The organism is Paenibacillus sp. FSL H8-0282 (assembly GCF_037963825.1).
In the GTDB taxonomy this organism is placed as follows: domain Bacteria; phylum Bacillota; class Bacilli; order Paenibacillales; family Paenibacillaceae; genus Paenibacillus_AQ; species Paenibacillus_AQ odorifer.
The window spans coordinates 3633299-3690969 of record NZ_CP150146.1 but is presented as its reverse complement, the minus strand read 5'-3'; the positions used below and the strand labels follow the sequence as shown (position 1 = coordinate 3690969).

The 57671-nt window shown below is 42.7% G+C and carries 54 protein-coding genes and 1 pseudogene (2 of these 55 running past the window's edge); 33 read left to right on the top strand and 22 right to left on the bottom strand.

The window, feature by feature from the left end:
- A protein-coding gene (locus NST94_RS15805) for a TrkH family potassium uptake protein (protein ID WP_076184980.1) crosses the window boundary here: on the bottom strand, positions 1-478 show its beginning. It extends 839 nt beyond the left edge of the window; 478 of the gene's 1317 nt are visible here — the first part of the coding sequence; the start codon lies at positions 476-478; the stop codon falls past the left edge of the window.
- Between the two features lie 191 nt (positions 479-669).
- On the opposite strand from NST94_RS15805, the gene NST94_RS15800 reads away from it, so the two are divergent.
- The 3 genes from NST94_RS15800 to NST94_RS15790 are packed head-to-tail and all read left to right on the top strand — an operon-like array spanning position 670 to position 2035.
- Positions 670-1023, top strand: coding sequence for a VOC family protein (locus tag NST94_RS15800; protein ID WP_036677380.1), 354 nt, complete (start codon positions 670-672; stop codon positions 1021-1023).
- 25 nt (positions 1024-1048) lie between these two features.
- On the top strand, positions 1049-1477 hold the full coding sequence (locus tag NST94_RS15795; RefSeq protein WP_076126653.1) for a GNAT family N-acetyltransferase: 429 nt from the start codon (positions 1049-1051) through the stop codon (positions 1475-1477).
- A gap of 24 nt (positions 1478-1501) precedes the next feature.
- On the top strand, positions 1502-2035 hold the full coding sequence (locus NST94_RS15790) for a GNAT family N-acetyltransferase (RefSeq protein WP_076126651.1): 534 nt from the start codon (positions 1502-1504) through the stop codon (positions 2033-2035).
- Positions 2036-2086: 51 nt separating this feature from the next.
- On the opposite strand, the gene NST94_RS15785 is transcribed toward NST94_RS15790, so the two are convergent.
- Positions 2087-3397 carry a hemolysin family protein gene (locus tag NST94_RS15785; protein WP_076126650.1) on the bottom strand — a complete coding sequence of 437 codons (1311 nt, stop codon included), beginning with the start codon at positions 3395-3397 and terminating at the stop codon, positions 2087-2089.
- Positions 3398-3511: 114 nt separating this feature from the next.
- On the opposite strand from NST94_RS15785, the gene NST94_RS15780 reads away from it, so the two are divergent.
- From NST94_RS15780 to NST94_RS15745, 8 genes are all read left to right on the top strand, one after another.
- Positions 3512-4279, top strand: coding sequence for a DUF1836 domain-containing protein (locus tag NST94_RS15780; RefSeq protein WP_036676915.1), 768 nt, complete (start codon positions 3512-3514; stop codon positions 4277-4279).
- Positions 4280-4360: 81 nt separating this feature from the next.
- Entirely contained in the window at positions 4361-5572 is a 1212-nt protein-coding gene (locus tag NST94_RS15775) for an MFS transporter (RefSeq protein WP_339243630.1), read from the top strand.
- A 185-nt stretch (positions 5573-5757) separates the two neighbouring features.
- Positions 5758-7314, top strand: coding sequence for a TerB N-terminal domain-containing protein (locus NST94_RS15770; protein WP_339187183.1), 1557 nt, complete (start codon positions 5758-5760; stop codon positions 7312-7314).
- Between the two features lie 15 nt (positions 7315-7329).
- A complete protein-coding gene (locus tag NST94_RS15765) occupies positions 7330-8649 on the top strand; it encodes an ATP-binding protein (protein ID WP_076303005.1) in 1320 nt (439 codons plus the stop codon).
- Entirely contained in the window at positions 8646-10844 is a 2199-nt protein-coding gene (locus NST94_RS15760) for a DEAD/DEAH box helicase (RefSeq protein WP_076126645.1), read from the top strand. Before NST94_RS15765 ends, NST94_RS15760 begins: the two co-directional genes overlap by 4 nt.
- A 172-nt stretch (positions 10845-11016) precedes the next feature.
- Positions 11017-12687, top strand: a complete 1671-nt coding sequence (locus NST94_RS15755; protein ID WP_076126801.1) for a spore germination protein — start codon at positions 11017-11019, stop codon at positions 12685-12687.
- 37 nt (positions 12688-12724) lie between these two features.
- On the top strand, positions 12725-13828 hold the full coding sequence (locus tag NST94_RS15750) for a GerAB/ArcD/ProY family transporter (RefSeq protein WP_339243627.1): 1104 nt from the start codon (positions 12725-12727) through the stop codon (positions 13826-13828).
- Positions 13821-15011, top strand: a complete 1191-nt coding sequence (locus NST94_RS15745) for a Ger(x)C family spore germination protein (RefSeq protein ID WP_339243626.1) — start codon at positions 13821-13823, stop codon at positions 15009-15011. Before NST94_RS15750 ends, NST94_RS15745 begins: the two co-directional genes overlap by 8 nt.
- Positions 15012-15088: 77 nt before the next feature.
- On the opposite strand, the gene NST94_RS15740 is transcribed toward NST94_RS15745, so the two are convergent.
- Together NST94_RS15740 and NST94_RS15735 are read right to left on the bottom strand one after the other, a co-directional pair.
- Positions 15089-15397 carry a DUF4190 domain-containing protein gene (locus NST94_RS15740; protein WP_076218054.1) on the bottom strand — a complete coding sequence of 103 codons (309 nt, stop codon included), beginning with the start codon at positions 15395-15397 and terminating at the stop codon, positions 15089-15091.
- Positions 15398-15421: 24 nt separating this feature from the next.
- Positions 15422-16108: a GNAT family N-acetyltransferase gene (locus tag NST94_RS15735; RefSeq protein WP_175620034.1), complete on the bottom strand. Its 687-nt coding sequence runs from the start codon at positions 16106-16108 to the stop codon at positions 15422-15424.
- A gap of 281 nt (positions 16109-16389) precedes the next feature.
- Between NST94_RS15735 and NST94_RS15730 the strand changes: the two genes are divergently transcribed.
- Together NST94_RS15730 and NST94_RS15725 are read left to right on the top strand one after the other, a co-directional pair.
- Positions 16390-17610 (top strand): MFS transporter, encoded by a 1221-nt coding sequence (locus NST94_RS15730; protein WP_076106745.1) that lies wholly within the window; start codon positions 16390-16392, stop codon positions 17608-17610.
- Between the two features lie 45 nt (positions 17611-17655).
- Entirely contained in the window at positions 17656-18180 is a 525-nt protein-coding gene (locus NST94_RS15725) for a GrpB family protein (RefSeq protein WP_076184982.1), read from the top strand.
- A gap of 10 nt (positions 18181-18190) precedes the next feature.
- Here the strand turns inward: NST94_RS15725 and NST94_RS15720 are convergent, their stop codons facing one another.
- Positions 18191-19054, bottom strand: coding sequence for an AraC family transcriptional regulator (locus NST94_RS15720; protein WP_076184850.1), 864 nt, complete (start codon positions 19052-19054; stop codon positions 18191-18193).
- A 257-nt stretch (positions 19055-19311) separates the two neighbouring features.
- On the opposite strand from NST94_RS15720, the gene NST94_RS15715 reads away from it, so the two are divergent.
- From NST94_RS15715 to NST94_RS15660, 12 genes are all read left to right on the top strand, one after another.
- The gene (locus NST94_RS15715) at positions 19312-20610 is read left to right on the top strand and encodes an alpha-glucosidase/alpha-galactosidase (RefSeq protein WP_076303657.1); all 1299 of its coding nucleotides are present in this window, start codon (positions 19312-19314) and stop codon (positions 20608-20610) included.
- A 180-nt stretch (positions 20611-20790) separates the two neighbouring features.
- On the top strand, positions 20791-21468 hold the full coding sequence (locus NST94_RS15710; RefSeq protein WP_076126632.1) for a succinylglutamate desuccinylase/aspartoacylase family protein: 678 nt from the start codon (positions 20791-20793) through the stop codon (positions 21466-21468).
- Between the two features lie 156 nt (positions 21469-21624).
- Entirely contained in the window at positions 21625-22005 is a 381-nt protein-coding gene (locus NST94_RS15705; RefSeq protein ID WP_076126630.1) for a GntR family transcriptional regulator, read from the top strand.
- On the top strand, positions 22002-22871 hold the full coding sequence (locus tag NST94_RS15700; RefSeq protein WP_076126629.1) for an ABC transporter ATP-binding protein: 870 nt from the start codon (positions 22002-22004) through the stop codon (positions 22869-22871). Before NST94_RS15705 ends, NST94_RS15700 begins: the two co-directional genes overlap by 4 nt.
- Before the next feature lie 645 nt (positions 22872-23516).
- Positions 23517-24155: an ABC-2 transporter permease gene (locus NST94_RS15695; protein WP_076218050.1), complete on the top strand. Its 639-nt coding sequence runs from the start codon at positions 23517-23519 to the stop codon at positions 24153-24155.
- 81 nt (positions 24156-24236) lie between these two features.
- A complete protein-coding gene (locus NST94_RS15690; RefSeq protein ID WP_036676951.1) occupies positions 24237-25331 on the top strand; it encodes a HAMP domain-containing sensor histidine kinase in 1095 nt (364 codons plus the stop codon).
- Positions 25332-25520: 189 nt separating this feature from the next.
- Positions 25521-25937 (top strand): MarR family transcriptional regulator, encoded by a 417-nt coding sequence (locus NST94_RS15685; RefSeq protein ID WP_248548678.1) that lies wholly within the window; start codon positions 25521-25523, stop codon positions 25935-25937.
- 62 nt (positions 25938-25999) lie between these two features.
- Entirely contained in the window at positions 26000-26212 is a 213-nt protein-coding gene (locus NST94_RS15680; protein WP_036676956.1) for a DUF896 domain-containing protein, read from the top strand.
- Between the two features lie 278 nt (positions 26213-26490).
- Positions 26491-27429 (top strand): alpha/beta hydrolase, encoded by a 939-nt coding sequence (locus NST94_RS15675; protein ID WP_076218049.1) that lies wholly within the window; start codon positions 26491-26493, stop codon positions 27427-27429.
- Between the two features lie 147 nt (positions 27430-27576).
- Positions 27577-29454: an asparagine synthase (glutamine-hydrolyzing) gene (gene asnB / locus NST94_RS15670; RefSeq protein WP_339282151.1), complete on the top strand. Its 1878-nt coding sequence runs from the start codon at positions 27577-27579 to the stop codon at positions 29452-29454.
- 15 nt (positions 29455-29469) lie between these two features.
- Entirely contained in the window at positions 29470-30003 is a 534-nt protein-coding gene (locus NST94_RS15665; RefSeq protein ID WP_081387607.1) for a putative immunity protein, read from the top strand.
- Between the two features lie 1683 nt (positions 30004-31686).
- Complete coding sequence (locus NST94_RS15660; protein WP_339281063.1) at positions 31687-32013, top strand: hypothetical protein; 327 nt, start codon at positions 31687-31689, stop codon at positions 32011-32013.
- 303 nt (positions 32014-32316) lie between these two features.
- On the opposite strand, the gene NST94_RS15655 is transcribed toward NST94_RS15660, so the two are convergent.
- A complete protein-coding gene (locus NST94_RS15655) occupies positions 32317-33030 on the bottom strand; it encodes an SDR family NAD(P)-dependent oxidoreductase (RefSeq protein ID WP_339281062.1) in 714 nt (237 codons plus the stop codon).
- A 450-nt stretch (positions 33031-33480) separates the two neighbouring features.
- On the opposite strand from NST94_RS15655, the gene NST94_RS15650 reads away from it, so the two are divergent.
- Both NST94_RS15650 and NST94_RS15645 read left to right on the top strand, forming a co-directional pair.
- Positions 33481-34239: an SDR family oxidoreductase gene (locus NST94_RS15650; protein WP_076302996.1), complete on the top strand. Its 759-nt coding sequence runs from the start codon at positions 33481-33483 to the stop codon at positions 34237-34239.
- Between the two features lie 139 nt (positions 34240-34378).
- Positions 34379-34996, top strand: coding sequence for a TetR/AcrR family transcriptional regulator (locus NST94_RS15645; protein ID WP_076302995.1), 618 nt, complete (start codon positions 34379-34381; stop codon positions 34994-34996).
- Positions 34997-35730: 734 nt separating this feature from the next.
- On the opposite strand, the gene NST94_RS15640 is transcribed toward NST94_RS15645, so the two are convergent.
- A complete protein-coding gene (locus NST94_RS15640; RefSeq protein WP_076302994.1) occupies positions 35731-36201 on the bottom strand; it encodes a HAMP domain-containing sensor histidine kinase in 471 nt (156 codons plus the stop codon).
- Between the two features lie 13 nt (positions 36202-36214).
- Here NST94_RS15640 and NST94_RS15635 point away from each other — a divergent pair, with 13 nt between their 5' ends.
- The gene (locus NST94_RS15635) at positions 36215-36772 is read left to right on the top strand and encodes a hypothetical protein (RefSeq protein WP_076302993.1); all 558 of its coding nucleotides are present in this window, start codon (positions 36215-36217) and stop codon (positions 36770-36772) included.
- Between the two features lie 344 nt (positions 36773-37116).
- Here the strand turns inward: NST94_RS15635 and NST94_RS15630 are convergent, their stop codons facing one another.
- The 14 genes and pseudogenes from NST94_RS15630 to NST94_RS15565 form a co-directional block, all read right to left on the bottom strand.
- Positions 37117-37908 carry a hypothetical protein gene (locus NST94_RS15630; RefSeq protein WP_076184857.1) on the bottom strand — a complete coding sequence of 264 codons (792 nt, stop codon included), beginning with the start codon at positions 37906-37908 and terminating at the stop codon, positions 37117-37119.
- A 118-nt stretch (positions 37909-38026) separates the two neighbouring features.
- Complete coding sequence (locus tag NST94_RS15625) at positions 38027-40306, bottom strand: GH32 C-terminal domain-containing protein (protein WP_076302992.1); 2280 nt, start codon at positions 40304-40306, stop codon at positions 38027-38029.
- Entirely contained in the window at positions 40303-42774 is a 2472-nt protein-coding gene (locus NST94_RS15620; RefSeq protein ID WP_076302991.1) for a PfkB family carbohydrate kinase, read from the bottom strand. Before NST94_RS15620 ends, NST94_RS15625 begins: the two co-directional genes overlap by 4 nt.
- Positions 42775-42798: 24 nt before the next feature.
- Positions 42799-44424 (bottom strand): ABC transporter substrate-binding protein, encoded by a 1626-nt coding sequence (locus tag NST94_RS15615; protein WP_076302990.1) that lies wholly within the window; start codon positions 44422-44424, stop codon positions 42799-42801.
- A gap of 111 nt (positions 44425-44535) precedes the next feature.
- The gene (locus NST94_RS15610) at positions 44536-45432 is read right to left on the bottom strand and encodes a carbohydrate ABC transporter permease (RefSeq protein WP_076302989.1); all 897 of its coding nucleotides are present in this window, start codon (positions 45430-45432) and stop codon (positions 44536-44538) included.
- A 13-nt stretch (positions 45433-45445) separates the two neighbouring features.
- Entirely contained in the window at positions 45446-46363 is a 918-nt protein-coding gene (locus NST94_RS15605; RefSeq protein WP_179089452.1) for an ABC transporter permease subunit, read from the bottom strand.
- 271 nt (positions 46364-46634) lie between these two features.
- Positions 46635-47603 (bottom strand): LacI family DNA-binding transcriptional regulator, encoded by a 969-nt coding sequence (locus NST94_RS15600; protein ID WP_076184863.1) that lies wholly within the window; start codon positions 47601-47603, stop codon positions 46635-46637.
- Between the two features lie 511 nt (positions 47604-48114).
- Positions 48115-48418, bottom strand: a pseudogene (locus NST94_RS15595) (alcohol dehydrogenase catalytic domain-containing protein); the annotation flags it as partial.
- A gap of 80 nt (positions 48419-48498) precedes the next feature.
- Positions 48499-49581, bottom strand: coding sequence for an alkene reductase (locus NST94_RS15590; protein ID WP_076184865.1), 1083 nt, complete (start codon positions 49579-49581; stop codon positions 48499-48501).
- 43 nt (positions 49582-49624) lie between these two features.
- Entirely contained in the window at positions 49625-50323 is a 699-nt protein-coding gene (locus NST94_RS15585; RefSeq protein WP_076302986.1) for an SDR family oxidoreductase, read from the bottom strand.
- A gap of 161 nt (positions 50324-50484) precedes the next feature.
- The gene (locus NST94_RS15580) at positions 50485-51063 is read right to left on the bottom strand and encodes a TetR/AcrR family transcriptional regulator (protein ID WP_076133021.1); all 579 of its coding nucleotides are present in this window, start codon (positions 51061-51063) and stop codon (positions 50485-50487) included.
- A 523-nt stretch (positions 51064-51586) separates the two neighbouring features.
- Complete coding sequence (locus tag NST94_RS15575; RefSeq protein WP_248548666.1) at positions 51587-53086, bottom strand: dienelactone hydrolase; 1500 nt, start codon at positions 53084-53086, stop codon at positions 51587-51589.
- A 272-nt stretch (positions 53087-53358) separates the two neighbouring features.
- On the bottom strand, positions 53359-53592 hold the full coding sequence (locus NST94_RS15570; protein WP_076106729.1) for a transcriptional regulator: 234 nt from the start codon (positions 53590-53592) through the stop codon (positions 53359-53361).
- Between the two features lie 407 nt (positions 53593-53999).
- Complete coding sequence (locus NST94_RS15565; RefSeq protein ID WP_076184867.1) at positions 54000-54551, bottom strand: TetR/AcrR family transcriptional regulator; 552 nt, start codon at positions 54549-54551, stop codon at positions 54000-54002.
- Positions 54552-54699: 148 nt separating this feature from the next.
- Between NST94_RS15565 and NST94_RS15560 the strand changes: the two genes are divergently transcribed.
- The 5 genes from NST94_RS15560 to NST94_RS15540 all read left to right on the top strand — a co-directional run bounded on the left by NST94_RS15560 (position 54700) and on the right by NST94_RS15540 (position 57245).
- Positions 54700-55623 (top strand): 2-dehydropantoate 2-reductase N-terminal domain-containing protein, encoded by a 924-nt coding sequence (locus tag NST94_RS15560; protein WP_076184868.1) that lies wholly within the window; start codon positions 54700-54702, stop codon positions 55621-55623.
- Between the two features lie 134 nt (positions 55624-55757).
- Positions 55758-56075, top strand: a complete 318-nt coding sequence (locus tag NST94_RS15555; RefSeq protein WP_076302984.1) for an MFS transporter — start codon at positions 55758-55760, stop codon at positions 56073-56075.
- Entirely contained in the window at positions 56032-56373 is a 342-nt protein-coding gene (locus NST94_RS15550) for an MFS transporter (protein ID WP_076302983.1), read from the top strand. Before NST94_RS15555 ends, NST94_RS15550 begins: the two co-directional genes overlap by 44 nt.
- A gap of 292 nt (positions 56374-56665) precedes the next feature.
- Positions 56666-56905 carry a helix-turn-helix transcriptional regulator gene (locus NST94_RS15545; protein ID WP_036677000.1) on the top strand — a complete coding sequence of 80 codons (240 nt, stop codon included), beginning with the start codon at positions 56666-56668 and terminating at the stop codon, positions 56903-56905.
- Complete coding sequence (locus NST94_RS15540; RefSeq protein ID WP_036677002.1) at positions 56895-57245, top strand: hypothetical protein; 351 nt, start codon at positions 56895-56897, stop codon at positions 57243-57245. Before NST94_RS15545 ends, NST94_RS15540 begins: the two co-directional genes overlap by 11 nt.
- A gap of 209 nt (positions 57246-57454) precedes the next feature.
- On the opposite strand, the gene NST94_RS15535 is transcribed toward NST94_RS15540, so the two are convergent.
- Positions 57455-57671 carry the 3' end of a serine hydrolase domain-containing protein gene (locus NST94_RS15535; RefSeq protein ID WP_076302982.1) on the bottom strand. Its footprint extends 1262 nt past the window's final position, so only the last 217 of its 1479 coding nucleotides appear in the window; the start codon falls outside the window, past its right edge; the stop codon is at positions 57455-57457.

Genomic DNA, 57671 nt, shown 5'->3' with positions numbered 1-57671 from the left:
TAGATATACTGTGAAAAATCCCATAATATGCTGCTTTCCCAAAGGGCATATCCATCATAAACCTTCCAGCAAACAACACGGCCCCCGACAGCTGAATAACAAGAGAATAGATCAGGACTCTACGGATTAAGAGTACAATTCCCTGCATCGAATTTTGGTTCATGGATTCTTGCAAAAGGATTCGCTCTTTCAAGGATATCCGTTTATTAAGGACCAAGGTAATCAAAGTAGCCATCGTTACAAAGCCTAATCCTCCGATTTGAAATAAAATGAGTAGAACAACTTGTCCGAAGGTAGTTAGCTGAGTTCCCGTATCAATGACCGCAAGGCCTGTTACACAAGTGGCTGAAGTCGCCATAAACAAGGCATCGATAAAGGATATTTGTCCGGATGTTGAGGAGACCGGGAGACTAAGCAGAAAAGTCCCGGCAGTGATAAGGATTAAGAATCCTAGTGATAAAACTTTGGGCGGGGTCATTTTAAAACCACCGAAGTTCAGGTTAGCCAATGTAATTCTCCTGACGTACGTGATATTGGAGTAATGCTCACAGAATTATAACACAACTTACCAGCCCTTCCCTAAATGGAGGGAGGTAATTGACATATTTTATCGAATTATTCTAGAATAACACCCTATCCGTCAACTTAAAAGAGGAGGCTTTCTTAATGATGATAAGTCCGATTCTGAATCAGATTGGTGCTGTTTTTATTCCGGTAAAGGATATTGAGAAATCAAAACAATGGTATTGCCAATTGCTTGGACTCCCATTAGATGGAGAGGTATTATTCGGTCATTTATATGTAGTCCCTATGCAGGGACCGGGCATCGTTTTGGACAGTAAGATTTACACCGCTGAATCTGTTCTAAACATCCCTTCGTTTCATCTTAACACCGAGGATATTGATGCTGCTTATGATTATGTAAAGGCCAACGGAGGAGAGATTCTCACGGATATTGAGCATGATCATTGGTTTAATTTTAAAGATCCCGATGGAAATGTGATCATGGTCTGTCGTTGTTAATCGTTGTATAGAAGGGAGTAGACGAATGATAAGAGAAGCTAGGACCGAAGACGCTACCTACATTGAAGAACTTTATCGGATTTTGCTGCCTGAGCATCCAGCTATTCATGTATCTCCTGAGCGGCTGAAGCAGATAGCAGATCATCCGGAGAGTTTTCTATATGTGTGCGAAGAACAAGAAACAATTGTCGGGTCGTTACATCTTCATTTTTGTATGGATGCTTTGTGTGACGATAGGCCCTTTGCTGTCATAGAAAGAGTCATTGTGGCTGAAAAAGTACGAGGAAAAGGGTATGGCGCAATGCTAATGAGACATGCCGAGAATGTAGCGATCTCCAAGGGAGCCCTTAAGATTATGTTATCAAGTGCTGCAAAGAGAGAAGAAGCGCATCGTTTCTACGAAATTCTTGGTTATGATAGCAGCTCCAGCAAGGTATTCAAGAAGTATTTATAGTTATTTACGATTGGAAGTGATGATATGATGGTTACACTTAGAGAACTGGTGCCGGAGGATGCAGGTGAACTGCTTCGACTTCAGCATCAGTTAGACCAAGAGTCCAAATTTATGTTATTGGAACCGGATGAAAGACAAGCTAGTCTTTGTCAGGTCAAAGAAATGCTCGAAAGCTTTCTGGCAGCAGAAACTTCAATTCTTATAGGGGCAGAGGTTGACGATCATTTGGCAGGTTACTTGTCTGTTAGAGGTGGAAGTGTTAGACGCAATAGACATAGCGCGTACATAGTGATTGGGATTCAGAAACAATATCAGGGGAATGGGATTGGGGCTGGCCTGTTCCGTGAGATGGACATCTGGGCTATGAACAATGGGATTGTTCGTCTTGAGTTATCCGTCATGACCCATAATCAAGCTGCTTTGGGGCTGTATACCAAGAGCGGGTTTGAAATCGAAGGGACGAAGCGGAAATCTCTTATTGTCGATGGTGAGTGGGTGGATGAGTATTATATGAGCAAAATTCTCCAAAAAGAAAAAAGGATAGAGTGTCAGATTTAATCTGATGACCCTATCCTTTTTTTTTATGAATAAAGGTTATGATTTCGTGATTTATGATGATTCAGTGTTGCTTGATTGTTCGATAACAACTTCAACCTTGCGGACACGGTATCTGTTCATCTCGCGGATGGTCAATGTTACATGGTCACGAACAATACTTTTGCCAATGGCTGGATCTGCGATATGACTGTATACCCAGCCTCCAACTGTGGTCACTTCTTCATCTTCGAAATCAAGCCCTGTAAGATCCTTGACCTCTAACAGAGATACCTTACCGTCGAACAGATAGTTGGTATCGCTTATTTTTTCGACTTCTCTGCGTTCATCACCGTCAAACTCGTCACGGATTTCACCAACGATTTCTTCCAAAATATCTTCAATCGTGATGAGACCGGATGTTCCACCATATTCATCAAGCAGCAAGGCAATATGCACACGCTCCAACTGCATACGAGTTAGAAGATTCTTGACCGGTGTCACCTCAGATACTGTCAGTACGGGTTGAATTAAGCTATGAAAATCAAAATCAGGATTGTTATCATACTGCAAATAGAGCTGTTTCGTGTTGATCATTCCGATAATATTATCCTTGCTGCCTTGTGCCACAGGGAAACGAGTATATTGCTCCTTGCGGATAATTTCGAAATTTTCTTTCAACGAATGATTGGTGAAAAGACATACCATATCGGTTCGCGGAACCATGATTTCTTTGGCGAGCATCTCATCAAAAGTAAAGATTCGGTTAACATAGCCATATTCGGCTTTATTGATTTTCCCGCTTTCGTAACTCTCGGACAGGATCAAACGAATCTCATCTTCACTATGCGCGTCTCCATGCTCACTAGCTGGTTTCATCCCAAAAAGACGAACAAGCATATTAGCGGAACCGTTCATGAACCAAATGAGAGGGTACAAAATTCTGTAGAACCAAATAATCAGCGGTGAAGTAATTTGACCGATTTTTTCCGGAATGTTTATAGCTGCCGTCTTCGGAGCAAGTTCTCCGACAACGACGTGCAAGAATGTTGCAATGATGAATGCGAGTAAAAACGCAAGAGGGTGACTCACACTAGAACTGATATTGGCCCAGTCGAAAATAGGAAGCAATAACTGTTCGAATGCAGGCTCTGCCAGTGCACCAATACCCAGCGCAGTGATAGTAATCCCGAGCTGACAAGCGGATAAATAGCCATCAAGATTAGCGGATACCTTCTGTACTGCCAAGGCATTCTTCTTTCCGTCAAGCACCATTTGACTGATCTGGCTACCTCTAAGTCTCACCAATGCAAATTCTGTTGCTACAAAAAAAGCGGTTAAAATAATCAAAATAACCACCAACGTCAAACTAAGTCCTATACCCATATAATCTTTACCATCCCTTTCGTTCCTAAAATAGGTTATACTCATTATTATGAGTTCTTATGAACTATTCTACGAACTTTTCAGTAAAATATCAAATGGTGGAGGGAAACAGATATGGAATCATTTGCATTGACTCGTGTGGAGATGTCCAGTCTACTGCTCTCATTGACCGGATTGTCAGACCGGAAACCGCTGAATATCCTCCAAGAGGCATGGGCAAAGTTTCACCGTGAAGAATTACAAAAGGGGACTTCGTTACCCGCTTTTTTATCAACCAATGTTCCACCCATATTACAAAAGATCATTAAAGGTGGCCATGTAAAAGGCTTTTCACTTGGTGAAATTGCTTCATTGGGCCATCTTATAGAGTATTCCACATTGACCGTCACAGCTATGCAAAATTGGGTCAAGCGCGACTTCAAGGAATATCTCGGTTCGCCTAAAGAAGGAAAGAAATATTCGGTTAATCAGGCGGCGCTTTTGTTTATTATCGATGATCTCAAATCCGCTCTTAACTTTGAAAGTATCCGCCAACTGTTCCAGCTAATGTTCCTAAAGCCGGATCGCGATGATGATGATCTAATTGAACCGGCCAAGCTGTATTACGCCTATGCAGGGCTTTTTGAGGAGATCAAAAGCAATCCATCGATTCAGACGCAATGTAAAGTAGATCAAGTGTTGCACAAGGAGTTCTCTTGGAAAGAAGATACCTCGTTAAAAAGCTCTATAGATCGTGTAATTAACCGGCTGACACATTTATCGAGAGCGCAGAGAGAATCCGTTCGTAATATGCTGCTTATCGCCACAATTTCTGTGCAGACCTGTTATTTTCAATCGCTGGCTAGGCAATACTTTAATGCTGCTTTATTTCTTGATTTTTGAGCACTTCAATTTTAAAATGTATAAGTGAAACAATCAAAAGTAAGTTTATTGGTTAACAGGTTGAAATAAGGGGGCTTCGATGTGAATCAAATGACACTGCTGCGGAATCCGAAACAAAGGAAATTACTCTTCAGCGCTGGCTTGAGCTGGATGTTCGATGCGATGGACGTCGGAATGATTTCTTTTGTTGTAGCAGCTTTAGCTAAGGATTGGAATCTGGGACCGGAGCAGATCGGTATATTGACTAGTATTAATTCCGTCGGTATGGCAGTAGGTGCTGCAGCGGCAGGGATATTAGCAGACCGCTTTGGCCGTAAACCGGTATTGCTGTGGACACTCCTTATTTTCTCGGCGGCAAGCGGATTATCTGCATTTGCAACAGGCTTTGCGATCCTCTGTGTGCTTCGTTTTATCGCGGGGTTTGGACTTGGCGGTGAGCTGCCTGTCGCTTCTACCTTGGTCTCAGAGAGCATGCCTGCTCAGGAGAGAGGCCGTGCGGTTGTGCTTTTGGAGAGCTTTTGGGCAGTCGGTTGGATTGCTTCGGCATTAATCGCGTTCTTCATTATCCCTGATTATGGCTGGCGTATAGCTTTCGGAATTGGGGCTGTACCTGCACTCTACGCTTTATATCTAAGACGGGCGATTGATGATTCACCGAAATTTGCTGAGATTAAAAAGGCACCCGTTTCCTTAAAGAAACGAATCGCTACCGTATGGTCGCCAGAATATCGCCGTTCTACAATTATGTTGTGGATTTTATGGTTTACGGTGGTGTTCTCGTATTATGGCATGTTTCTATGGCTGCCTACAGTTATGGTACTTAAAGGCTTCAGCTTGGTCAAAAGCTTCGAGTATGTGCTTATTATGACGCTCGCTCAGCTGCCTGGATATTTTACTGCCGCTTACTTTATTGAAAAGTTCGGACGTAAATTTGTCCTAGTCATCTATATGCTGTTCACTGCAGTTAGCGCCGCATGGTTCGGAAATGCGACTACTGAAGGCATGCTGATGGCTGCAGGAATTTGTTTATCCTTCTTCAATCTTGGCGCTTGGGGTGGCATGTATGCTTATACGCCAGAGCTGTACCCAACGGCTATTCGTTCCACAGGCGCTGGTTTAGCAACTTCCTTTGGCCGGATTGGGGGCATTATCGCACCTTTGCTGGTAGGGGTTCTAGTAGGTAAATCTATGGAGATTGGCTCGATCTTTATGCTATTTTTTGTAACGATTATTATCGGTGCATTAGCGGTATTGTTCCTTGGCAAAGAAACAAAGGGAACCGAGCTTCTATAAAGTGTGATTCTGCATTACATACTTGATGTTAATCTATCAACAATGCTAAAATATCAAGAAGAAACGATGTTATCGTCCTGTATGGATGACCACTATTCACGTAAGAACAAAACGGTTCCTTCACAGTTGTGAACAGGACCGTTTTTTTACATTAATCCTTATTTATAAGGACGGAGCGATCGCACATGAGTAATGATAGGAAGCAACCGCATTTCACAGAATTAGTCTGGGAAAGTACGGAACAAAATGTACCGATTCCGCCGCGAAATTCCCCTGAACCTGCGCTGCCTAAGTCATCTTCTAAGAATAATGGCAAAACAAATTCAACCCCTGAACCTTCATTACAGCTGCAGCTTTGGGATACAGAGATGGAAACGCCGGAGCCTGTGACTACCACCGAAGGGCAGTTCGTAACAAGAGCGAAGGAATTAGTTGAAAGAACTGAGGACTCAGCGCTTTTTGTTCCTTTTAAGAGTTACTGGCCTACATATGGCCATATGACAGGCACGCAAAGCAGATGGTATTTTTATTGGCGGAATGAAGTTAGACAAGGCAGATATCTGAAAACAGATCTTTCTTATATTTTTCTGCATGTATATGAGCTTATTAATGGCGTGGGGTGGACTGACCCTAATGATGGCTATAGGCAGCTAAATCTGATCTGGGAAGCTTACCGGGAAAGTTATAAACGTTTGGATCAATATCTTGGCGGCTGGATCGCGGACTTCTCTTTTGTACATCATTTGGATGTCCCGCTTTCTATCATTGTGGCTCGTTCACGTGGTCTTGCTGGGGATCTGGCGGAGCTTGAATTAATGAGAGGACTGACGACTGCTCCTGAGCAGCTAACCTTCGCAGTATTAACGGCAATGTCGGACTATGATATTAGTAAATCCAAGTTCTACATCGGAGAAGGCAATGAGGCTCTTGAACAATACATTCCGCAGGTCGTGGCGTTAATTAATGCTTATGTCACCCGGAAACACGGCTCCAATCTAGTTGAAATGTTTCCGCCTGGACCAGCGGTGATGCGGGAGCGTTATTTATTCCGAAGTGCCGTATATGATATTTCATTATATGGCTATTCTGTTCTTATACCGGTTGTACGTATTAGTAAATCTCCACCACTTCGCAGTCTGATTACAAGGTTATTTCGTCTGACTGAGAATAAACTCCGGGAACTGATGGGCTACCGCGGACGACTTAAAGGTATTAATGTAGAGGCCGATATGGATGATTTGATCACTCGTTTTCTAAAGCGTGAGTATCTTAAAGAGACGCAGGAAGACAAAGGGCCGACAGTCGTCATAGATCCGGAGAAGCTAGAACGCCTGCAAAGTGATTCTGAAATTGTACGGACGATGCTTACGGTTGAGAATATGGACGAGCAAGATTACGAGGCTAGCGAGCTCGAAGCAACTATCGGTGAAATCGATCCAATACAAGATAGTAAGGAAGAATTGTTGCCTGTAGAGGTGATTGAAGAAGCTCAAGCGGTTAGCATAGGATCGGAGGCAGAACAGTTTGCCAATGCTTTAAGTCCACTACAACGGGAAGCACTGCTTGCTCTTTTGGATGAGGATGGAAGTCAAGCTTTACTGAAGCTGGCTGCTGCTAATGGCACGATGTCAGAGCTTCTAATTGATGAGATTAATGAAATCGCAATGGACATTCTTGGTGATCTGATCATTGAGGGGGAAGACATTGTTGAGGAATATATCTCTATGCTGCGCAATATTTAATGAGGTGAACTTTGGATGAGTGAATTAAAAATACCTAAACGAATGACAACTGCGCTAGTCAATTCGTTGACGGCTGGTGTTGTTCCGCGTATCGGACTAGAGCACATAGCCGTTGGCCGTCGGCCGGAGATTGAAGCCATATTAAGAGATATGGAGAACATTGCAGAGGGTGGAGCAGCTTTTAAGCTGATTACAGGCAAATTCGGCAGCGGTAAAAGCTTTCTGCTTCAGATGATCCGTAATTACGCGATGGATCGGGATTTTGTAGTAGCAGATGCTGACCTGTCCCCTGAGCGTAGGTTAGTAGGAACTAAAGGACAAGGCCTAGCGACTTACCGGGAGCTAATGAGCCATTTATCGACCCGCACACGTCCAGATGGTGGAGCGTTGGAGATCATCCTGCAGAAATGGATTATTACGCTACAGCAGTCCGTGATGCAGGAGAAGGAATATGGGCCTGATCACCCTCAGCTTGGTGAAGAAGTAGAGAAGCGAATTTACGCTGTAGCCTCTGAAATGCGTGGTTTGGTGCATGGTTTTGATTTTTCCAAAGTGCTAGCATCTTATTGGAATGCACACAAGCTGGCTGATGATGACCAGAAGCAGGATTCGCTTCGCTGGTTGCGTGGAGAATTTGCAACTCGGACAGAAGCCCGCAAAGCGCTTGGAGTTGGCGTGATTATTGATGATGATAATTGGTATGACTATATGAAGCTTTGGGCGGAATTTACTGCGGCTATTGGCTATAAAGGTCTGCTGTTGTTTATTGATGAAGGTGTCAATCTTTATAAAATTACGAACAGTATTTCCCGTCAGAGCAACTATGAAAAGCTGCTTACCATGTTCAATGATACGATGCAGGGGAAGGCAGAGAACCTTGGGATTTTTATAGGAGGAACTCCGCAATTTGTGGAAGATGGACGGCGTGGTTTATTTAGTTATGAGGCACTGCGATCGCGATTGGTTGCTGGCCGGTACGGGGCGGCGGGTCTGAACAATTATACTGGACCTATCATTGCACTGGACATGTTATCACACGAGGAAATTCTGGTACTGCTGCAAAAGCTTAAAGAGATTCACGCCCTACATTATGGTTATGAAGCACGTTTATCACAGGAACAATTGGTTCATTTTATGGAGGAAGCGGTTGGAAGATTAGGGGCTGAGGAACTCTTGACTCCACGGGAGGTAGTACGTGATTTCATGGATCTGCTGCATACGCTCCACCAGCATCCGGAGATTACTTTTGAACAGCTAGTGGGCGAAAAAACGGCTAAGCCAGCTGAGACTGAGCAAAATGAACTGGATGGGTTTCTGGCGGAGTTTGAATTATGAGCGATAATCCGTTCTATAGGCTGGCTCCCTTCATTAAAGAGTTTATTTATAAGAACCGCTGGGAGACTTTGCGTGAGGCACAGGTGGATGCCTGCCGGGTGCTTTTTGATACCCCGCATCATCTGCTGATTGCCTCAGGTACCGCTTCAGGTAAGACAGAGGCAGCTTTTTTCCCTGCGCTTACTGAGCTGTATGAACGTCCTTCCGGTTCGGTTGGCATTTTGTATATCGCCCCTCTGAAAGCTTTGATCAACGATCAATTTACACGTTTGAATGATTTACTTCGTGAAGGCAACATTCCGGTGTGGCACTGGCATGGAGATGTACCACAAGCCGATAAAACAAAACTGGTGCAGAATCCTTCAGGCGTGCTGCAAATCACCCCTGAATCGCTTGAAGGATTGTTGATGAACCGCCCGAATGCTATTCCAGCGTTGTTCCATGATCTACGTTTTATTGTCATTGACGAGGTGCATGCCTTTATGGGAGCTGACCGGGGGATTCAGGTGTTAAGCCAGCTGGCGAGAATCTCACGTATGGCGGGATGCCATCCTCGCAGAATCGGACTATCAGCTACGCTGAGTGACTACGCTTCTGTCACAGAGTGGCTGGCGGCGGGCACGCGGGAGAGCGTTGAAGTGTCCGCTCCACAAGGCGGGCGTAAGCTCCGTTTAAGTGTGGAGCATTTCTCTTTCCCGGATGCACGGGATGAGGTGCAGGCGGAGCATTTAGAACGTGCGAAGCAGTCTTATTACGATTTTATTTATGATCATACGCATCTGAAGAAGGCGTTGATCTTCACCAACAGCCGCTCAGATGCGGAGACGGCGACCCTAGAGATGCGGAGGACGGCCGCGAAGCGTGGTGAACGGGATGTATTTCACGTTCACCATGGCAGCATCTCCGCGATGCTGCGTGAAGAGACGGAAGCCGCGCTGCGGCAAGGCACCGGACCGGCTGTTGCCGCAGCGACATTGACGCTGGAGCTGGGTATTGATCTGGGCGAGCTGGAGCGAGTGCTACAGGTCGGCGCTCCCTATAGCTGCGCAAGCTTTGTGCAGCGGTTAGGACGCTCGGGCAGGCGTGGAGACGCTGCATCCGAGATGATCTTTGTCACGCCCGAGGAAGAGGACGAGGAAGCTCAGCTTCCGGCGCGGATGCCGTGGACACTGCTTCGAGCGATAGCGGTAATTGAGCTATATGTGCGCGAGAAATGGGTGGAACCCCTGGTCGTGCGTCAGCTGCCAGTTGGACTGCTGTACCATCAGACGATGAGCATTTTGAAAAGTATGGGTGAGGCCGAACCGGATGATTTAAAAGAAGCGGTTCTGAGTTTGCCTTCGTTTAAAACCATAGATCCTACTGATTATGATATTTTCATGACCTATATGTTAGGCATGGGACAAATTGAGAAGATGGACGAAGGCAGCTTGATCATCGGGATGGCGGGAGAGAAGATCGTGAATAACTTCCGCTTCTACGCGGTCTTCAAAGATGATGAAGAGCATGTGGTCTATAACGGGACTGAGGAAATCGGATCGATCACAACGGTTCCACCACCAGGCTACTGTTTTACTCTGGCAGGTAAGCTTTGGAAGGTAGAAGAGGTGGATAATCGCCATAAAGCCGTTTATGTGAAAACCTCACGCGGCAAAGTAGATACGTTGTGGCTTGGTGCGGGTGGGGATGTACATACACGCATCATGAACAAGATCCGTGAAATCTTAGGAGCCACTTCATTGTATCCGTATTTAGCTCCGAGTGCGGCTGCGCGGCTCGAACGAGCCCGTCGTTTAGCGAAGGAAAGCGGAATGCTTGTGCGGTCCGTTATGCCGGCGGGTGGAGATTCCATGTTCATTCTGCCCTGGGCCGGTAGTCGGCAATTCCGTACGCTGGAGCGCCTTCTGAAGAACAACCTGAAGAGCCCTCTGGGACTGCGTTCTATCGTTCCCATGGAACCTTATTATATGGTCGTTGCGGGTAAAACAGATGCAGAAACGCTGGAAGCAGAGATCATTGCCGAAAGTATGGCTGCCACAGATCCATTATCATTGTTATCCCCAGATGAAGCACCCTACCTCGGAAAATACGATGAGTTCATCCCGCATGAGCTGCTGCGCAAAGCTTTTTCCTTGGATGGATTAGATGTCCCGGGTCTGATTGAGGTTTTAAAGCAGTGGCAGCAACCTAATTAACCTTAAGCAGTACCTGTTGAAAATACTCTAAATTGCAGACGTCCGCTTATGCGGGCGTTTTGTTATGTCCGGACCAATGCTGATATATGAACTTTCCTTAAGTTTCAAATGTTGCATAAGAATAGGGTGGAAGGAGAATAGTACTAACAGATTCCTATAGAGGATGATTGCGATGTGGCCTAAAATAGTCTCTTATATTCCGGACTGGACAATTTTTATGCAGGCGGCGATTACGCTGCTCTTTCCCGTTGGGATTTTTTATCTTTACAGGCATTTGTATTTTTATGTTGGAAGCGGACGCTCCAAGGAAACAGAGGCCAAATCACAGGATGCGGAACTGAAGAAGAATGACAATCGGGAAGTAAATCCGCAGCCTCCTGTGTCTACTGCTTTTACCCAGGACTATGATGCCGATCTGACAGCGATAAAAACGGCATTGGGGGAGAACAGTGATGTACATTTTCGTGAATTCTCAGTTAAAGGTATACAGGCACGTGCCGCATTGGTCTATGTAGAGGGGATGCAGCACGAGGAGCTAATCAATCAGCAGGTGCTGCAGAATCTGATGTATGCCGGCGAAACGCAGGCTTCAGAAGGAATATACAACTACTTGAAACAGAATATGCTCCCCTTAGCTCAGCTTAGTGAAGCCAAGGATTTAGACCAACTGCAGGAGTTTGTCCTATTCGGATACACTGCGCTGATTGTCGAAGGCATGCGTGAGATGTTGCTGGTGGGTTCTCCGCATGGATCCGTGCGTGCGATTACTGAGCCAACCTCGGAGGCTTTACTGCGTGGGCCTCGGATTGGCTTTACCGAGGTGCTTAGTGAGAATACCTCTATGCTGCGGCGCCAAGGGCTTAATAAGAATCTGGAAATGAAAATGGTTGAAGTAGGCAGCGAAATCAAGAAGAACCTGGTTATCGCTTATATGAAAAACATTGTAAATCCTGATCTGCTCCAGGAAGTGAAGGAACGTATCTCCAAAATTGATATGGACTTTATTCTGGAATCCGGCTATGTGGAACAGTTGATCGAGGATGATTATTTAAGCCCGTTTCAGCAGACACAGAATACGGAAAGACCCGATCGGGTAATTGCATCCTTGTTAGAGGGAAGAGTCGCGATTTTGCTGGATGGCACACCGTTTGCACTCGTTGTTCCAGTGACGTTCAGTATGCTTTTGCAGTCTCCTGAGGATTATTATGAGCGCTGGATTCCGGGTACACTTTTGCGGATACTCCGGTTTTGCGCATCATTTCTGGCTCTGTTGGCTCCGGCGCTGTATATTTCCTTTATCTCTTTTCATCCGGGACTGATTCCTACACAACTGGCGATCTCCATTATCGAAACACGCCAAGGTGTACCCTTTCCTGCATTAATTGAAGTGTTGATTCTGGAAATTTCCATTGAAATCTTGCGTGAAGCTGGAATTCGGCTGCCGAAGCCCATAGGTCCGGCAATGGGGATTGTCGGAGGTCTAATCATTGGAGATGCCGCGGTACAGGCTGGTATTGTAAGTCCCTTTTTGGTAATTGTTGTAGCTGTGACAGCGATCTCTTCGTTTTCCATACCGATGTACAGTGCGGGGATTACTCTCCGGATCTTACGATTCGCAGGCATGTTATTTGCGGCGGTCCTGGGCATGTTCGGAACCATCCTTTTCTTCCTGCTTATTTGCAGCCATCTGACTCGGCTTTCAAGCTTTGGAGTTCCTTACGTCACCCCTATTTCCCCTTTCCGCTTAAGTGACTGGAAGGATTTGTTCGTTCGTGCACCGTTATCGATCATGAAGCGAAGACCGGAGATGCTGAAGACCCAGAAGAAAAAGCGCAGGTCCTAGAGAATGTATTCTTAGCAGGAGCAGAGGGGAGACCACAGTGTTTAAACGAACTGATGATAAGATCACAACCTCGCAGGCTTCCATAATCTTGACCAATTCAATGCTAGGTGCGGGAATTTTGACTTTGCCCAGAAATGTTGTTAAGGCTGTGCAGACTCCCGATGCCTGGATTTCAGTAGTGCTGGGAGGTATCATCGTATCTTTGGTGATATTGGTTATGGTGAAGCTTAGCCAGCAATTTCCAGGGAAGACTGTCTTTCAGTATTCCAAAAGAATTGTTGGGAATCTTCCAGGCAGTGTAATGAGTACAATATTGATTCTGTACTTTATTGTGATAGCGGGTTTCGAAATCCGCGTTTTGGCGGAAGTAACGTTGTTTTTTCTTCTGGAAGGGACACCGATCTGGGCGATTGTGATGCCGTTCATCTGGGTGGGCACTTATCTGGTTTATGGCGGGATTAATTCCATGGCCCGCGTGTTTCAGATTGTATTTCCGATCAGTATTTTTATCCTGATTATTTGTTATATCTTAAGTACCAGAATATTTGATATCCAGCATTTGCGTCCTTTTCTGAGTGAAGGCATGATGCCGGTGATCCGAGGCATGAAGTCGAGCATCCTGATTTTTACCGGTTGTGAGGTTGTGATGACAATGACTGCCTTTATGGAGCATCCGCAGCAAGCGGTCAAGGGAATGTTGGTTGGTTTAAGTATACCATTTGTATTATATTTGGTTACTGTTGTGATGGTTATCGGCGGCCTATCTATCAATTCTGTAATCACAAGCACCTGGCCTACGATAGATTTGGTACGGAGTTTTGAAATATCAGGGTTCTTTTTTGAACGATTTGAATTTCCGTTGCTCGTCATTTGGCTGATGCAGATGTTCTGTAATTTTTGCAGCTTTTTCTTTAATGCATCACTTGGCATCTCCCAGGTATTCCACCTAAAGATCCATCCGGTTATGTTCGCTTTAATGCCCATCATCTTCATCTGTACGATGATCCCTCAACGCATTAATGATGTCTTCAGTCTTGGCGATGCGATTGGCTATATGGGTTTGCTGATCTTTATATTGCTGCCACTGTTATTGTCGATTGTATTAATCATTAGGAAGAAAGGACTCAAGCAGAATGTTTAGACTGCGGGATATTCGCTTACTGTTGGTATTCGTGATTCTGCTTACGCAGTCTGGCTGCTGGAGCAGTAAGGAGATTGAAGACTTGAGTGTTTATACGGGATTGGCGCTTGACAAGGGGGAGCCGAAAGGAGTCGAACGGGAATTCGAGGAACTTGGAGGAAGCTATTCAAAGAAAAATAAATTGACGGCTACGGTACAAATTGTGCCTGAAAAAATACTCGGAAACTCTGGCAAAGATGGCGCAACACCACAAACTCATTATCACAATATTTCTGAGACAGGGGATTCTCTGCTTGAGATATTCCGCCAAATCTCAATACGTAAGAACCGTCCGATTATAGGTCATCACCTCAAGGTTGTTGTCATATCTGAGAAACTGGTGCAACAGGAGAAGATCAGACGGCTAATGGACTTTTTACTGCGAGATAATGATATCCGCCCTAGCTGTCTTATATTTCTTAGCCAAGGGCCTGCATCCGACACACTTAAAACAACCTCGGAGGAGATTCCTTCTTTTCGTCTTGCAGACATGATTCATAACCACTTCAGAACCAGTAAAGTTATGAAGGGCATAACGTTGTCTAATCTAGATGCACTTATGTACTCCAGGCAAAGCTTTGTTTTACAGAACGTTGTGGAGGCACAAGGTGAGGTGGAATTTTCCGGAGCAGGTATTATCAAGGGAGACACAGGACAGTGGATTGGCAATATTGATCAACAGGATGTGGAGAGTATTGCCTGGATCAAAGGGGACATAAAAGGTGGGAGCATTAAAGCCTATAATCAGTTGAATGAAGCGATTACTTATGAAATTAAATCAGTTAAGAGCAAGATTACGCTGAAGGAGACTGCGGATGAGAAGTTCTCTATTCATGTAGCCATTGAGTCTGATGGACGTCTTATTGAGAATTGGGATGATAATGAGCATTCCGCGGAAGTTGCCTATTTCAAAGAATTGGAGAAGATATTCGAGGAAAAATTAACCGAAAAAATCAATGCTCTTATTCACAAAATGCATTCTACCTACAAAGTGGATATAGCAGGGTTCGGAAATTGGTTCAGCATAGAAAAACCGCAGGTTTGGAAAAAGATCAAGGATCATTGGGACGAGGAATTTATTCGGATGCCATTGACCTTTGATGTAAAGCTTAAAATCACCGATTTTGGTTCCACGACTGAATGAAGAGTTCACTTGGATAAACGTGTTAACACAAAAAGGATCTCAGCAGCCGATGATGGCTATTGAGATCCTTTTCGTGGTTAGTAAGTAGAAGCTGCAAAAACAAACACAACGACGAATAATATAATAATTGCGTACATCAGCGTGCCCACAATTCCACATACCAGGCCTGCAATCGCTAGGCCTTTGCCTTGTTCATAACGATTACGGATTTCCTTCAGCGATAAGGCGGATAGAATAATCGCAATAATTCCTAACAGAAAACCAATATAAGGCACAACAATAGAGAGGATTCCCAAGACAAAACCAGCGATTGATTTACCATTCGTCGGTGCCGGAGGGGGTGGAGGCTGATAATAGTTCAAATTGTCGTTTGTTGGATAGCTCATTAAAATCACCTCCAATAGAAATTGTTATTGAATGTAGTTAATCCAGTGCTCTAGCTGCACACAAGGGACAAGCCCGATAGATTCAGCTAGACGAATGGACGCTTGATTTCTTTCAAGGACGTGATAGCGTGGAATAAAGCCTCGTTCTAACGTTTCTTGTATGGCTGTGCGAACTACCATTTTCGCGTATCCGTATCTTTGAAATGCTTCTAAAGTATGAACAGCGCCGATTTCCCAAATCTGCTCTTCATTTCGGAACGCTAGGCAGGTACTAACCGGATTGTCGCCCTGAAAGATTGAAACGGAAAACGCTCCTTTTTGGAAATATTCCTCAATTTCTTCCTTATTGTAATGGTTAGCAGCCCAAAGTGGAAGTAGTCTGTCGTCAAATGAATGATTGATTGACACCTCTTTGTCCTTACTATACCTTAACCCCTCAGTTGTGCTGTAAGAGAAAAACCCTCGAGTTTTTTCTAAAGAAAAATGCGCAGACAGTGCCTCTTGGTACTTCACATCCTGTAGTTTAAAAACAAGCTTCGCCTGTGCTGGGAGCAGTGGTAGTAAAGCTGGAAATATATCGGGGCAGCTGTAATCCAAAAATACGATGTAATCCGCTTGAGGATATACCCTATGATCATATGCGTATGCTGTGGCTGGAAGAAGTAATACAATACCCCACTGATCACCATGCTCAACTAGATGTGTTTCCATGACTTCGTGGAAGGAGTTTAACATTTTTAACAAGCTTACATTCTTTAAGGGATTCGTTTGTAATTTGTTTATGATTCGTTCGTTCTGGTGCACGTTCATCCACTCCTAGCTCAGATTTATATATTTTACTATAAATAGTACTTATGCAGATATTTATATTTTTCCCTTTACTAATCATTAATCTATTGAAGAAGGAAGGTTGACATTGACTGTTATAATATATTAGGGAAAATAAAGCTCGCTGTTTGAAGCAGCATACGTGAACGGAGGCACATAATTTCATGACACAATCTATCACAGGCGCTGCTGTTCGTGTAGGAGAAGGTCTATCTAAGCAATTCATCCTAATTCTAGCCATTGCATCAGGACTAAGCGTGGCAAATATGTATTATAATCAGCCGCTCCTAGCTGAGATAGGACGCACATTTAATGCTTCCTCTAACGCAGTGGGATATGTATCGATGCTTACTCAAATCGGCTACGCGCTGGGAATGTTATTTTTTGTTCCACTAGGTGACATTCGTGAACGCAGAACACTGATATCAGGACTTCTTATTGCTGTATCACTGTCACTAATTGGTTTCGCTACCGCACAAAACCTCACTTGGATGTATATCGCCAGCTTTGCTATCGGCATAACTACGGTGGTGCCGCAGGTCATCATTCCTCTCTCGGCTGAGTTAGCTTTACCGGAGGAGCGGGGGAAGGTTATAGGCACAGTAATGAGCGGATTGTTTTTTGGTATTTTGCTAGCAAGAACAATATCCGGAATTATAGGGGATATGTTCGGCTGGAGAGCGATGTACTGGATTGCCGCAGTAGTCATGTTATTGTTATCCCTTATTCTTTATCGGCTAATCCCGGCAACGAAACCAGACAATAATTCCTCGTACTCAGATCTGCTGAAATCAATGGGACAACTGATTCGCAGATATTCGACGCTTCGTGAGTCATCTTTAATTGGGGCTTGCATGTTTGGCGGCTTTAGTGTGTTCTGGACTTCTCTAGCTTTCTTTCTGGAAGGAGAACCTTATCACTACAGTAGCTCTATTACAGGATTGTTTGGTCTTATTGGTGTAGCAGGTGCTGCTGGTGCTCCATTTATCGGGAGGTTAGCAGACAGAATTGCTCCCAAAAAGATTGTAGGAATCCTACTGTTAATTACATTAATTGCTTACGGATTTTTTGGTTTAGCCGGATTTACGATCTGGAGTTTGATTGCTGGAGTTATTATTCTGGATCTTGGGGTACAGGGGTCACAGGTCAGTAACCAAACACGGATATATGCACTTGAACCAGCGGCTCGCAGTCGTATTAATACTGTTTTTATGGTCAGCACTTTTACAGGGGGAGCGATTGGATCCACGCTGGGAAGTTTTGCATGGCAGCATTGGGGCTGGAGTGGTGTCTGCTTAATGGGGGGAACGCTAGTTGTAGCCGCTTTATGCATATGGATCGTCTATAGAGTGATCGAGAAAGAGGATATACCAGAGATTAGCTAGAAACGGATTACAGTACCTTTTATTATACCCGGGAGGTGTTTGATCATCGCTGAGAAGACGAAAGTTATAGAGGTTGTCCCGTATAACCCAGAGTGGAAGGCAGAATTCAATAGATTAAAAGAACAGCTCTTATCTTATGTCGGAGATCTTATTATTTCTATCGAGCATGTGGGCAGTACTTCGATTGAAGGGCTAGCTGCTAAACCTATCATCGACCTTGATCTTGTGATGGACAGCTACGATGTACTCCCACAAATCATAGAACGTTTACAACAGCATGGATATGAACACCAAGGGAACTTGGGAATAGAGGGAAGAGAAGCGTTTCAAAGACTTCAGGATGATGGATTTATGAAATATCATCTGTATGTATGTCCTAAGGATGGAAAAGGCTACTTGGAGCATATCGCTTTCAGAGACTATCTGCGATCGAATACAGCAGCGCGTCAAGCGTATGCAGAGGTTAAACAACGCTTGGCAGAACAACATCGTTATGACATTGATGCTTATTGTGAAGGAAAGACAACGTTTGTTAGCTCAATTTTATCTAAAGCCATGAAAGAAACGTAAGAAAGATCAATCATTTGCCCGTTCGAAGATGATTTCGAAATTCACTGGGAGACATGCCACTCCATTTACGAAACTGCTTGGAGAAGTATAACGCGTCATTGAAACCGACCGAGGAAGAGATCTGGTCGATGGTCAGCGTGCCTCCTAGCAGTTTTTTTGCGTTATCCATACGAACCTTTAATAAATATTGTTTGGGAGACATGCCGATCTTTTGTTTAAAGACTTTAGAGAGATGCGCTCTATGATAGCCTAGAGACGATGCCATATGGTCGATACTGATCTGTTGATGAAACTGCAGAGAAATCCAACGGATCGCTTGATCGATCTGGCGGTCGATAACATCCGGTAATTCTATCGATTGAGAGGGAAGCGAACTTATGTTCGCAACGCCGAATTTGTGCACTAGCAGCCGCAGCCAACCCGAAGCTTCTAAGCTCTCCAGTCGAGGATAAGCAGATTGCTGAAAGGATAAACGAATATGTTCATATACTTTATGTATCTCTATTAGGTTATCTAAGTGGATTATTGGCTTGTCCCTTGTAATTCCCACTTCGTGTAGTAGCTGTTCAACCGCTTCCCCTTGTAAGGCCACCCATACATATGTCCACGGACGATCCATGTCTGCCTGATAGCTAAATAACGCCCCCGGAAAAATAACAAAGGTATCCCCCTTACTACATCCCTGCGAATTACTGCCACTTTGAAAAACACCTTCCCCATCAATTACTGTGTGAATGAGATAGTAATCATGAACAGAGGGGCCCATTTTATGGCCAGGAACGGGTTTGCCTTCTCCGCTGAATAATACAGATAGGTCATGATCATCGGGAGCCAGATTAAACCCTGCTGTAAAATGATAATGCTCTGAAGCCATTTACTTAGAACCTCCCCAAGATTGCTTTTATAATACATTTAGATTATAGGATTGAATATACAAATGCAACAAACGTCCATATATCTCTTGTATTTCTCCATACTCATTGGGACCGCTCTCATTTATAGTGATTAGTGAAGAGAGCAGACGGTTATGATCTGACATCCTAGTGTTTATAAGGGAATTATAGTTTACTCTATTCCATAAAACTGCGATGTTAATACCGTTCACCTCACCTATAAGGAGGAATATTTCACATGTCTAAAATTACATTTATCGGAGCGGGTAGCACCGTATTTGCCAAAAACGTGTTGGGAGATTGTATGAGAACGCCAGCCCTGCAAGGGTTTGAACTTGCCCTGTATGATATTGATCTACAACGCCTGAAAGATTCCGAGAATATGCTAAATAATATAAAAGAGAGCAGCGGCAGCACTTGTGTTGTGAAATCCTATACGGATCGTAAAGAAGCTTTGCGTGGAGCTAAATATGTCATTAATGCAATCCAAGTGGGAGGTTACGATCCTTGCACCATCACAGATTTTGAAATTCCGAAGAAATATGGCTTGCGGCAAACGATTGCGGACACAGTTGGCATAGGTGGGATTTTCCGTAACCTGCGTACTATTCCAGTGATGCTGGACTTTGCTGCGGATGTACGGGAGGTTTGTCCGGACGCACTCTTTATGAACTATACGAATCCTATGGCAGTTCTGACCAATGTGATGAATACCTATGGCGGTGTAAAGACGGTGGGATTATGTCATAGTGTGCAGCATTGTATTCCGGGCTTGTTCGAGCATCTGGGTATGGATCAGACAGGTGTTCAGGCTAAGATCGCTGGGATTAACCATATGGCTTGGTTATTGGAGGTTACTAAAGACGGCGAGGATTTGTATCCGGAAATTAAACGCCGTGCCGCTGAGAAGCAACAAGAACATCACGGAGACATGGTCCGTTATGAAATGATGCTTAAATTCGGTTACTACATTACGGAATCTTCGGAACATAACGCAGAGTATCATCCTTATTTTATCAAACGTAATTACCCAGAGCTTATCGAACGGTTTCAAATTCCACTCGACGAGTATCCACGCCGCTGTGTAGATCAAATTGAACGTTGGCAACAAATGCGTGAAGAATTGGTTAATAACAAAGAACTTAAACATGAACGTTCACATGAATATGCGTCTTATATTATGGAAGCTATCGAAACTAATGTGCCTTTCAAAATAGGTGGCAATGTTATGAATACAGGTCTTATCACTAATTTGCCAAAAGAAGCATGTGTAGAGGTCCCTTGTTTAGTAGATAGAAGCGGAGTAACTCCGACCTACGTGGGAGATCTGCCTCCACAGTGCGCCGCACTGAATCGTACAAACATTAATACACAGTTGTTAACGATCGAAGCAGCGATTACCCATAAGAAAGAGCATATCTATCACGCCGCAATGCTCGATCCACATACAGCAGCTGAATTGTCGATGGATGACATTACAAATATGTGCGACGAGCTGATCACAGCCCATGGAAACTGGCTCCCGGCGTATAAATAAATTAACTAGTTAGGACTAAGGAAGCCTGAGAAATCAGGCTTTTTTTGATTGTATTTCTACGAAAACCGAATGCTATCTTTAAAAAAGACCACGTCGTTTCTTCTTGCTTATCTGTCTAGGACAACTGGGGGACATCGGAATACACATATATGGATTATCTAAATGTGGAGGTGATCCTTTATGATCGTTGAAAGCTATACCTTAGCATCGTCCACAGCTTATGCTACTCCTTATTATGTGATTAGAGGTGAGCTTCCTGGTCCTGTCTTTATGGTGGTGTCGGGGATACATGGGAATGAGACAGGAAGTATTCGTGCCGCACAGATCATTGTAGAACATTTTAACCAGAGAAGGTTGTATATACACCGGGGCACGATCATTGTAGTACCTCTAATGAATCAAAAAGCTTACCGCAAACGGATCAGAGGTGTACCCGATTTAAATCGCACCTTTCCACGTTCTAGCAAAACGGCGGCAAAACATCCATTAGCTTCAGCTTTGCTACAGCTAGTACTAAGATATCGTCCCACCTGGTTTCTGGATCTTCATGAAGCAAATGGGTTGTCACAAAAAAATCCGAAGCGACTTGGCCAGTCGATCATCGTCACTCCGGGAAGCCGAGGAACAGGTACAGCAAAACGTGTCATCAAAGGCATTAATCGAACGATTCCCAAAACCGCTTATCATTTTAATATCCGTTTACGGGAGCGCCCCGGCTCCTCAAGGGCAGCCGTTACCCGTATATTAGGGGCTAAAGCATTTACTGTGGAAACCTGCTGGAGCCTTGATCGTGAGCTACGGATTCGCTATCAGATAGATATTGTTAGCCGTTTTTTAAAAAGTGCGGGATTATTGTGATAGAGAAAATATCTGATAACTGTGTTAGCTGGTTCTTAGATCCTAGGAATCAGCTTTTTTGCCGATACAAGAAAGGTAATTGACAACAATGGGTATAGTGTATATATTACATATATACATTGATAACACATAAACTAGGAGTGAGGGCACGATTACATGAACATATTGATATCCAACACTTCCGGTGAACCCATCTATGCACAGATTGTCAGCCAGATCCGCCAGATGATTCTGCAAGGAGAGTTAGTGTCTGGCACCCCATTACCTTCTATCCGGCTATTAGCCAAAGAGCTGCAGATTAGCGTAATTACAACGAAACGAGCCTATGAAGAACTGGAGAGAGAAGGGCTTATCAATTCAATTGTGGGGAAAGGTTCCTTTGTTTCTGGTGCAGATCAGGAGTTTATTCGGGAACAACGGCTACGGATTATGGAGAACAAAATGAAGGAGATTATCGACGAGAGTAAAATGCTGGGGATTAATTTTGCTGAGTTTAGTGAGATGTTGAAATTGCTTTATGAGGAGGAGACAGAATGAAAGAAGTCATTCAATTGGACCAAATATCTAAAAAATATGGCCATTTTAGCCTATGCGAACTTACGTTCGGTATTAAAGAAGGGTATATCACGGGGCTAATTGGACCGAATGGGGCAGGGAAAACAACATTAATAAAAATGATGATGGGGATGGTGTTTCCTGATCATGGCAGCGTCAAGATTTTTGACCAAGAGATGTCTATCCATGAAGCAGAGAATAAGGATCGGATTGGCTATGTCTCCGATGAAAATTACTTTTACGATCAATTAACCATCGATCAGATGAGTAAGATTATTGCTCCTTTTTATAGTCGTTGGGATCAAGAAACGTATAGGAAATACATAGAGATGTTCAAGCTTTCCCCGCGGAAAAAGATTAAGGAGCTCTCCAAAGGAATGAAAATGAAGTATTCGCTCGCCATTGCCTTATCACATGGTGCAGATCTGCTTATTATGGATGAACCTACTGCAGGACTTGATCCTATATTCCGAAGAGAGTTGCTTGATTTGCTTAGTGAGCATATCCAGGATGAGAAGAAGTCTATTCTTTTTTCAACGCATAATACGACTGATTTGGACCGGATCGCGGACTATATTGTTTTTGTGAACGAAGGGCACCTAGTATTTAATGAAATGAAAGAATCTCTAGCCAACAAATATATGCTGGTAAAAGGCAATAAAGAGTTGCTTGATCGGGATGTACGAAAATGGTTCATCGGGCTTAGAGAGACGGAAGTTGGTTTCGAGGGTCTTCTGAACAATCGCTCTGAGGGGGAACACTTCTTTAGAGGTCATGCCATATGCGAAACGCCTACTCTGGAAGAAATCATGTATTTTACGGTAAAGGGAAACGCTTTGTATGTTTAATCTCTTGTTGCTGATTCGAAAAGATTTTATTCTCCTGCGGAATTTTATCCCTATATTTCTCTTGAGTATCTTGTTCATCGCATATGTTCAACTGGATAACTCCAGCATGTTTGCTACTTTTCAATCTTTACTGTTGCTCGTATACTCCTGTTCTATGGATGCACAGAATAACAACACAAAGTTTGTGATAGGGTTACCAGTAAGACGGCAAGAGATTATCTTGGCTAAATACTTATCACTTATTCCTTATTGTTTCATCGGTTTGGTTTGCTCTTTAGCTTTGTTACTAATTTCCTTTTCATTTGGATATTCCATTAGCCCGTTTTATTGGATAGGGGTATCTTTAACGTTACTTATGATTCCTTTGGCTGCGTCTATTTATCTGCCGATTCATTATTGGCTTGGTTCCAAAAACTATTACTTCAATATCCTTTTTAATGTAGTAATAACGATTACCACCCTGAACACTGGATCTTCACTCTCAAATTCATCCTTTTTCTTAACAATTACCGACATAAAGCTGCAGGATCATCTGTTGTCGATTGGTTTGATAGGGATTGTTTATCTCTCCATATTGTACTGCTCTTATAGGATTTCACTACGATTGTTTAGCAAGGAAGAGTTATAAGCTAAGGAGGACGTAAAGTGTATAAATCATTTTTTTTAATTCAAAAAGACTTCATTCTTCTGCGTAAATTTCTGATGCTGCTAATCCCCTTTTTTATTTTTATAGCTTACTCGAACTATCATAGCTTCAGTTTATTTACGGTAATGCCACCCATGCTGTTATTGATAAGCTCCTGCTCAATGGATACTCAGCAGATGACGCAACGGTTTCTCGTTAATCTCCCTGTAAGGAGACAAGAGCTTGTCCGTGCCAAATATTTTTCGATCCTTCCGTATGCGCTTGTTGGGCTGGCAGCCACGTCCTTTACTTATCTCCTGATTATTGTAACAGGTAAAGCCGTAACCCCTCATTTTTGGCAAGAGGTTGGTATTACGTTATCCATTTTCCCTCTCCTTGCGATGCTTTATTTACCGATTCATTACTGGTTAGGGGCAAAGGGAGCGCAAGTGGTTAATCTTGTTTTTATGATGATTGTAATGTTTGGACCGAACGTGTTTAGCTTTTTGATCCAGTGGATACCTGATGTGAACAGATGGCTGAGTTTTGGAGTGAAAGGTACAGTCATTCCCTTTATAATCCTAGGGCTGGCTTATGTATTCTTGCTTAGCTGTTCATATATCATTTCTCTGCGGATTTTTTTGCGGAAAGATCTTTGATTCGAAGGATTTGAGATTTTGAATGAATTCATATACCATTGTCACTACAAAGATAAATAGTAGGGGAAGGGTATATAACCAATGCCTAAAATGATCTATAGCTTTCGCACAAAAATGATTATGCTGCTGATGGCCAGTATGCTTGTATCCGGTGGAATTACCTTTTCAATCTATAAAATTCTGCAGAGATATTATCGATCAGAGGTCTTATTAGAAAATCCATTGACTAAAGTTCGTTACTTGATGCGGGATATCGGTGATGTTAATGCATTTCTGATTATCTTCATTCCTTTGGCCATCTTATTCTTTTTTATATTTACTAAACCATATGCAAATTATTTCAAGGAAATCTCGAAAGGGATCCATCAGCTGGCGTCGGGTGATTTCTCGGAGCGGGTAGATATCCCATCTAAAGATGAATTCGGCCTTATTGGCCATGATATCAATCTGGCTATTGACCATCTTCAGGAAGCTATCGAGCGGGGCGACTTTGCGGAGAGCAGTAAAGATCAACTTGTATTAAATCTGGCACATGATCTGCGTACACCACTTACCTCCGTTATAGGTTATTTGGATTTTATCCTGAAGGACAATGAATTAACGCCAGAACAGACCAGACATTATACAACGATTGCTTATACTAAATCTCAACGTTTGGAAAAATTAATTGATGAGCTATTTGAAATCACAAGAATGAACTATGGTAAGCTTACGCTTGAAAAAACCTCGATCGACCTGAGTGAGCTTCTTTTGCAGTTAAATGAAGAGTTATATCCCGTTTTTGAGAAAAATGGTCTTACTTCCCGCTTGGATGTAACCCAACCTCTGAAGATAGAGGGTGACGGTGAGCTGCTGGCACGTGTATTTGAGAATCTCCTCACCAACGCAGCGCGATATGGAAGCGACGGTCAATTTATTGATATTCATGGGTATTTAGAGGAAAACGAAGTCGTTATTGAGATCATTAACTATGGAGATTGTATTGATCCGGAAGAGCTGCCGCGTATTTTTGATATGTTCTACACCGGGGATCGAGCGCGAACGCATCCCACAGGGAGTACGGGACTGGGCTTATTTATCACTAAAAACATTGTGGAACAACATGCTGGAACAGTTTCTGCACAAAGCAGTGTAGTGCGGACGATGTTTGAAGTACGGCTTCCACAAAATAATTGAGAACGAAGTCAAGTGTCGACTGAGCAGGAGTAAAACCGAGATCTATGTGATCTTGTGGTTTTACTCCTTTTTTAATGGTTTGGTCAGCAGACAGGATGAACGTTACCGGACATTTATTTGAAATTTTTAATAAATCGTGATATTATTAGCTTGCTAAGTAATTTGTAAGGCAGTACGGAGGAAATATCTGTGATAGAAGATGAGATAAGGGAACTACTGGATAGAATATCAGCGGAAATGCGTAGAGATTATGCAGAACTGCTTAGAGAACTTAATCTTCATGTGGGTCAAGAACAGTTATTATGCCGGTTATGGAGAACAGATGGAATGACACAAATACAGCTAAGTGAACGCTTGAATTGTGAGCCTCCAACCATAACAAATATGGTGAAATCTCTTGAAAATCATGGGTTTGTTGTTCGAAAAAGAGATTCTGAAGATGGCAGAGTTAGCCGAGTGTATCTAACCCCAGCCGGACGTAATCTCTGCGAACCTGTGGAACAGATCTGGAACAAACAGCTGGATAAATTACTAGCCGGAATTATACCTGAAGAACGTTTATTATTAAGAAGACTTATGAAACAAATGGCCGATAATTTAGCTTGAATCTGGAACTAATCGCCATAACCGTTAGTAAGCTAATTAAAACTAAGAAAAGAGGAACATAGATGATTACAAGTTTGACTCGCATCAATGAATTAGCTAAGAAAGAACGTGAAGTAGGCTTGACACAAGGCGAATGGGTTGAACAGATCGCATTGCGTGAAGACTATCTACGTGAAATTCGTGGACAAGTTCGTAACAGTCTTTCTGGAGTGACAATTTTAGATCCGGATGGAAATGACGTAACCCCTGAGAAGCTTCGTGCAGCGCGTAAATAATCAATGAACTAATAAGTGGAAACTACACCTTTAGATAACGTTAGATTAGCCTATGGCTGATCGACGGATATCTAGAGGTGTTTTTTGTTATATAAATCTTAACAGAAGCTTAATTCGTTATCATTAGGAGCTGTTGAAAGTTAAGAATCAATTAAACTTGCGTTACACAGGATCTAAGACTGGATTGTTAGAATGAAATAGACAAAAGATAAGGGATAACATGAAGGGGTGCAGAAGTTGGAGAAACTAAAAGAAACACCAAGGAAGGAAATGAAAGTATGAAAAAAACATTATTAATTTTACTTAAAGTAATAGTCGCTATAGTCATACTCATAGCACTTTTTCTGGTCATCGTTTTTACAGTCAATGTGATCAGCAATAAAGTGGAGAAAGGAAAAATAGAACCCTATGGTCAGCTTGTACCTGTCGACGGGAAAAAGATGAATGTTACCATACAAGGGCAAGGCAAGGAAACAGTCGTGTTACTCCCAGGGTTTGGAACCGCATCACCCGTAATTGATTTCAAACCACTTGTAGATGAACTGACTCCTTTCTATAAAGTTGTAGTAGTTGAGCCGTTTGGTTATGGACTAAGCGATGTCACCACAAAAGAACGAACGGTCGACAATATCGTGAGTGAGCTTCATGAAGCTTTACAAGAATTAAAGATAGATCGTTATATTCTGATGGGACATTCTATAGCGGGAATTTACGGACTGGACTATGTGAACAAATACGAAAACGAGGTTAGTGCATTCGTAGGCATAGACAGCAGCGTACCCACACAAGGGGGCAACGATGAAGAATTTCCATCAGGAACCTATAAGCTGCTTAAAAACTCAGGATTTATGAGATTGCTGGTAAAGCTTAATCCAGCCCAAATCGTTACACCAAGTGATGATGAGGAAACTAAAGAACAAAATAGAATGATTTCACTTAAAAACATGATGAATCCAAATATCATCAGCGAAGCAGAGCATTTTAAAAGTAATTTCAAAGCCACGGAAACATTAAATTTCCCTAAAGATCTTCCTGTTATTTTCTTCCTAGTGAAAGAAAATACGGATGTTCCAGGCTGGGAATCCCTGCATAAAGAACAGATTAAAGACTCCTTACACGGGAAATTGATGTTGCTTGATGGGGAGCATTATTTGCACCATACCCGATCTAAAGACATTGTCGAGAACTTTAGAAGCTTTATGGGAGAGATAAAGTAAGAATGGATGAGAAAAGCCTGCTAATACAGGCTTTTCTTTTTTTGTATTTTCAAATAAGTGAATCCTTTAGAAAAAAATGATAAATTTATCAAAGCAATTATGGGCACTCTATATCCTAATCTTTATTATAGGAAGGACTACCATAGTATGTGCGGAATAGCAGGAATATTAAAATATAATGGACAGCCACCACAGGAAGAAACCTTAAAACAAATGACAGGGGTTATGAATCACCGAGGCCCCAATCATGAGGGAGTATGGCTCGATTCTCACATTGGACTTGGTTTTCGCAGATTGTCTGTAATTGATTTACGTGATGGTAATCAACCGATGACGAATGAAGATCGTACCCTTTGGATTGTTTTTAATGGTGAAATCTATAATTATAAAACACTACGAGATCAGTTAAAGCTAAAAGGACATCACTTTCAGACGCAATCAGATACAGAGGTCATTGTGCATTTATTTGAGGAATACGGCAAGGACTGTGTCCATCATTTACGTGGAATGTTTAGTTTTGCGATTTGGGATCTTAAGGAACAATCTCTTTTTGCTGCTAGAGATCATTTCGGGATCAAACCTTTTTATTATTACAAAGACGAAAATAATCTTTTATTTGCTTCGGAAATTAAAAGCATACTTGCAGTGCAAGGGGTACCCAGAAAGCTTCAATATCAAAGTTTATTCAGCTACTTAACTTTTCAGTATGTCCCGCATCCTGATACGATGTTTGAACACATTCATAAATTAGGACCTGCGGAGCGATTATTTGTTAACTCGGATGGTGAAATGAAGATCGAGAAATATTGGGAACCCCATTTTCAACCGGTAGAACGATCTTTAGCAGACTATGCCGAAGAAATTCAGTGGAAATTGAAAGAGTCTGTAAACCTTCATTTACAAAGTGATGTGGATAGAGGATGTTTTTTGTCCAGTGGAATTGACTCCACCGCAATAGCTGCAATGATGAGAGCAGAAGAATCAACAAAAACCTTTTCGATTGGATTTGAAGGGCTGAACAATGAAACAATCGTCGCAAATCAAACGGCAGCCAAACTGGGGACAGATCATTATTTTCACATTTTATCGCAAAAAGATTTTTTTGAAAGTATCCCGAAAACGGTCTGGCATCTAGATGAGCCTGTTGCAGATCCTTCCGCTATTGCACTCTATCATCTAAACCAGCTTGCAAAAGAACATGTAACGGTTGTCCTATCAGGGGAAGGCGCTGACGAATTATTCGGAGGGTATAGAATCTATAGAGAGCCAAATGCATTAAGACCGATAACCTGGATGCCTAACTTCATAAAGGATTCGTTACGAAAATCATTATCTGTATATCCCTATCATTTTTATGGCAAAAATTATTTACTTCGGGGTCTGACACCTTTAGAAGAGCGTTTTTTCGGAAATGCTAATATTTTTAACAAAAGCGGTAAAATGAACTTGCTTCACGAATCGGTACACGCTCAGAATAGCTTTTTACATCCCATGGATATCGTTAAGCCTTTTTATGATAAGACAGCTCACCTAGACCCTACGACAAGAATGCAGTTTATTGATCTGAATTTTTGGTTACCTGGAGACATTTTATCAAAAGCAGATAAGCTGTCCATGGCACATTCATTAGAATTAAGAGTCCCGTTTTTAGATAAAGAGGTTTTCGAGACAGCTAGTAAAATACCTGTGTCCAATCGGATTGGCCAAAAAACAACAAAACTTGCTTTGCGTAAAGCTATGGAAGGAATCGTTCCGGAAGCTATTGTAAATCGACCTAAACTAGGATTTCCCGTACCCATTCGTGATTGGCTCAAAACTCCAATTTCAGATATAATGTTCGAACAAATACGATATAGTGGCATTGAAGAAATATTCAATATGAATATCATCGAAGAGATGTTTACCCAGCATCGGAGTAATAAAGGCGACTATTCGCGTAGAATATGGATAATTTACATTTTTTCAGTATGGTACACTCTTTTTATAAAAGAAGACCTGAAGCAATTAAACAGTGCCGTGTTGTAATGGGGGAGTGATTCGTTGAATATTGAGGAATATGCATGGAATAAACATGAACAGCAATTAAGAGAAACTAACATGTTTACTTATACTAGTCCAAAGATAAAGATTGTAGATAACCATGAATTAAGAAATCGGCTTGAAGAAACGCTTGAAGAGCTGCCGCAGAAGTTTCTGGCCAAATGGGCTTTGAAAGTAGCAGTTGAGCACCTGGATCATCTGGTCCAGCAGCTTGTAAATGACCCCCGGATTGATTTAGGTATAGAAACGCTAGAAAAGCGTATAACTGGTGAGATTAGAGCCTTTGACTTAAGAAAAGTTGGATTTATTGTCAATGAATTAGCCAAAGAGTCCACAACCGAGGCTAGTAAGTATGCTGCCCGTTCTTTTGCACAAGCCATTGCAACTGGACATATGCGAGGACACGCTATGGTTTGCAGTGACTATGCAGTAAAACTGGTGAATTACATATCAGATCATTCTTCAGTTGCAGAGGCAGCTACTAAAGAACGGGAAAGACAATTAAGGATAGCTGAAGAGTTACTTTGTAATTGAAGGTTTAAAGATGAACATGTATGAGGATGATTCTAAAAGTTAAATAATGGGAAAAGTTAACTTTTTATATAATCGAGAGTTATGTAATCTAATGCAAACAATAAAACATTATTAGTACTTAAAGTTTTATGCGAGACTTGATGAGCTTTAAAGCTTAATACTCGTTTTAGATAATACGATTACTAAATAAGAATCAATTGCTTAGGAAAGGGCAGCTATTTTGAACAGGTTTGAACATTGATTAGATATCAGTATGGATAGCTAATTAGTAATATTATGGATCTACTTGGTTGCTTCCATTAATTTATATACTACTTACTCACAAAACCCGTATTTTGTACATATGTCACTAAGATGCGTTCTACTTAGATTATACATAGTTCTATATGGATTTGTCTGAGGACAAGAACTTGTACCCATTGACGATTTACGGTGTTCTTCCCTTCATACTAAAAACGCTTCTTTATTATAAATAAAAACCCGTTAATTTTCAAAAGATGAAAAATAAACGGGTTTTAAAAACTTAATCTTTTTACATATTTATCAACTGACTTTTGTAGCTTTAAGTTCTCTGATTTTAAATGGATGACCAATATAATCCTGCGATGCTAAGGGTTCCTTAGATATAGCTCGATTTTCGTTCTGTTATTTTTATAAGATCCCTCCCCTTTCTCGCAGTAAAAAATCAATTCGGATTAAATACAAATTGCTTTTTCATTGAATACTGTGCTCCGGTACCTGAAGTATGTTGGGGATGACTCGATAATCACCTGTAGAACCTTAATTTGGATGTCATAATCTAGTTGAATCACGAAGCGGGAGCATTCGATATTCAGGTAATGATGAAGAAGCTCCACTTCCTTATCCAATGCAATATAGTCTCACCTTTGTCCAGAGCAAGCCGATAATACCGTGCGGACAATTTGGAGATTCGTTCAGTCTCCTGGACCTTCTCCTTTCGTGCATTCCATGAGATCAGTACCAGCGTTAATATAGAAAATGCTGACGCAAAGGCCCCCATTTCCACTTTACGCTTGAGTTGTTCGGTCTCTCAAGTCGTTTGAATCGGAAGCTATGGCGGGAAAACCAGCATGTACTGAACCAGTTCCGATGAATACCGCAGATCTTCCTATCGTAGAGTAATTGAAAACACTCATTTTCATGGAGCTGCACTCTAACTAGTAAAACGTTGGAGTGCAGCTCCAGTTATATGTAATGCGTCAGAACATCCAGTGCTTTTAGCTGACGAGCTGCGTAATACGAAAATTACATGTCGTAGATTGAGTGAGCACGCTTCTGTTTTATTAGTTACCTATATAATTTGACTCGCTAACTTCATTTTTGACCTGTATATAAAACAAAAAGGCATCAAGATTTGCTGTCCTGATACCTTTGAATTCTCCTGTATGAAATTCCCGTTTCTCCTTCAGATCAAGGCTATCCTTGGTTTCTTTTTATAACCAGAATAGATCTCTAAGAAAATTAAGCAACCGTTCCCCAGCTTTAATACCGAGAAACGGTTGCTGTTTAAAAGGGACTTTTTAAGTTTGTCTTCTTGATTGGGTGTGTATGACCAACTATGCGACTTCTGTTGTTATTGTCGTCCGACATCATTTCTCGTACTACATTTTATATTCAACCTTTTGGCGGTTTATTATAGTCTTTCCTCATGTCACTCATAAGATGTTCCGTATAATAGACAGATTACTTCCTGTCTATTATGGGATGATTTCATTACTTATACGTCAGCTTGTTTTTTTAATCTTCGAGCTCTTTGATGATTTTCGGATATTTCTTATCCAAATCATTAAAATACAACAGGTGAAGATCGGGGATCTGATGGTAGTTGGGCGGTATATGGATCGGATTCGAGCGATTGAGCCTCTCCGGACAACGCCTGCTGGCACCGTTTTTTGGGATATTCAGATGCTAGGTTTGAGGGGGACCTCGGCGGCAAGAAAAATTCGGACGATCATGCCTCAAGCGCGAATTGTATTTACTACGGCGTAATCGGAGTATACGTTAGAAGCGTTTGAAATTCAATCTATCGACTATAAGCTATATCTGAACGTCAAGTCCGTACGGATGCGAATTTCGGCAAGCACCCTATATTCAGTGCCTCGGGGGAATTTCATATTCATTTGCCGTATACCGAAAGCAGGCAACTATCATGGAAAACGAGCAAGGAGAAGGAGATTAACGCTTTTTTGATCCACTAAATAGGGAAAGCTGTGAATGGCACGCTTTTGATAAAGTCGCTTTGGCCGGGGTTACAAAATTCAAAGTATCGCTTTTAAAGACCTTAGCAATTATTTATTTTTTGATAAATTGCATGATTCCTTTAGGAAAAGTATCCTCTACCTCTGTTCTTTTATCATACAGATTGTACCAAGCCTCAGCCACTTGATCAGGATCAAAACTTGTACCCTGTTTGATTAAAGGACTAATGGATAAATGGCCCACAAATACTCCAAGAGGAAGCAAACGCTCGTGTAAACTAAGAATATAGTTTCGGAGTCCAGACATGGCGATACCCGAATTTCCAAACATCGAGCTTGGACTCATTGCGGAAAGATCGCTTGTGAAAAGAAGTGCTCCTTCACCCCGTTCAATCATTTCTGGAAAGACTTGTCTAGCTGTATTAATAGCTCCGATGACAACATTGTTAAAAAATTGAAGTGCGCTCTCATCAGTCGTTTCCAGAACAGATGTTGTAGTAACATTTCCACTATGCGGGCTAAACTCCAAGACATCGATTGTACCGAACGTATTCTTAATTTCTTGAAAAGCTCTCATAAGTTGCATTTTGTTAGTGATATCGGCAGCAAAACCCTGAGCTTCAATTCCCATCTCACCAAGCTGCTCTGCATATTTGTCCAATTTCTCCTGTGTTCTTGAAACTAGGGCGATACGGAAACCGTTTTTTCCAAAAGTCTTGGCCAGCGAGAATCCCAGACCTGGTCCTGCACCGATAATAACCATTGTTTTCAATGTATACTCACCTTCCATAGAGACATTAATAGTCATGATATAGCCCAACATTGCCAAAAAGAGTTGCATAAGAGTTCAAAACCATATCAACCTTCTTCTATTCTCTGAAACAAAACGATTGGTTTTCGTGACTTCAATCGCAAATGGGAGTCAATTTCCTATAGATACAAATACTCTTCTGTACGATTATTTGTATCTAATTTAGACAGTGGAAGCCCTCCCGGCTTCTCCTACTTGATAACGATCTTCAGACATTGAACCTATTTAGCTAATGTCTCATCAGGACTACTCCTCCCTCATTTGTCAGTGTCCATCTTTCACTTTCTCTAAACGAATAAAAAACTTCTTTAATTCTGTATTCACAGTCTCTTGTGCTCAAAATGATCTTATCACATAAGAAAAAATATATAAAGTTGAGTTACTTGACTTTACATTATTGTTCGCTTATATTTGTCCTTGTAAGTATCTTGCGATGGAGGTTTTAACATGACTAGACTTAATGGTAAACGAGCACTTATTACGGGTGGCACCAGCGGAATTGGCTTGGAGACAGCCAAACAATTTCTGGCTGAAGGTGCTGAATTGATTGTCACCGGAGTAACTCCGGCAAATGTAGAAAAAACGCAAAAGGAACTTGGAAATCAAGTCCTTGTGCTTCAGGCAGATTCCCGAGACCTCAATGCTCAACGTCAACTGGCTGATCGAGTTGAACAACATTTTGGTAAACTGGATATTGCCTTTTTAAACGCAGGCGTATCTGACTGGCGTCCATTCGAGCAAATCGATGAAGAAGCCTTTGACCGCTTGTTTGCCATCAACGTAAAAGCTCCATTTTTCTTAATGCAGGCATTAACTCCAGTGATGGCGAACCCATCCTCTATCGTTTTAATGGGATCGAGCAGTTCTCATGCCGGATATGCACATTCCAATGCTTATGCGGCTACTAAAGGCGCCATTTCCACTCTGACCAAAGCCTGGAATTCCGACTTATTATCGTCTCACGGAATTCGCTTCAATACTGTGAGTCCTGGACCGATTGATACCCCGCTTTACGATAAGAACAAGCTAGGCGTGTCTGACGAAATTCGTGAGATGGTTATTAACCGCATTCGTGACGGGATTCCGGCTGGACGCATGGGTACTGCCGAAGAGATTGCCAAAGCTGTTGTTTATCTGGCTTCGGATGAGTCACGCTTCACCATTGGCGTTGACTTGGTTCTGGATGGCGCTCAAACGATTCTCTAATAGGTTAGCCCTATTGCTGCTTAAGCCCTCCGAGGGTGCTTAGGCAGCTTTTTCTTTTAGAACACGATCAACTGTTGTATAGTAGTGAAGAGGGTGCTATCCCTCTGATAAGACTTAAATCCAACTTTGGAGTGGAATTATGGGAACTAAATCAACTTACCATGAACGTATAAAGGAAGAAAAAAGGGCGTGCGCGATTGCCGCTGCACAAGAACTGTTTTTTGAAAAAGGGTATGCGCGGACTACTTTAGCTCAGATTGCAAAACTTGCTGGTCTCTCTACAGGTACACTTTTCAATCATTTCCCGACGAAGGAATTGATTTTTGAAACCATCGTCAAGCATTTTTGGGAGCTTGATCCCGAATGGGACTTTCCACCGGAGCTCGGCTCTCCCCTGCAAGGATTAATAAAGTTCGGACGAGACTACGCATGCGTGCTGACTCGTGATGGAATGGCTCCTTTATTCCGGGTCGTCATTGCAGAAGCCAAGCAGTTCCCCGAGCTCAGTCTTTTTCATTATGAACTGGGCGAAGGCGCCGTGCATCAGAAATTGACGCAATATTTAGTAGATGAAGTTCAATTGGGTAATATAAATCTGCCGCATGCATCAAAAACGGCCAACGAATTTATGAGTCTTATTTCCGGGCAGGTGCTATGGCCAAAAATGTTGCTGCTTGATTTCAGTATTTCACGAGAGCAGGCTTTTCAAATAGCGGATGAGGCTGCTCATACGATTATAAACAAGTATGCCGATTAAAAAGACGAATACGAGAGATCTCCCAATATGAGACTCCCTCGTATTCGTTTATTTACGTTCTTTGTAGAAATGAAGAACCATCAGGGTTTATTGATTATCACCGTATTTTTAGAGCGACTTTTGCTTCAGAGAACTCACCTCTATCTGTGATGCGGTTCTCCGCACTTTCTGTCATAATCCAACCTTTAGCGTGGTAGCCACTCAATAGAGACTCACAATCTACTTAGATATACATCTAATATGCAATCGGACTATATTCTTGTCCATTCCGGTAATCGGTACAAGTTCTTGTCCCTCGACAGGATGATTGTCTCACAATCTAGAAGTTTATATTATTTGATCTATTTATCACTTCCTCTTCCGAGTTCCGAGCAATAACCACATCATTAATTAGAGCCTTGCGATCTTTGCTGCGTTCTATAGATATCCCCAAAAGTTCCGACAACAATTGTAAGTCTCTTTTGAAGAGTACTATTATTTTTTAACTAATCAGCGGAAAACGAATCATAACTGTCGTACCACACCCTACCCCGCTGCTAATGTGGACAGTACCTTGATGTTGATTGACGATCCAACGTGCGATCGATAGCCCTAAACCTGCTCAGTGATCCCCTCTACTTCTAGAGGAATCTCCCTTATAAAAGCGATTAAATACGAGTGGTAATTCATGTTCCGAAATACCCACTCCGTTATCCTTGACGGTTACAAGAACTGATTTCCCCTGCCTAAGACACTCAAGATCGATTTGCCCATCCGCCTGCGTATATTTTAATGGCATTGTCCAACAAAATCATGAACAACTGTATGAGACGATTCTCATCTCCATTCATGAGCAATTCCGAGCCTTCGACATGAAGCTGTACCCGCAACTGCTTGTAATCCATTATTTGCTCCATTTTTTTGGCGATCTCTTTAATGATGTCGTCAATTCGCACAGGTTTGCATGAGATAACTTCCTCATGTGAATCGCCTCTTGCCAGAAGAAGTAGGCCGTCTACCATGTTGCTCATTCTTTTGGTTTCTTTCAGAATGGCTGAAATTGGAGCACTTTCTTCCTCGATCGTATGATCGGGATGGCGTAACAATATTTGTGTTTGCCCTCGGACGACCGAGGGCGGACTTCTCAACTCGTGAGAGGCATCTGCAACGAATTGCTGCTGCTTATCCCAAGCCTTCTGAATTGGTATGAGCGCCCGTCTAGCCAAAGAGTAACCTGCGATGATAGATAATAACGCGCCGACACCGATTCTGTATGGACCTCAGCCGCTCCATGTCGATTTGAAGTTCATCTCCTCATCGGAGCTGGCAGTACGAGTCGAGAATCCGCTCGTACTTTGGGAGCGCGACAATTCGCTCCATTCAATAATCACCGAGACATCACCTTCGTACCCTACCCCTACTCCTCAATGGATTGAGGATCGGTTCTGGGTATGGGTGCATTATGGAGCAACGAAGTTAGGCAGAGGAGAACTATTCGAGTTCATTGATTTGCTCTCTTACATACGAAGTGCCGTGCTCGGGTCCCTGATTCTTATGGATATCCGGCATCTTCCGTCAGGAGTACGTAGGCTGGAGCAATATGCCGCTCACGAAATAGAAGAGCTTAAAGAGACACTTCCGCTCCACGACGCCTCAAGTAGTTACCACGCGCTGAAATTCTCCATAAAAATTTATAGAAGATTGCGTCAAGATACTGAAGGACTGATACGCAGGAAAACTGCTGAGCAAGCTGCTATCGCATATCTCGATTCTGTATACGATAGCGTACGCAAATGATGTCTTGTCGCAGAGACATATTGGAATGTTACCGGATCGGAAACAGCATTAGTGACATACAACATTAATCTAACGGAGAAGTACGACAAGTTCTGCTATAAGCACCAAACAGTGTGAAAAGCAGAAGATTACTTCAGTAATCTTAACTTTACAACCGAGGTTGGGAATGACGGAACCATGTATCCCGAAACCCTCCCGCCAATAATCCTGCGTACGTCATGTTTTACAGAACATGAGGTTTGAAGTACAGGTAGATTCGGTGGTAAGAACGTTCAAACAGACTGAACTGACGAACTTCCGAATGTACAGGTCTAAAGTTAGAGCATATGGAAACATATGCACCATCAAACGATGGGGTGGCGTTTGAAATCCGGCTTGATGTCCGTGGCGGCGATTCCTTCAGCCGGCTCGGCTTCATGGTACATGAAAAAGGCGTCCGCAAAGATCACGCCCCAATCCGAGTTTGCATTGTCAACGATCTCCACATACAGCCTTTTGCCCAAATATTCGGAAAGATCCGCCTTATATTGCTCCATATTGGCAAGCCGCAAGCCCTGATCGGGATTTGGGAAGCCAACGTCAGCGAAGGCGCTATTGCCATACCGGGCAATGACTTGCCCTGTCTCGGCTTCCACGATATTTATATATGCCTTTTTTGGATTTTTTGCACCGGCAAGCTTGAAGCTGATCCAGCCGCTGCCGCCTAGCTTGAAGGTGCTGGAACGAAGCACGCCAGTCGCAGCCTCGTCATGCTTCCAGCCATTTAAATGAAAGGAACCTTCCTGGTTGTACGGAATTTGTTCCCCCCACCAAGTGGTTTCGTCCGATACACTGTCCTGACCGAACGCTTGGCCTTTGACAACCGTCCAGCCTGACATATCTCCAGTTTCAAAGCCTGGATTCTCAATTTGATAGACCGTATCCGTTACGGATGATCCCAAACCATTACTTGTATTTTGGTAGACCGTATCTGTAACTGACGATCCTATGTCCGCCTTTAGATCAGAAGCTTCCCCACCTTCCAATACAACTCCTGCTGCGGCTGTACCCTGGATTGCCGGAGTCATAAGCTGAAGAGCCATAACCCCAACAACCATTTTGAAGATCCAAGATTTACTACTGTTGGCATCCCTCATTAACAAGCCTCCTTAGTCACTTTTTATTCACGCCAAAATAAAGCGCTTCCATTTAGCGATTTACTTATTTGAGGCGTTTTTTTTCTTCAAGGGGTAAGGAGCGCCTGGGCGCCCCGCGTTACCAAATAGACTTCATATCCCATATTTCCATGGACTTCACCAATGACTTACCATCTCCCCAGAGCTCAAGTCCTAATGCATCCTTACGGCTGGGATAAACCCGGGTCGTCAGGCTTTTCAAACCGTTGGCATAGGCTTCGACCATGGAGCGATCCAAATAGATATGCAGCTTCAGATTCTCTCCTAACAATTCCAGCTTCCCTCCTTGAACCCCACTACACTTTTCACCTAGATGCAGTGTCGTTTTCGTACGGTCGACAAGGAACTTAGCTTCATTAAAATCATAATACAGCAACGTTTCCTCTTCTCCATCCGGTGTACACCGGACCTTGATTCCGAGTTGTGTGGCACTGCCTCGATCCAGTTCCAATTGAATCTCAAGCATGTCGCCTTGAACATCCCTCAACTGTACATTTACCTCAGCCAGTGACGTGTCCTGGAGCGATAATCGTTTCCCACCGCGCAGCGACTCTAGCTCCTGAACCGGCTCGACTCCGAGCCGCCCATCCTCCCGCAAATAGACGTTTAGCGGCAAGCCGCCGTTATGAGCCCAGCCTGACTGGTATTCCAATTTAGAAGTACGATCACCCTGTGCAATCGTAAAGACGATATTTCGACCAGTCTTCGGATCAACCATGCCGCTCGGACCGGTAAAATGGAAATCACCGACATCTATCAATTGCGGTTCTTCTAGATCCGGGATAAATGAAAGATTGTCTTGATCCAGCTGCCCGATCCAATAGAATACCTCAACATCGGCACCCTTTCCTACAGGACTAACCAGCAGAAGATGCTTGTTTCCCCCCTTGTTGTCAGTGCCTAAGGGAAGAAGTACAGGCAACTCCCAAATGGGTCCAAGATAAGGGAACTTCTGAATATCCGCCTGATGGAAAGGCCCTTTGTATGTCCAATTCAGCATATCCTGCGAGGTAAATGCCAGCGCTGCCCCGCCTTCGCCTTCAATCCCTGACCCGACCAGGGCATACCAGCCGTTCTCATCCTTCCACACAAACGGGTCCCGAAAATCTCCGAATGCACCCATTCCCTTCTGCTGCACGATGAGCGGCACCGAGTGTTTAATCCACGTAATGAGATCCGGGTCTCCATCCTGCGGATAAGTGCTACGGGCAAGCGCGACGCTCTGATTCGGTGAAGCACTATCATTGCCTGCCGTAAAGAACAGCACTGGCAGTCCCTCTGCATCATAGGTTGCACTTCCAGACCATATCCCGTCCGGTGCGAGCTGATCCTTCTCAGGTGCCAGCGCTACAGGAAGATCACGCCAATGCACCAGATCTTCACTCACCCAATGTCCCCAATGGATATGATGAAAGTACGGTCCTTGCGGATTGTGCTGATAGAACAAATGATACTGCCCTTCAAAATAAATTGGCGCATGAGGCTCGTTCATCCAATGTGCCGGCGGGCTGACATGATACTGCGGTCTGTGCCGATCCGTAAGCAGAGGTGTACGATCCAGCTTGATGTCGTCATATCTCAATTGCGGCCGGACGCCTCCATGTGCGGAATCCAACACTTCCTGATAAAAAGCTGCTACGTCCTCATTACTTAGGGCACGGTTATAAATCTTCAACTCATCCATGATCCCGCTGAACATATGAAGGCTGAACACTTCGGCAAGCCTGCTGCTGTGATTATTCCTGCCGATGAACAGATCCGTGTCCAACGCCTCAGCCAGGCGGGAACCGCGGGGCACCGCTGCCGATATGATTTCGGTGCCGTTCAGGAACAGCTTGATTTCACCCTCTTCTCCATCGAATACAGCGTTCACATAAGACCACTCATTCTTAGGAAGTTCATAGCCGTCCGGCGACCAGATTTCCTTCCATTCTCCTCCCTCAAGCCCGATTTGGAAGGACCAGGAGCCGTGACGGAACATGCCAAGCAGATATCCCTGCTTAGCCTTGTTATTGTAGCGGTTCACTATGGCAGCCAGTTTGCCTTCATGTCCCCACTCATAGGTGCGCGGGGCAACCCAAACCCCAATGCTGAGAGCCGATAGAAATTCCGGCTCTCCGTTACACTCTTCTCCGTGGACAGAATGAGCAATATATGTTGAGTAACCATCGAAGAGGAGACCACTTCCTGTTACCCCCTGTCTCCACAGCGGAGTACAAGGGTCGGTAAACTCTGCGTTGTTGAATACATAATGAATCTCATCTACCGTCTTAGTGACGCTCTCCATAGCGCTCGCTCCGGTCCCTTCATCAAAAGCCCAATGCATCATTAGTCCCCGGTTACCGACTTGGCTACTCATGCCTCATTCCTCCCTGAAGACTGCCCTGTGCTAACACTCGGAATCTGTATGGACTTCAGCGTATGGATTTGAAGCGAGTTCAGGACAACCTGTCCTGATTGTGTACTTATCTGAATATTCTCAATCGGAGCATCCGGGAAAATCTGATCGGTTAACACAACCAGACCATTAGCCGCATAAACTTCAACTGCATTGCGATCCAGCCAGATGTGCAGCTTAAGCTTACCGTTCGTAGCGGCCAGGCTGGCACCGTGACGGCTTGCGAACGCCGGGTGGAAATCAGTCAGACCACTTTCTGAACGGTCGGTAAACAGCCATTCCTTAGCAGGGTCATATCCGATAATAATTTCGCTCTGCTGTCCGCCAGATTGCAGATGGATACATATCTCGTCCCCGGATTTGATATCAATCTCTCCTTTAATTTCTAACAGATCACTATTCGTCTGCTGTATAAAAGGAGTCTTCGGCGTAACTGTGACATCGTTCCAGCTCATAGATTCATTACGCAGCTGCTCTATTTCCCGAACAGGCATTTGGCTCAGCACGACACTTCCGTTCTTACTAGTCAGGGACAAGGCGCGGGGCAAAGTCATTGCACCTCTCCAGGAGCCGGTAGGCGTCTCGTTGGCATATTTCCAGTTGCTCATCCATCCGATGATTACGCGGCGTCCATCCTGCTCCGGAATATCGGACCAGGTAACTCCCGCATAATTATCTCTTCCATAGTCTAGCCACAGTAAATGATCCGCAGGATTGTCATTGATGAACGTCTTTCCATCGAACTCTCCAATAAAATATTGCGTACGCGATCCCTCTGGACAATTGGGATTATCTCCGATGCTGATGATCAGCACCCATTTTGAACGCCCGGTGTCATCCACCGGCAGTTGAAACAGATCAGGGCATTCCCAGACGCCATCATGTGACCCTTCATTTATACCAAATTCACCGGTCAGCGACCATTCACGCAAATTCTCGGATGCGTAGAACAGGGCATGATCTCCAGCGACAATCACCATAATCCACCGTTCACTTTGCGGATGCCAGAACACCTTAGGGTCCCGGAAGTCTATCAGTTCTTCCTCGATCAGCACCGGATTTCCGTCATACTTATGCCAGGTCTTGCCCTTATCGCTGCTGTAAGCCAGGCTCTGCCGCTGGCGCGGCTGCCCCGTGTCCGAATGGTTATCGGCATGCGTAAAGATCGCGACCAGTCCATCTGAATCTTCGAATAAGCCGCTGCTGTTATTCCAATCCACTACACAGCATCCCGAAAAGATCGCTCCGTGCTCATCCGGGAATAGAGCAATAGGCGCGTGCTCCCATTGAATCAGGTCTTCACTGACAGCATGGCCCCAGTGCATTGGTCCCCATTTATTACCGTAAGGATGATGTTGATAGAATAGATGATAGCTTCCCTCATAATAGACTAATCCGTTGGGATCGTTTGCCCAGTTTGAGGGAGGTGTGAAATGAAACCCCGGTCTGAACCGCTCATCATTGAATTGTTTGCTGGACTCTATCATATCGTTAATCTCATCTGTCGTTGGCATGGACCCAAGAGCCCCCTTTCGTGTGGTTACCAGCGCTCCGGCGGCATTGGCAAAGGTCAGCATGTTGGTGATTTGCAGCTTGGTCAAATCCTGTAAAGAGCTTCCGCTTTCCAGAATCTTAAATAACATACTGCCCAGAAAAGCATCACCGGCTCCTGTTGTGTCAATGGTCTTGACCTTAAAGCCCGGTACATATCCCTCTTGACCAGCCAAACGGTAATAGCAGCCTTTTTCCGCTAGAGTGACGATAATGAGCATGATATCGAAGTTCTGCTGGAGCTCTTGTGAACCCTGTTCAACATCACTAGTTCCGGTTATAAAAGAAAGCTCTTCTTCTGAGATTTTCAGAATATTAGCATAATTCAGGCCCCAAAAAATATTCTGTCTGGCTTCTTCCTTGCTCTCCCATAAAGAAAACCGGATGTTAGGATCGAACGACAGTAGAACTCCTGCTTCCTTCGCCTTAAGAACTGCCGTCCTGGTAGCCGTGCGAGCAGGTTCATGGGTCATCGACAACGAACCAAAATGCAGCGCCTGACATGCTTCAATCCGCGCCAGCGGAACATCCTGCGAGTGTAAGAAGGTATCCGCCCCCGGTTTCCGGAAGAAGCTGAAGGACCGGTCCCCCTGATCGTCCAGATGGACAAAGGCCAGCGTTGTACTCGCTTCATTGGTAACCGAAACTCCTGTTACATCTACCCCGCTGTTACGCAGAGCATTTTGCAGCAATGAACCGAATTGGTCTTCCCCAACTTTGCTGATCAGTGCTGATCTGGCCCCCAAGCGGGATAGCGCTGCGGCTACGTTAGCCGGAGCTCCCCCCGGATTGCATTCAAACTGATCATTCCCCCCAGTCGTCCTGCCTGCCGGTGTAAAGTCTATCAATACTTCCCCTATAGCGATGACATCAAGCACAGTTTCTCCCCACCTAACTTCTATTTATTTTTTCAGATTTTCGTTATAGCGATCCAGCCCTTTTTGATAGATCTCCATCAGTTCATTCAGGCCCATCTTTTCCAGTGTTTTAATGTAGTTGTCCCACGCCTCATCTGCGCCGCCATCCACAATGAATTTTCCTCTTTGGGTATTTACATATTTAATCAGTTCCGGCTCAATCTTATTGATGATATCCAGTTCCTCCGGCTCAAAGAAGATGTTCGGATAGTTTTCTTTTTCCATATACGGATTGTAATATTTCTCCAGGTCCTCGGCGCGCTGCTGAGCCCGGGGTTCCATATCTACCACTTTTCCGAAGTCATCGAAAGTAATGATACCGGGTGCACCTGATCCCGGAGCAACCTTCTGTCGGAATTCACCTGCTGAGGCTCCTTCAGGAAGCGGTAAATTCACCAGTTTTCCGTTTTCGTCCTTCTTGTACACGACATCCTGTGGTCCCCAGTGGATTTGAGCAGCCATGTAAGGTTCATACTGCTGGTCAATCCAACGCATGGTGATTTCTGGATTGCTGTTCTCTTTGGTAATGACAAAAGACCCGCGCCCCGGACCGCCGCCATTAGCGCGTCCAATCGTCTGCTCGCTATCCGCGCCTTTAAGCGGAGACAATAGCACATAATCCTTGGCACGTTCGGTTCCGACAACTTCTTCGGCTTCCCACCAGACATAAGATCCCAGCGTCTCATCTGTCGTTTTACCTTTGGCCAGATACTGTGCTGCATCCTGAGTGAAGGATTCCGGATCAATCAGGCCCTGCTTATACCATTTTTCATGGAAATAATTCAAAGCATCCTTATATTCAGGCTGAGTTGCGGTGAAAATGACTTTTCCATCGCGGACGACACGGTGTTCCAGATTATCCGGAAGACCAAAGGCACCGAATAGTCCGGCAATATCCATGCACCACTGCATGTGCATAAAGCTTAACGGGATTTCATCCTGCTTGCCGTTGCCGTTCGGATCTTTTGTTTTGAAGGCAAGCAGCGCTTCCGTGTATTCATCCAGCGTTTCCGGTACTTTTAGGCCAAGCTTATCCAGCCAGCTTTTATTAATGACGTGAAAGAAAGGGTTGGTTCCAAGGTTGTTTTCTTCCCAGGACGGCAGACCGTAGATATGCCCATCCGGCGCTGTGATCGATGATTTGATATCAGGACGGCGCTCCAGAATCGCTTTCAGGTTAGGCGCATATTGATCAATTAAATCCTCCAGCGGAATTAGCGTTCCATCTTCACCATAATTGATAAGCTCGTAATCAGTGAATCCGGCTGCATAGAAGGCATCCGGCAAATCGCCACTTGCGAGAAGCAGGTTTTTCTTTTCTGTATAATCGGTATCCGGAATGTTCTCCCAATTAATCTTCACGTTGGTTTCTTGCTCCAGCCGCTTGAAGATTTCCATCTCTGAGAACTCTGGTGCCAGGGCCGCCTTCGGGGCTACCATTCTTAACGACACTGGTTTGTTTACAACGGGAAGACCGGTTGCATTGAAATTGTCTTTCTGATTGGAATTTTCCGCCTGATTGTTTGACCCGTTACCGTTACCCGAACATCCGCTCAGCGCAAACGCTCCTGCCAATACCAGAATCCCCGCATTTTTAAATAAAGAACTCATTTTCGATAACCTCCCTTTTGTTCATCCCGCCAGCTAATTACTCCTGTTTTGTTTTCATATATTGCTCTGAATACGCTGTGCATCCCCCCTTTCAAGTACCGCGTCAAAGTATTATCCTTTGATGGAGCCAATCATTACGCCTTTAACAAAGTACTTCTGAAGGAAAGGATACAAAATCAACAGCGGAAGACTGGATACCATAATGACCCCGTATTTGATCAGTTCCGTCACACGCATCTTGGCTGCATAGGATTCCACATCGATCATCATGCCGGAGTTGACCTGATTCTGGACAAGGATGTTGCGTAGCACTAATTGCAGCGGATACTTGCTCTCATCATTTAGGTAAATCAATGCATCGAAGAATCCGTTCCAGAAGCCGACCACATGGTATAACACCATTACCGCCAGGATGGACTTGGACAACGGCAGAACGATGCTCCAGAAGAATCTGGTGTTGGAACATCCGTCGATTGAAGCCGCTTCCCACATTTCGTCTGGTATGGATGACTGAAAAAAGGTTCTTACAATAATGACGTTAAAGACACCGCCTGCCCCGGGAATGACCAGCGCCCACATCGTATTCAGCAGGTGCAGATCTTTAATCAGCAGATAGGTGGGAATCAGCCCGCCGCTGAAAAACATGGTAACCAGCAAAAACCACATAATCAAAGACTTCCCGGCCAGATCCTTCCGGGCTAACGGATAGGCTGCAAATACTGTCACGGCTACTCCAATTAATGTTCCCAGCGTTGCATAAAGAATGGAGTTGCCATATCCGATCCAAATGGAGGAGTCACTGAATATCCGTTCATAACCGTCCAGCGTGAAGCCTTTCGGGAATAGCCAGACCTCACCGGAGTAAATGTAATTGGGGTCACTGAATGAGGCAACCAGTACAAAATACAACGGGTACAATACTAGCAGCATAATAATGGTCAACAGAATGTAATTGATGATGTCAAACCATACATCCCCTCTGCTCTTTCGCTTCAATAATTGATTCATAATCGTCTCCTCCTTACCACAGACTGGTCTCTGTCATCTTTTTAGCGATCCGGTTAACGGTGAAGATCAAGATAATATTAATAAGGGAGTTGAACAGGCCGACTGCCGTAGAAAAGCTGTATTGGGCTTTCTGAATCCCCATCTCATATACATAGGTAGGGATAATATTGGAGGTGGCGTAGTTTAGATCACTCTGCATCAAAAAAGCCTTTTCAAAACCGATACTCATAATGTTGCCGAGTGCGAGAATCAGCAAGATAACGATCGTCGGCAGTATGCTGGGAATATCTACATACCAGACACGCTTCCATTTGCTCGCCCCATCCATAATGGCCGCTTCATGCAGCTCGGGATTGACTCCCGCAAGTGCAGCAAGATAGATAATCGTGGCGAAGCCTGTTTCCTGCCAGATTCCTGATAAGATATACAAGGGACGGAACCAACCCTCATCAGCCATGAAGAGAATAGGCTGTCCGCCAAACGAGGTAATAATATGATTCACGATTCCGCTGTTTGGAGATAAAAAAACATTAAGCATGCCAACGAGTACTACGGTAGAGATAAAGTGCGGCGCATAAATCACAGTCTGTACAAATTTCTTATAGGACTTGCCCAGCATCTGATTCAGCATAATTGCGATGATGATTGGAGCCGGGAATCCAAATAACAGCGAAAGAATACTGAGTGAGAGCGTGTTTGTGATGATTGTCCAGAAGTTATAGGAATTAAAGAAATCTACAAAGTGCTGAAATCCTACCCATTCACTTCCCCAGATCCCCTGGCTGGGTGAGAAATCCTTAAATGCAATTTGCACCCCATACATCGGATAGTACTTAAATACGAGGTAAAGAATAATGATTGGCAGTAAAAACAGGTACAGTTCGTAGTCGCGTTTGAACCTGCTCCATGGTTTGCGTTTTGGTTTGATCATGGAATGATTCGCCCTGTTAGTTGTTGAATTCACGCGTATTCTCCCTTTCGTGTACAATTAATTACTTTTGAAACGTTTCCAATTTAAATTTAGAAAAAAACATTGGATAGATCTTTATCAAGAATCACCCGGATGTGCACATGTTTTCCAAAACTTTTTATAAGAACTGATCTATCTTAATTATTTTTGAAACGTTTCCAATTTAGAGTGAAAAACATCAGTTAGTAACGTGCTTCCACAGAATGAGCTGAAGTTTTTCGATTAAAGGGGATCATGTAGTTTCACCTTGTTTGAATTTAACGGGGATACGATAAACTTGTTTATCTAAAGGAATGCCATCAATCTTGTTATAGAGCAGTCTAATTGTCATGCGTGCCATCTCTTCCACCGGTTGCCTGATTGTTGATAGAATAGGATGAAAATAAGGATTATCCTGAATACCATCATAACCGACGACCTTCACATCTTCTGGTATACGAATGCCCTTCCTGCGTGCTTTGTCAATATAGCTGGCAGCGAGCATATCGGTAATGGCAAAGATACCATCTACATCGCCATGTTCGTTGAGGAACTCGTTAATATAGGCATTGTCATCTACTATTGGATCCGGCTTCTCGTAGATCACATAATCGATGCCTAAAGCCTCCGCTTCATGAATAAATCCTTGCCTGCGGTTCATGGTTTCGCTGAAAACGGAAGTGACACTCCCCATAAAAGCCGGTTTCCTGGCTCCTGCTTTCACCAGCTCTCTTAAAGCAAGACGTCCTCCCTCAAAATTATCTGAGGTCACACAGGTGATCTTCTTGTTAAAGTGCCTGTCGATGCTTACAATCGGAATGTCGTTGCTTACATTATTCTCGATATCGTTGTAAGTTATGCCAACAATACCAGCCACTTTGTTCTGCCGGAGCATTTCCAGATAATATAGCTCCTTTTCAGGCTTGCCTCCACTATTACATAACATAAGCTTAAAGCCTTCCCGGTCCAACTCATCCTCAATGTAATAAGCCAATTCAGAAAAGAATGGATTCCAGATACTTGGAAGTAGTAGAGCCACCATCTTAGATTTCTGCATCTTGAAATTCCTGGCCACTTCATTAGGGAAGTAATTCAGTTCTTGTATAGCTTCCTCCACTTTTTTGCGTGTCTTGGGTTTTACAGCGCCAGAGTTGTTAATGACTCTGGACACGGTTCCTACAGCAACGCCTGCTAAGTTTGCAACATCTTTAATACTTGTCATTTAACACCCCCGACCTCTCTATGGAAATTATAATATCACCAAAATGGAAACGTTTCAATATTTATTTTGGAAACGTTTCAACTTTTCTTCTGCTTGTAACAAAGATCTGTTTTTACTGCTATGGATGTTCTAAGGTATAGCCTGCAAAAATCAGATCAGAAAATTAGATGAACATAAAATCGGCAATAGTACCATATTCTTGTCCATTATCGGCAATGGGAGCAAGTTCTTGTCCTGAGCAAAGGACAAGAACTTGCTCCCTTAAAACAGAAAACCCGCGCTTGGCGCGGGCTCTAATGGGACTATGTTGTTGTCCACCGACATACAATGACAAAAAGTTACCTACATAAATATAGATGTCATCCTCCCTATAATGATAACAAAAAATCTATCTTCAAAAAAATTCTTCAATTAAAAATACTATATCTATTAGGTAATAGCCTACGGATTTTTTATGTTGTTCTAATTCAGTCAATTTATATTCGAGATACAAGTTCGAGTTAATCCGATATTTAGGCATTTTAAATATAGCTTCATCTTTGACCGCCACATATTCAGCGAAAACTCCTATTTTATTCACCGGCAACCTCGTATAAACTCGGTTACCAACCTGAAAATTAACAACATCTTTACCACATGCTTCTATAACACCAGATAGTTCATTACCTAATGTTAATGGGAAATCATAATCAGTAATCATTCGGATACTGCCATTTAAAATTAATGAGTACCTCACGATTATCGATTTCCGGTATCTTAACATTGTTTATTTCCAAATGAATTTCTTTTGAGTATTGTATTTGAGCAGCTCTCATGTTCTGCCAGCTTCCTCTCCATTTGAAAATTTTATGGCGTACAATTTTCAGTTGTACGCCAGTTGTGATTCCACATATTCTTATTGATGTTGAGTTTTTAATTCTTCCATTCTAGGGTAGTCTGTATAACCTGAGCTTCCGTTACCAGAGTATAATGTTTTAGGATCAACTTCATTTAAAGGTGTTCCTTTTTTTAGTCGTTCCACAAAATCCGGATTAGCTAAAGACCAGATACCGACTGGTACGACATCAGCAGTACCACTATCAATATCTACACTAATATCTTCAAGTGCCCGCCCTACTCGATTGACCAATAATGGATTTGTCCAAATTGAACGAATTTCATGGAGCAGTATTTCATTCCCTAAATGCATCACATGGAGGTATGCTAAATTATAATTAGCTAATTCTTTTACAAGATGGCGATAAACCTCTGGTCCTTGTGCGCCTTCAACAATCCCACCAAGAGGTGTTCCTGGTGAAATACGGAAACCGGTTCTTTCTGCTCCAATTTCTTCAACGACTGCTCTTGTTACTTCAATTGCAAACCGAGCACGGTTCTCCACAGATCCACCGTATTTATCGATTCGTTTATTAGAATTTTCACTAATAAATTGATTAATTAGATAACCGTTGGCTCCATGAATTTCAACCCCATCAGCACCTGCTTTAATAGCTGCTGCAGCTGCTCTTCGGAAGTCTGCAATAGTATTTTGAATATCTTCTTCACTTAGCTCTCGTGGGACGGGTATTTCCTGCATTCCTTTAGCAGTAAACATTTCTACACCAGGTGCGATCGCAGAAGGTGCAACTGCTTGTCGATGATGCGGAGTATTGTCGGGGTGCGATATACGGCCCACATGCATTAATTGTATATACATAAAGCCACCTGCTTCATGCAACGCATCCGTAACCTTTTTCCAACCTTCTATTTGCTTTTCAGTATAGATGCCAGGTGAATTTAAATAACCTTGACCATCATCAGATGGTTGTGTACCTTCACTAATAATTAATCCCATTGATGCTCTCTGAGCATAGTAAAGAGAGCTTAGTTCTCCAGGTGTGCCGTCCTTCTGTGCTCTACTACGTGTCATAGGTGCCATTGCTAAACGATGAGGTAATTCCATATTTCCAATTTTCGTATTACTCCACAATTTGTTCATTTATTATTCCCCTTTATGAATTAAATTAGAAATGAAATTGTTATTAAGAAAGATGAGGGTACAGTGCAGGAACGCCACCTGCAAGTCCACCTTGTATCATTCGGCTGTTATCATCAGCAATAATTTCAAAGCTGCCAGATTCTATGCCATTAATAGCTATTTTTGCGATATCTGCAGGGCTTGCTTTGGGGACTTCTAAGCTGGTTGTCATGTCTGTATCCATAAAGCCCACATGTAATCCTGATACTCTTATATTATGAGGATATAGATTTAAACGTAAATCGTTCGTCAATGCCCACTCTGCAGCCTTTGCAGCTGAATAAGCACCTACAGTTCCTGAACTAAACCAAGATAATGCGGAAAGAACATTTAAAATAGATCCTCCCCCATTTTTTTCAATTATTGGTGCAAAAGCACGAACCATGGACAGCGTACCGAAGAAATGCGTATCAAACTCCAAATGTATTTTTTCTACCTCATCGTCCAGCAAAGTGGCGCCAGTAGCTGAGCCTGCATTGTTGATTAAAAGCGTCACGTCCTTAGCGAGGATAACAGCTGCTTCAAGTTCTTGAGTGTTGGTAATATCAAGCTTTACTGGTATAACGCCTGGAATGTTAATGGTTTCCGGATTTCTTGCACCACCATAAACCTTAGCCCCTCTGGATAAAAGCTCCAGCGTGAGATGGCGGCCAAAACCTCGATTTGCTCCAGTGACAAATGCTACTTGTTCAGAAATTATCATTTTTGTTACTCCTTTTATTCATCGTTTATTCACTATATGGGAATGATCATTCTAAAAAACATATAAGAAGGATCGTTTAAAGAGATCTTTAAACGAGACAAGACTCAGTTATGAGAACAATCATTCTAGAATATGCATAAGCAATTATATTTAAATAATAATTACTTATATAAAAGTTTAATTGATAAATCGGCTATTCGATGTAATTTTTCTTTAGGCACTGAGGTCCTAGTCATTACCCTTAATCCCACAAAAACAGAATGCAGATGTTCCGCTAGATCGTCGGCATTGAAATCCAAGCTAAATTCTTCATCCTGCTGGCCCCACAGAATAATATCTTTGAGCAGCTTCTCTGATAATGTGAACGATTCAATGGACTTCAAATCCACATTGGCATCGCGCATTGCTAATTCCACCGCTGAATTCACCATCAAACAGCCTGAGGGCGAATCTTCTTCACCATTTATTATGAAACTAAAGATAAGCTGAAGTGCCTCAGTTGCAGTCTTGGAACGTTTAACTTCTCTTGAAAGCTCAGCATTCACTTTATCGCGAAAACGGTCCATGGCTTTCAAAAACAGTGTATGCTTGTCGCCAAATGTGTCATATAAACTTCTTCGATGAACTCCCATATGCTCTACAAGATCTGTCAAAGATGTCTTCTCGTAACCCTGTTCCCAAAAAAGCTTCATCGCCTTATCTAATACTTCGTTCTCTTCGAATTCTTTGCTTCTTGCCATTCGATTCCCTCCCTAATGTAAATGTAACATATTGAGAACGATCGGTAAAGAATAGATTTTCTAATCACTGTTGACGATGTGCTCTCTTAGCTTTCTTCTTCACTCCTTCCGACTGGTCTGTGGTGACTTACCTCCGAACGGATCCCTTCCCCATCATAGCGCGACTATGTAGGTAACTTTAAGTCAATAAACCACAATGTAGATACATTTGTGCATTTTTTTTGACACAAATGTACCTACATAAAAAAAGAAAAGCCTGATTTAACAAGCTTTTGTCGAGTAGCTTATGTTGGCACTTTTGTGTCTTTGGACAGTTCGTTATATACATGTCGGTGGACAAGAAGATTGTCTACTTCGGCTACGGTACTTAAAAGGGTAAAGTTAACGGGTGGCCGTTAGCTTAATAAAAAGACAGCCGATCATCTAGACGGCTGCGATCGTGTATGGATTGATCGTTCCCCATAAGCGTAATGATGTTGCTTCAGTCAAAAATAACTGCAATCTTATTAACCTGCTCGGTAATTTATAGCGAGGTTACGAACTTCACCTCCGGAAAGCGGCTATCTGGTCCTTTCATTAAGATTCCGTCTTGATTTTTCAGATACATATCGAAGAAATTCAGCATATAGGTATTGGTAACAGAGTCCGCTCTATCGGGCTCAATCTTTCCTGTAATGCCCAGCATTTTGAAAATCGGAGAAATGAACTGTACGTCGGTAAAATTCAAATGCTCCGTATTTTCGATATAGAGGACTTGTCCCCCTTCGTCGACCGCTTTGCGCATCCGTTCAAGCTCCAACTTTTTATCTTCCGTTACTTGATCCTCCCACTCTCTGGTTGAGCCCATACGGTTAATTTCTGCATCCGTGTAGACCCGGTTATCCATCACCATTTTTAATTTTTCGAAATAGCTTTCCGAGTTGAGGAACAAAAACGGCTTTCGCAGTCTCTCTCTTTCACGCAGACGATAAAGCCCTCCATCCAGATCTATGCCAACCGCGATTCGCGGATCGTAAGAAGCGTCATAAGCCGTTGCTCCGCCGATAGAATGACCGAACACCCCGACATGGTCGAGATCAATCCAGCCTTTTAGATGACTTGGAATCTGCCCCGATTGGATAAGCTCGAATTGGTCCAGCACAAACACCACATCTTCGGTTAAAACTTTCCCTAACTTGTCGCGATTTCTGCTTTCCGTCCGATAATTATGGTCAGGCGAGAATAAGTCGTTGGTTGTGCTGGTCGTGATTCGACCGTCCGGAAACTCGGTTGCAAATGTGTTGTAGGTGTGGTCGATCATTGCCACGATATATCCGTGACTCGCGAGATATTCGGCTTGCGAAGTGTGGAGGAATCTAGAAGAGCCGTTGCCGGGATTCCCAAGGATCAGTGGGTATGAAGTCTGTGCCGTAGAGATTTCCGCCTCCGAATATGCATAACTGGATACGTACTTCAGGTGTTGAAAAGTAAACCCGGGAAGACCATAGTTTGCGGCCATATAACTTAAAATCCGCGTATCGGGAATAAAAGCAGTTCGCTTGCCACTACCAGCTTGAGTCGGATACCATACCTGAACCATCAATTCTCTTTTACCCTCTCTTGCTTTATCAAAAATCTCTTCTCTATTGGTATCCACAAAATGAAACGTTTGCGTTCCTACCTTAAATTCCCCTGTCAGTTCAGGGAGTTTAAATACAGGAAAAGCATACATGAGAACAGCTGTTCCGACCAGCATGATCGCTATAGCGGTATAAGCTGAACCCAACAGGAATCGAGGGATTTTTTGAAAACTGGTTTTTTTAAAATAACTATAACCTGAAATGGCTAAAAAAAAGACCGTTATGCAATATGGGAAAAACAGCTGCACTCTGTATCCTTCTACCGTCCAATGAATGACCAGCAAAACTGCGGCGATCCCGCTTGCAACGAATACTGGAATAATACGCTGACCTTTTTTTAATACAACTGTTAATACAAATAAACTGATGTTTGACAAATATAGCAATAATTCAAACAATCTCATCTCAAGTCTCCTTTAAAAAAAATTCATTTTCATTTGTTCCAATCATTCCTGCCTAGCTAGCCTAACCCCCCTCCTTTTGCTGCTTCAGTATAAAGACGGTTTCTGAATCCAAAATGTATCAGTTTCGTTTCTGTAAACTGCTTATTAGCTTAATAAAAAGGCAACCGATCTTTTGACCGGCTGCCTTCTTATTTTGATAGAGTTATCGTTTCCCATTATCTTAGCTTAATGGATCACATTCGTAGTCTTAATGCAACCTACCACTTATTCCATTAATCTCCCTTTACTTCATTATCATTCGGAATTAATTCATACAAGGCACGAACATCACAACCGATGGAATCGGCGATCGATATGGCAATTTTGAGTGGCATCACTCTTTTGTTTTCAATAAAGTCGTAAACTCGTTCCGGTTTAAAAAGCAAGTCTTTTGCCAGCCATTCCGCTGACTTCCCGGATTCCATCAATCGTTCATTCAGTAAGCAACGTCCTAGTTCAAATTTCAAGAAGTGATGACCTCCCGCATAAGATAATACTTAACCTTAAGCGTTGTCCATTGCCAGCATGAATATACTTCATAAAGGGTCCTATAACGATGAAGTTCCCCATGTTTCCCGTTAGTTCAATCTGTGGTTTTCCTATTTTTAGCCCAATTTTCCTGTTCACAATTGAGATTAATGATGCATAATAGCACTGTGTAGAAAATCTGCTAAATCCTCATTGCTATATTGATTAAGATGTTCATATCTCTCACTCCGTACATATATAAGCAATAACGCCCCATCTCGTGGTCTATAACATCGTCCACCTTAAGAGTAAGTTAGGTCAGTTTTTATGGAGTATATTGTGTAAACAAGCTTATGCGCGCTTTTTTATTGTTATAGAACATATGGATTTGGTTTGAATGACAGACTCATTCTTTAAAATAAGGCGTAATCCCTCTTGAATATAGGTTCTCCACTAACTTGAAAAATTCTTCTGACGATAAATCCTTTTGACGCTGGAGCCAAAGACGAAACAAAGAAAGAGCAGTTGTCAGGTAAAACTCAATGAAGTATGGCGTTAAGGATTGGTTTTGCGGAACGTTTAATTCTAATTGATCCAAAGTGATTTCTTTTTTTAAGCGTTTTAAAAAACGGGCACTTCCATAATCACCCAAAAGGGCATTAAGAACCAGGAGATGTTCTTTTTTGTCCAGACAATTGAGCGTATCTTGAACCGTATCCTTCGATAGCTCTTTATTCGCCAATTCTTTTTTCATGTCATTCAATAAGTCATTTTCAACAGAGTCTAACAATTCGTAAATGTCAGTAAAGTATTGATAAAAGGTGCTGCGGTTATATCCTGACTTATTCGAAATTTCCTGAATCGAAATTTTCTCAATCGGCTTTTGGCTATACAACTCACAAAAAACTTCTACAAATTTTTGTCTCGTTTTCTCCGTTATTTGGGGTTGCTTTTTCATGTTTCCCTCCTACTAGTGAATAAGAATATCATCCGACAAATCATAAAAAACTGATGGTTGATCAAGGAATAATGAAGATTTATAATCACATCATACAACATGTTGTCGGATAATCAAAAGGAAATATTAACAAGTAGGGGTGGTTTATATGTCAGCAAAACAAGATAGAATTTTAATTTTTGGTGCAGGTGTCATCGGGAGCATGTACGCAATAAAGCTTATTGAAGCAGGGTTTGACGTTAGCCTGTTTGCACATTCGAATAGATATACATCATTAAGAGAAAATGGCCTGCAGTATATAGAAAAAGGTACAGTTAGATCGATACAAGTGAATGTCATGGATACGCTCGAAAATGACGATGTATACGATTTTATTTTCGTTACTGTTCGTTATGATCGGTCCGAATCAGCATTGTTAGCGCTAAAAGATAATCAAAGCAAAAATATAGTTACGATGATTAGTAATTCAATTGGATTTTCTTCGTGGCTGGATATCGTAGGGGATAGACTTCTACCAGCTTTTCCCGGCTTCGGTGGACAGATTAAAGATGGAGTATTACATGCGCGATTTCTACCAAAGTTTATAGCGGCAACTGCATTTGGAGAAATTAATGGTGCAGTGACAGAACGTATAGAAAACCTCGCAAAACTATTTAAAACAGCAAAGCTTCCCTACGTTATTAAAAAGGATATGCAAGCGTATCTAATCACACATTCCGTATCAGATATTGCCATGTTGAGTTTTTTGCATTCTGAGAATAAGATTATTGACAAAAAAACAGCCAGAACCAGAAAGACGGCACGCAAAATAACAGTCACTTTAAAAGCGTATCTTAGGGAAATACAAAAAGCGGGTGTTTTAATTGATCCTCCAATGCTTAAAATGGTGCTTAAATTTCCAAACTTATTTTTGGATCTTTTCTTTATGACATGGCTACGAACTAAGATGGTTAGGGATATGATGTTGCCGGATTATGCGAATAATGCTAACAATGAGATTGTACAGCTGAGTAATGATTTAATGAAATTTTTAAGTCAACATGATATCAAATCGGAAATACATGTTCAGTAATTTTTTGTTAAAATAGTATGGTATTTTTTAATTTATTTTCATTAAATCCTTCAATCAGGCATTAATCTGAATATGAAAATCTAAATATATAGTTTTTTCGTAGCATCCTTGAATAAACTAACGGGAAATGATAATTGAACAGCGGCAGTCCAAGACTTTATTTATCAAGTCTTGGGCTGTCGCTGCTTTATTATCCGGGACAGTCGGCTGATAAACAAATTTCAGTATTCAAAGTTTTACTCACACCTGGGGTGATTCCTATCTTGGTTGTGGTTCTTGCCTGGATGCTGACTCATAATATTTTGTACACCTATATCTCTCCTTTCCTGGATGATATGGGGCTTGAACCCTATCTCGGACAGGTTCTGCTTGTTTTTGGAATTATGGCACTGGTGGGAATCTGGGTGATTGGGATTTGCTCTGATATCTCTTGTACTAGGACTTTGGAGTGAGCATGGTACTATTATCTTCATTTCTGTTGCGCTGTGGGGGCTGACATTCGGTGGTGCGGCAACATTGTTGCAGACAGCACTTGCTCAGGCTGATGGGAAGCAAGGTGTGGATATCGTGATGCCTATCAATACAACGGTTTGGAATCTGGCTATCGCCGGCGCCGGGATGTTGGGAGGAGTCCTTCTGAATCAATGGGGCACCACCTCCTTTCCTTGGGCACTTCTGCTTCTCTTGCTTCTTGCTCTGTTTGTTGCCTGGTGTGCTAAAAGGCATGGATTTCGTAGATCCGTTAAGTAATCCGATTGCCATCCGTCTGCTATTGACTGTGAATTGTTCTTGCACGATCGTGGCAATCATTCATCGATTTGCACCACTGAAAATCATAAAATGCACCACCAAAAACCATAAATTACATTAGATCGATATGTGAACCAGGCGGAATCATGAATTTCGTCAGGTTTTTTCTGCATTCTGGCTTTTGTTAAATAAAAGTAGTCCAGGTAAACATAAATGTATTATGTAACGAAGTATAAGTATACTTTACATTTGTTAAAAATCATTTTATAATTTGATTCAAGAGGTGATGGTCATGAAGAAAGATTTCGGTGATTCGATATCCAATAAGGTTTATGAATATCGTGTACTTGCCAGAATGTCTCAGCAAGAATTAGCAGAGAAAGTCGGGGTTTCCAAACAAACCATTTTCGTAATGGAAAAAGGGAATTATGTGCCGACTCTGCTATTGGCTTTTCGAATTGCCGATTTTTTTAATGTTGATGTTAACGATGTTTTTACTTATTTGAAAGGAAATGATCAAAATGAAAATTAAGTCTATTTCTGATATCCATAACGCAATTTTCCACCCTTTAAAGTCCTGGGCTGAGCAATCTACGGGAAATTGGAATATTCTCATTGGAGTAGGTTTTTTACTGCTCATGGGTAGTGCGATTTTTACCTATGTATTTTATAAGAAGATTGGGCAAGACGATGAACGGACAAATAAAATCTTTTTGAAAAGCAGTTACTTTATGCTGTTGACAATTATTCTATGTGACATGATTTTTCCTAAAGAGTATATGTGGAACATCTTTTTCTTGTTCAAATATGCGCTAGCGTTTTTAGCTGGTGGAATTTACATGGCCATCCAGTATAAAAAGGATTTGTCGTAAGGAAGGGTCAGAGCGAGGACCAGCTAAGGATGGGGATTAGACAATGTTGATAAATATGCTAACTAAGTGGTATGGAAGTTCAAAAGGTGCAATCGGGTTGTAAAATAAATTGCTAAAATCAAAAATATCCTTTTATGTTCCTTCCCCCCTCTGCTTCTAGCGGCAATGGTTACATGTTCTTGTCCTTTGATCGCGACAAGAACATGTATTCATAAATCAAAAAAACCGCGCTCTGCCCCGCCTTTTATGAGACTATTATATCGGTGATTGTATACAAGCCATGTAATGCTTGCTGTTAATAATGCTGAAGAAATCAAGGCTGTAAGAACACTATATGGTTGCCAAATAAGTATCGTTGGCCAATCTAATGCACAGCACATTATACACAGGGCAATCGTAGCAATCAGCAAAATAGCTGTTACGATT

Coding starts and splice junctions, on each gene's coding strand:
- NST94_RS15675 (WP_076218049.1), top strand. CDS start 26,491: ATGAAAAAAACATTATTAATTTTACTTAAAGTAATAGTCGCTATAGTC.
- NST94_RS15605 (WP_179089452.1), bottom strand. CDS start 46,363: ATGATCAAACCAAAACGCAAACCATGGAGCAGGTTCAAACGCGACTAC.
- NST94_RS15700 (WP_076126629.1), top strand. CDS start 22,002: ATGAAAGAAGTCATTCAATTGGACCAAATATCTAAAAAATATGGCCAT.
- NST94_RS15690 (WP_036676951.1), top strand. CDS start 24,237: ATGCCTAAAATGATCTATAGCTTTCGCACAAAAATGATTATGCTGCTG.
- NST94_RS15770 (WP_339187183.1), top strand. CDS start 5,758: ATGAGTAATGATAGGAAGCAACCGCATTTCACAGAATTAGTCTGGGAA.
- NST94_RS15745 (WP_339243626.1), top strand. CDS start 13,821: ATGTTTAGACTGCGGGATATTCGCTTACTGTTGGTATTCGTGATTCTG.
- NST94_RS15795 (WP_076126653.1), top strand. CDS start 1,049: ATGATAAGAGAAGCTAGGACCGAAGACGCTACCTACATTGAAGAACTT.
- NST94_RS15565 (WP_076184867.1), bottom strand. CDS start 54,551: ATGAAAAAGCAACCCCAAATAACGGAGAAAACGAGACAAAAATTTGTA.
- NST94_RS15705 (WP_076126630.1), top strand. CDS start 21,625: ATGAACATATTGATATCCAACACTTCCGGTGAACCCATCTATGCACAG.
- NST94_RS15590 (WP_076184865.1), bottom strand. CDS start 49,581: ATGAACAAATTGTGGAGTAATACGAAAATTGGAAATATGGAATTACCT.
- NST94_RS15610 (WP_076302989.1), bottom strand. CDS start 45,432: ATGAATCAATTATTGAAGCGAAAGAGCAGAGGGGATGTATGGTTTGAC.
- NST94_RS15785 (WP_076126650.1), bottom strand. CDS start 3,397: ATGGGTATAGGACTTAGTTTGACGTTGGTGGTTATTTTGATTATTTTA.
- NST94_RS15660 (WP_339281063.1), top strand. CDS start 31,687: ATGTTCCGTATAATAGACAGATTACTTCCTGTCTATTATGGGATGATT.
- NST94_RS15645 (WP_076302995.1), top strand. CDS start 34,379: ATGGGAACTAAATCAACTTACCATGAACGTATAAAGGAAGAAAAAAGG.
- NST94_RS15765 (WP_076303005.1), top strand. CDS start 7,330: ATGAGTGAATTAAAAATACCTAAACGAATGACAACTGCGCTAGTCAAT.
- NST94_RS15735 (WP_175620034.1), bottom strand. CDS start 16,108: ATGGAAACACATCTAGTTGAGCATGGTGATCAGTGGGGTATTGTATTA.
- NST94_RS15655 (WP_339281062.1), bottom strand. CDS start 33,030: ATGACTATTAATGTCTCTATGGAAGGTGAGTATACATTGAAAACAATG.
- NST94_RS15680 (WP_036676956.1), top strand. CDS start 26,000: ATGATTACAAGTTTGACTCGCATCAATGAATTAGCTAAGAAAGAACGT.
- NST94_RS15560 (WP_076184868.1), top strand. CDS start 54,700: ATGTCAGCAAAACAAGATAGAATTTTAATTTTTGGTGCAGGTGTCATC.
- NST94_RS15730 (WP_076106745.1), top strand. CDS start 16,390: ATGACACAATCTATCACAGGCGCTGCTGTTCGTGTAGGAGAAGGTCTA.
- NST94_RS15715 (WP_076303657.1), top strand. CDS start 19,312: ATGTCTAAAATTACATTTATCGGAGCGGGTAGCACCGTATTTGCCAAA.
- NST94_RS15580 (WP_076133021.1), bottom strand. CDS start 51,063: ATGGCAAGAAGCAAAGAATTCGAAGAGAACGAAGTATTAGATAAGGCG.
- NST94_RS15720 (WP_076184850.1), bottom strand. CDS start 19,054: ATGGCTTCAGAGCATTATCATTTTACAGCAGGGTTTAATCTGGCTCCC.
- NST94_RS15740 (WP_076218054.1), bottom strand. CDS start 15,397: ATGAGCTATCCAACAAACGACAATTTGAACTATTATCAGCCTCCACCC.
- NST94_RS15650 (WP_076302996.1), top strand. CDS start 33,481: ATGACTAGACTTAATGGTAAACGAGCACTTATTACGGGTGGCACCAGC.
- NST94_RS15755 (WP_076126801.1), top strand. CDS start 11,017: ATGTGGCCTAAAATAGTCTCTTATATTCCGGACTGGACAATTTTTATG.
- NST94_RS15575 (WP_248548666.1), bottom strand. CDS start 53,086: ATGAGATTGTTTGAATTATTGCTATATTTGTCAAACATCAGTTTATTT.
- NST94_RS15545 (WP_036677000.1), top strand. CDS start 56,666: ATGAAGAAAGATTTCGGTGATTCGATATCCAATAAGGTTTATGAATAT.
- NST94_RS15800 (WP_036677380.1), top strand. CDS start 670: ATGATAAGTCCGATTCTGAATCAGATTGGTGCTGTTTTTATTCCGGTA.
- NST94_RS15540 (WP_036677002.1), top strand. CDS start 56,895: ATGAAAATTAAGTCTATTTCTGATATCCATAACGCAATTTTCCACCCT.
- NST94_RS15710 (WP_076126632.1), top strand. CDS start 20,791: ATGATCGTTGAAAGCTATACCTTAGCATCGTCCACAGCTTATGCTACT.
- NST94_RS15630 (WP_076184857.1), bottom strand. CDS start 37,908: ATGAGGGATGCCAACAGTAGTAAATCTTGGATCTTCAAAATGGTTGTT.
- NST94_RS15780 (WP_036676915.1), top strand. CDS start 3,512: ATGGAATCATTTGCATTGACTCGTGTGGAGATGTCCAGTCTACTGCTC.
- NST94_RS15600 (WP_076184863.1), bottom strand. CDS start 47,603: ATGACAAGTATTAAAGATGTTGCAAACTTAGCAGGCGTTGCTGTAGGA.
- NST94_RS15615 (WP_076302990.1), bottom strand. CDS start 44,424: ATGAGTTCTTTATTTAAAAATGCGGGGATTCTGGTATTGGCAGGAGCG.
- NST94_RS15790 (WP_076126651.1), top strand. CDS start 1,502: ATGATGGTTACACTTAGAGAACTGGTGCCGGAGGATGCAGGTGAACTG.
- NST94_RS15635 (WP_076302993.1), top strand. CDS start 36,215: ATGATAGATAATAACGCGCCGACACCGATTCTGTATGGACCTCAGCCG.
- asnB (WP_339282151.1), top strand. CDS start 27,577: ATGTGCGGAATAGCAGGAATATTAAAATATAATGGACAGCCACCACAG.
- NST94_RS15585 (WP_076302986.1), bottom strand. CDS start 50,323: ATGATAATTTCTGAACAAGTAGCATTTGTCACTGGAGCAAATCGAGGT.
- NST94_RS15625 (WP_076302992.1), bottom strand. CDS start 40,306: ATGAGTAGCCAAGTCGGTAACCGGGGACTAATGATGCATTGGGCTTTT.
- NST94_RS15760 (WP_076126645.1), top strand. CDS start 8,646: ATGAGCGATAATCCGTTCTATAGGCTGGCTCCCTTCATTAAAGAGTTT.